At 41.6% G+C, this 55,073-nt stretch carries 66 protein-coding genes, 20 tRNA genes and 1 pseudogene (1 of these 87 only partly in view); 69 read left to right on the top strand and 18 right to left on the bottom strand.

What is annotated here, in order from left to right; all coding sequences use genetic code 11:
* Positions 1 to 88 precede the first annotated feature (88 nt).
* The 25 genes from M1E09_RS03860 (at position 89) to M1E09_RS03980 (ending at position 11,138) form a co-directional block, all read left to right on the top strand.
* Positions 89 to 164: transfer RNA gene (locus M1E09_RS03860), tRNA-Thr, on the top strand.
* A 14-nt stretch (positions 165 to 178) separates the two neighbouring features.
* A tRNA-Lys gene (locus M1E09_RS03865) sits at positions 179 to 254 on the top strand.
* Between the two features lie 33 nt (positions 255 to 287).
* Positions 288 to 372 (top strand) — tRNA-Leu (locus M1E09_RS03870).
* Between the two features lie 4 nt (positions 373 to 376).
* Positions 377 to 451: transfer RNA gene (locus M1E09_RS03875), tRNA-Gly, on the top strand.
* Between the two features lie 11 nt (positions 452 to 462).
* Positions 463 to 551, top strand: a tRNA-Leu gene (locus tag M1E09_RS03880).
* A 15-nt stretch (positions 552 to 566) separates the two neighbouring features.
* A tRNA-Arg gene (locus M1E09_RS03885) sits at positions 567 to 643 on the top strand.
* Positions 644 to 656: 13 nt separating this feature from the next.
* Positions 657 to 733, top strand: a tRNA-Pro gene (locus tag M1E09_RS03890).
* An 18-nt stretch (positions 734 to 751) separates the two neighbouring features.
* A tRNA-Ala gene (locus tag M1E09_RS03895) sits at positions 752 to 824 on the top strand.
* Positions 825 to 932: 108 nt separating this feature from the next.
* A tRNA-Met gene (locus tag M1E09_RS03900) sits at positions 933 to 1,006 on the top strand.
* Positions 1,007 to 1,012: 6 nt separating this feature from the next.
* Positions 1,013 to 1,089: transfer RNA gene (locus M1E09_RS03905), tRNA-Ile, on the top strand.
* Between the two features lie 17 nt (positions 1,090 to 1,106).
* Positions 1,107 to 1,199: transfer RNA gene (locus M1E09_RS03910), tRNA-Ser, on the top strand.
* Between the two features lie 17 nt (positions 1,200 to 1,216).
* Positions 1,217 to 1,290: transfer RNA gene (locus tag M1E09_RS03915), tRNA-Met, on the top strand.
* 109 nt (positions 1,291 to 1,399) lie between these two features.
* Positions 1,400 to 1,476 (top strand) — tRNA-Asp (locus M1E09_RS03920).
* Between the two features lie 129 nt (positions 1,477 to 1,605).
* Positions 1,606 to 1,681 (top strand) — tRNA-Phe (locus tag M1E09_RS03925).
* Positions 1,682 to 1,707: 26 nt separating this feature from the next.
* Positions 1,708 to 1,783 (top strand) — tRNA-His (locus tag M1E09_RS03930).
* Between the two features lie 9 nt (positions 1,784 to 1,792).
* A tRNA-Gly gene (locus tag M1E09_RS03935) sits at positions 1,793 to 1,866 on the top strand.
* Between the two features lies 1 nt (position 1,867).
* A tRNA-Ile gene (locus M1E09_RS03940) sits at positions 1,868 to 1,944 on the top strand.
* Between the two features lie 9 nt (positions 1,945 to 1,953).
* Positions 1,954 to 2,028 (top strand) — tRNA-Asn (locus M1E09_RS03945).
* A 7-nt stretch (positions 2,029 to 2,035) separates the two neighbouring features.
* A tRNA-Ser gene (locus M1E09_RS03950) sits at positions 2,036 to 2,126 on the top strand.
* 9 nt (positions 2,127 to 2,135) lie between these two features.
* Positions 2,136 to 2,207 (top strand) — tRNA-Glu (locus M1E09_RS03955).
* 984 nt (positions 2,208 to 3,191) lie between these two features.
* Entirely contained in the window at positions 3,192 to 5,141 is a 1,950-nt protein-coding gene (gene glgB, locus M1E09_RS03960; RefSeq protein ID WP_456273564.1) for a 1,4-alpha-glucan branching enzyme, read from the top strand.
* Positions 5,071 to 6,231 carry a glucose-1-phosphate adenylyltransferase gene (locus M1E09_RS03965; RefSeq protein ID WP_456273565.1) on the top strand — a complete coding sequence of 387 codons (1,161 nt, stop codon included), beginning with the start codon at positions 5,071 to 5,073 and terminating at the stop codon, positions 6,229 to 6,231. The genes glgB and M1E09_RS03965 overlap by 71 nt, the downstream gene beginning before the upstream one ends.
* Before the next feature lie 32 nt (positions 6,232 to 6,263).
* On the top strand, positions 6,264 to 7,292 hold the full coding sequence (locus M1E09_RS03970) for a GlgC family sugar phosphate nucleotidyltransferase (protein WP_456273566.1): 1,029 nt from the start codon (positions 6,264 to 6,266) through the stop codon (positions 7,290 to 7,292).
* A complete protein-coding gene (gene glgA / locus M1E09_RS03975) occupies positions 7,289 to 8,740 on the top strand; it encodes a glycogen synthase GlgA (protein ID WP_456273567.1) in 1,452 nt (483 codons plus the stop codon). Before M1E09_RS03970 ends, glgA begins: the two co-directional genes overlap by 4 nt.
* Positions 8,730 to 11,138: a glycogen/starch/alpha-glucan phosphorylase gene (locus M1E09_RS03980; protein WP_456273568.1), complete on the top strand. Its 2,409-nt coding sequence runs from the start codon at positions 8,730 to 8,732 to the stop codon at positions 11,136 to 11,138. Before glgA ends, M1E09_RS03980 begins: the two co-directional genes overlap by 11 nt.
* 933 nt (positions 11,139 to 12,071) lie before the next feature.
* Here M1E09_RS03980 and M1E09_RS03985 read toward each other — a convergent pair.
* The 3 genes from M1E09_RS03985 to M1E09_RS03995 all read right to left on the bottom strand — a co-directional run bounded on the left by M1E09_RS03985 (position 12,072) and on the right by M1E09_RS03995 (position 15,022).
* Positions 12,072 to 12,827 carry a TraR/DksA C4-type zinc finger protein gene (locus tag M1E09_RS03985; RefSeq protein WP_456274894.1) on the bottom strand — a complete coding sequence of 252 codons (756 nt, stop codon included), beginning with the start codon at positions 12,825 to 12,827 and terminating at the stop codon, positions 12,072 to 12,074.
* 637 nt (positions 12,828 to 13,464) lie between these two features.
* Positions 13,465 to 13,818 (bottom strand): hypothetical protein, encoded by a 354-nt coding sequence (locus tag M1E09_RS03990; RefSeq protein WP_456273569.1) that lies wholly within the window; start codon positions 13,816 to 13,818, stop codon positions 13,465 to 13,467.
* 280 nt (positions 13,819 to 14,098) lie between these two features.
* Entirely contained in the window at positions 14,099 to 15,022 is a 924-nt protein-coding gene (locus M1E09_RS03995; RefSeq protein WP_456273570.1) for a 1,4-dihydroxy-2-naphthoate polyprenyltransferase, read from the bottom strand.
* Between the two features lie 283 nt (positions 15,023 to 15,305).
* On the opposite strand from M1E09_RS03995, the gene M1E09_RS04000 reads away from it, so the two are divergent.
* The 6 genes from M1E09_RS04000 (at position 15,306) to menC (ending at position 22,939) form a co-directional block, all read left to right on the top strand.
* Positions 15,306 to 16,712: an isochorismate synthase gene (locus M1E09_RS04000; protein WP_456273571.1), complete on the top strand. Its 1,407-nt coding sequence runs from the start codon at positions 15,306 to 15,308 to the stop codon at positions 16,710 to 16,712.
* Positions 16,702 to 18,435, top strand: coding sequence for a 2-succinyl-5-enolpyruvyl-6-hydroxy-3-cyclohexene-1-carboxylic-acid synthase (gene menD / locus M1E09_RS04005; RefSeq protein WP_456273572.1), 1,734 nt, complete (start codon positions 16,702 to 16,704; stop codon positions 18,433 to 18,435). The genes M1E09_RS04000 and menD overlap by 11 nt, the downstream gene beginning before the upstream one ends.
* A gap of 161 nt (positions 18,436 to 18,596) precedes the next feature.
* Entirely contained in the window at positions 18,597 to 19,400 is an 804-nt protein-coding gene (gene menH / locus M1E09_RS04010; RefSeq protein WP_456273573.1) for a 2-succinyl-6-hydroxy-2,4-cyclohexadiene-1-carboxylate synthase, read from the top strand.
* A gap of 15 nt (positions 19,401 to 19,415) precedes the next feature.
* Positions 19,416 to 20,234: a 1,4-dihydroxy-2-naphthoyl-CoA synthase gene (gene menB / locus M1E09_RS04015; RefSeq protein WP_456273574.1), complete on the top strand. Its 819-nt coding sequence runs from the start codon at positions 19,416 to 19,418 to the stop codon at positions 20,232 to 20,234.
* 115 nt (positions 20,235 to 20,349) lie between these two features.
* Complete coding sequence (locus M1E09_RS04020) at positions 20,350 to 21,846, top strand: o-succinylbenzoate--CoA ligase (protein WP_456273575.1); 1,497 nt, start codon at positions 20,350 to 20,352, stop codon at positions 21,844 to 21,846.
* Positions 21,836 to 22,939: an o-succinylbenzoate synthase gene (gene menC, locus M1E09_RS04025; RefSeq protein WP_456273576.1), complete on the top strand. Its 1,104-nt coding sequence runs from the start codon at positions 21,836 to 21,838 to the stop codon at positions 22,937 to 22,939. Before M1E09_RS04020 ends, menC begins: the two co-directional genes overlap by 11 nt.
* A 424-nt stretch (positions 22,940 to 23,363) precedes the next feature.
* On the opposite strand, the gene M1E09_RS04030 is transcribed toward menC, so the two are convergent.
* The 6 genes from M1E09_RS04030 to ytzI all read right to left on the bottom strand — a co-directional run bounded on the left by M1E09_RS04030 (position 23,364) and on the right by ytzI (position 28,041).
* Entirely contained in the window at positions 23,364 to 23,519 is a 156-nt protein-coding gene (locus M1E09_RS04030; protein WP_456274895.1) for a DUF1540 domain-containing protein, read from the bottom strand.
* Between the two features lie 79 nt (positions 23,520 to 23,598).
* Positions 23,599 to 24,627 (bottom strand): cytochrome d ubiquinol oxidase subunit II, encoded by a 1,029-nt coding sequence (locus M1E09_RS04035; RefSeq protein ID WP_456273577.1) that lies wholly within the window; start codon positions 24,625 to 24,627, stop codon positions 23,599 to 23,601.
* 179 nt (positions 24,628 to 24,806) lie between these two features.
* Positions 24,807 to 26,162: a cytochrome ubiquinol oxidase subunit I gene (locus tag M1E09_RS04040; RefSeq protein WP_456273578.1), complete on the bottom strand. Its 1,356-nt coding sequence runs from the start codon at positions 26,160 to 26,162 to the stop codon at positions 24,807 to 24,809.
* Between the two features lie 181 nt (positions 26,163 to 26,343).
* Complete coding sequence (locus M1E09_RS04045) at positions 26,344 to 27,360, bottom strand: metal ABC transporter solute-binding protein, Zn/Mn family (RefSeq protein WP_456273579.1); 1,017 nt, start codon at positions 27,358 to 27,360, stop codon at positions 26,344 to 26,346.
* Positions 27,361 to 27,487: 127 nt separating this feature from the next.
* Positions 27,488 to 27,727, bottom strand: coding sequence for a membrane protein insertion efficiency factor YidD (gene yidD / locus M1E09_RS04050; protein WP_456273580.1), 240 nt, complete (start codon positions 27,725 to 27,727; stop codon positions 27,488 to 27,490).
* Positions 27,728 to 27,852: 125 nt separating this feature from the next.
* Complete coding sequence (ytzI, locus tag M1E09_RS04055; RefSeq protein ID WP_456273581.1) at positions 27,853 to 28,041, bottom strand: YtzI protein; 189 nt, start codon at positions 28,039 to 28,041, stop codon at positions 27,853 to 27,855.
* Positions 28,042 to 28,183: 142 nt separating this feature from the next.
* On the opposite strand from ytzI, the gene M1E09_RS04060 reads away from it, so the two are divergent.
* Positions 28,184 to 28,375: a polyribonucleotide nucleotidyltransferase gene (locus M1E09_RS04060; RefSeq protein WP_456273582.1), complete on the top strand. Its 192-nt coding sequence runs from the start codon at positions 28,184 to 28,186 to the stop codon at positions 28,373 to 28,375.
* 67 nt (positions 28,376 to 28,442) lie between these two features.
* Here the strand turns inward: M1E09_RS04060 and M1E09_RS04065 are convergent, their stop codons facing one another.
* The gene (locus tag M1E09_RS04065) at positions 28,443 to 28,691 is read right to left on the bottom strand and encodes a DUF6154 family protein (RefSeq protein ID WP_456273583.1); all 249 of its coding nucleotides are present in this window, start codon (positions 28,689 to 28,691) and stop codon (positions 28,443 to 28,445) included.
* Positions 28,692 to 28,842: 151 nt separating this feature from the next.
* Here M1E09_RS04065 and M1E09_RS04070 point away from each other — a divergent pair, with 151 nt between their 5' ends.
* The 3 genes from M1E09_RS04070 (at position 28,843) to ytkD (ending at position 30,494) form a co-directional block, all read left to right on the top strand.
* A complete protein-coding gene (locus tag M1E09_RS04070) occupies positions 28,843 to 29,244 on the top strand; it encodes a phage holin family protein (RefSeq protein ID WP_456273584.1) in 402 nt (133 codons plus the stop codon).
* 62 nt (positions 29,245 to 29,306) lie between these two features.
* Positions 29,307 to 29,630, top strand: a complete 324-nt coding sequence (locus tag M1E09_RS04075) for a hydrolase (protein WP_456273585.1) — start codon at positions 29,307 to 29,309, stop codon at positions 29,628 to 29,630.
* 387 nt (positions 29,631 to 30,017) lie between these two features.
* Positions 30,018 to 30,494, top strand: coding sequence for an RNA deprotection pyrophosphohydrolase (gene ytkD, locus M1E09_RS04080; RefSeq protein WP_456273586.1), 477 nt, complete (start codon positions 30,018 to 30,020; stop codon positions 30,492 to 30,494).
* Between the two features lie 18 nt (positions 30,495 to 30,512).
* Here ytkD and M1E09_RS04085 read toward each other — a convergent pair whose 3' ends face one another.
* The 6 genes and pseudogenes from M1E09_RS04085 to M1E09_RS04110 all read right to left on the bottom strand — a co-directional run bounded on the left by M1E09_RS04085 (position 30,513) and on the right by M1E09_RS04110 (position 35,326).
* A complete protein-coding gene (locus M1E09_RS04085) occupies positions 30,513 to 31,367 on the bottom strand; it encodes an ABC transporter permease (RefSeq protein WP_456273587.1) in 855 nt (284 codons plus the stop codon).
* Positions 31,297 to 32,073, bottom strand: coding sequence for an ABC transporter ATP-binding protein (locus M1E09_RS04090; RefSeq protein ID WP_456273588.1), 777 nt, complete (start codon positions 32,071 to 32,073; stop codon positions 31,297 to 31,299). The genes M1E09_RS04085 and M1E09_RS04090 overlap by 71 nt, the downstream gene beginning before the upstream one ends.
* A gap of 284 nt (positions 32,074 to 32,357) precedes the next feature.
* Positions 32,358 to 33,044, bottom strand: a pseudogene (locus tag M1E09_RS04095) (ABC transporter substrate-binding protein); the annotation flags it as partial.
* A 17-nt stretch (positions 33,045 to 33,061) separates the two neighbouring features.
* Positions 33,062 to 34,450: a recombinase family protein gene (locus M1E09_RS04100; RefSeq protein WP_456273589.1), complete on the bottom strand. Its 1,389-nt coding sequence runs from the start codon at positions 34,448 to 34,450 to the stop codon at positions 33,062 to 33,064.
* Positions 34,447 to 34,890 (bottom strand): ImmA/IrrE family metallo-endopeptidase, encoded by a 444-nt coding sequence (locus M1E09_RS04105; RefSeq protein WP_456273590.1) that lies wholly within the window; start codon positions 34,888 to 34,890, stop codon positions 34,447 to 34,449. Before M1E09_RS04105 ends, M1E09_RS04100 begins: the two co-directional genes overlap by 4 nt.
* A 10-nt stretch (positions 34,891 to 34,900) precedes the next feature.
* Positions 34,901 to 35,326, bottom strand: coding sequence for a helix-turn-helix domain-containing protein (locus tag M1E09_RS04110; RefSeq protein WP_456273591.1), 426 nt, complete (start codon positions 35,324 to 35,326; stop codon positions 34,901 to 34,903).
* 305 nt (positions 35,327 to 35,631) lie between these two features.
* Here M1E09_RS04110 and M1E09_RS04115 point away from each other — a divergent pair, with 305 nt between their 5' ends.
* The 17 genes from M1E09_RS04115 (at position 35,632) to M1E09_RS04195 (ending at position 43,936) form a co-directional block, all read left to right on the top strand.
* Positions 35,632 to 35,814 carry a helix-turn-helix transcriptional regulator gene (locus M1E09_RS04115; protein WP_456273592.1) on the top strand — a complete coding sequence of 61 codons (183 nt, stop codon included), beginning with the start codon at positions 35,632 to 35,634 and terminating at the stop codon, positions 35,812 to 35,814.
* Positions 35,815 to 35,901: 87 nt separating this feature from the next.
* A complete protein-coding gene (locus tag M1E09_RS04120) occupies positions 35,902 to 36,030 on the top strand; it encodes a hypothetical protein (RefSeq protein ID WP_456273593.1) in 129 nt (42 codons plus the stop codon).
* The gene (locus M1E09_RS04125; RefSeq protein ID WP_456273594.1) at positions 36,031 to 36,219 is read left to right on the top strand and encodes a hypothetical protein; all 189 of its coding nucleotides are present in this window, start codon (positions 36,031 to 36,033) and stop codon (positions 36,217 to 36,219) included.
* Between the two features lie 141 nt (positions 36,220 to 36,360).
* A complete protein-coding gene (locus M1E09_RS04130; protein ID WP_456273595.1) occupies positions 36,361 to 36,495 on the top strand; it encodes a hypothetical protein in 135 nt (44 codons plus the stop codon).
* Positions 36,496 to 36,532: 37 nt separating this feature from the next.
* Entirely contained in the window at positions 36,533 to 36,673 is a 141-nt protein-coding gene (locus tag M1E09_RS04135; RefSeq protein ID WP_456273596.1) for a hypothetical protein, read from the top strand.
* 99 nt (positions 36,674 to 36,772) lie between these two features.
* Positions 36,773 to 38,293 carry an AAA family ATPase gene (locus M1E09_RS04140; RefSeq protein WP_456273597.1) on the top strand — a complete coding sequence of 507 codons (1,521 nt, stop codon included), beginning with the start codon at positions 36,773 to 36,775 and terminating at the stop codon, positions 38,291 to 38,293.
* On the top strand, positions 38,290 to 38,430 hold the full coding sequence (locus M1E09_RS04145) for a hypothetical protein (protein WP_456273598.1): 141 nt from the start codon (positions 38,290 to 38,292) through the stop codon (positions 38,428 to 38,430). The genes M1E09_RS04140 and M1E09_RS04145 overlap by 4 nt, the downstream gene beginning before the upstream one ends.
* Positions 38,427 to 38,732: a hypothetical protein gene (locus M1E09_RS04150; RefSeq protein WP_456273599.1), complete on the top strand. Its 306-nt coding sequence runs from the start codon at positions 38,427 to 38,429 to the stop codon at positions 38,730 to 38,732. Before M1E09_RS04145 ends, M1E09_RS04150 begins: the two co-directional genes overlap by 4 nt.
* Complete coding sequence (locus tag M1E09_RS04155) at positions 38,719 to 39,633, top strand: RecT family recombinase (protein WP_456273601.1); 915 nt, start codon at positions 38,719 to 38,721, stop codon at positions 39,631 to 39,633. Before M1E09_RS04150 ends, M1E09_RS04155 begins: the two co-directional genes overlap by 14 nt.
* 279 nt (positions 39,634 to 39,912) lie before the next feature.
* A complete protein-coding gene (locus tag M1E09_RS04160; RefSeq protein WP_456273602.1) occupies positions 39,913 to 40,563 on the top strand; it encodes a DnaD domain-containing protein in 651 nt (216 codons plus the stop codon).
* A complete protein-coding gene (locus M1E09_RS04165) occupies positions 40,556 to 40,939 on the top strand; it encodes a replicative helicase loader/inhibitor (RefSeq protein WP_456273603.1) in 384 nt (127 codons plus the stop codon). Before M1E09_RS04160 ends, M1E09_RS04165 begins: the two co-directional genes overlap by 8 nt.
* Positions 40,917 to 42,251, top strand: coding sequence for a replicative DNA helicase (gene dnaB, locus M1E09_RS04170; RefSeq protein ID WP_456273604.1), 1,335 nt, complete (start codon positions 40,917 to 40,919; stop codon positions 42,249 to 42,251). Before M1E09_RS04165 ends, dnaB begins: the two co-directional genes overlap by 23 nt.
* Before the next feature lie 14 nt (positions 42,252 to 42,265).
* Entirely contained in the window at positions 42,266 to 42,457 is a 192-nt protein-coding gene (locus tag M1E09_RS04175; RefSeq protein WP_456273605.1) for a Fur-regulated basic protein FbpA, read from the top strand.
* A complete protein-coding gene (locus M1E09_RS04180; protein ID WP_456273606.1) occupies positions 42,454 to 43,023 on the top strand; it encodes a hypothetical protein in 570 nt (189 codons plus the stop codon). The genes M1E09_RS04175 and M1E09_RS04180 overlap by 4 nt, the downstream gene beginning before the upstream one ends.
* On the top strand, positions 43,020 to 43,217 hold the full coding sequence (locus tag M1E09_RS04185; RefSeq protein ID WP_456273607.1) for a hypothetical protein: 198 nt from the start codon (positions 43,020 to 43,022) through the stop codon (positions 43,215 to 43,217). The genes M1E09_RS04180 and M1E09_RS04185 overlap by 4 nt, the downstream gene beginning before the upstream one ends.
* A complete protein-coding gene (locus M1E09_RS04190; RefSeq protein WP_456273608.1) occupies positions 43,210 to 43,692 on the top strand; it encodes a hypothetical protein in 483 nt (160 codons plus the stop codon). The genes M1E09_RS04185 and M1E09_RS04190 overlap by 8 nt, the downstream gene beginning before the upstream one ends.
* Positions 43,693 to 43,744: 52 nt before the next feature.
* Positions 43,745 to 43,936, top strand: coding sequence for a hypothetical protein (locus tag M1E09_RS04195; protein ID WP_456273609.1), 192 nt, complete (start codon positions 43,745 to 43,747; stop codon positions 43,934 to 43,936).
* Between the two features lie 139 nt (positions 43,937 to 44,075).
* Here M1E09_RS04195 and M1E09_RS04200 read toward each other — a convergent pair whose 3' ends face one another.
* Positions 44,076 to 44,300, bottom strand: a complete 225-nt coding sequence (locus M1E09_RS04200; RefSeq protein WP_456273610.1) for a hypothetical protein — start codon at positions 44,298 to 44,300, stop codon at positions 44,076 to 44,078.
* Positions 44,301 to 44,387: 87 nt separating this feature from the next.
* On the opposite strand from M1E09_RS04200, the gene M1E09_RS04205 reads away from it, so the two are divergent.
* From M1E09_RS04205 to M1E09_RS04250, 10 genes are all read left to right on the top strand, one after another.
* Complete coding sequence (locus M1E09_RS04205; protein WP_456273611.1) at positions 44,388 to 44,843, top strand: ArpU family phage packaging/lysis transcriptional regulator; 456 nt, start codon at positions 44,388 to 44,390, stop codon at positions 44,841 to 44,843.
* Positions 44,844 to 44,893: 50 nt separating this feature from the next.
* On the top strand, positions 44,894 to 45,757 hold the full coding sequence (locus tag M1E09_RS04210; protein WP_456273612.1) for a hypothetical protein: 864 nt from the start codon (positions 44,894 to 44,896) through the stop codon (positions 45,755 to 45,757).
* Between the two features lie 11 nt (positions 45,758 to 45,768).
* On the top strand, positions 45,769 to 46,110 hold the full coding sequence (locus tag M1E09_RS04215; protein WP_456273613.1) for an STAS-like domain-containing protein: 342 nt from the start codon (positions 45,769 to 45,771) through the stop codon (positions 46,108 to 46,110).
* Entirely contained in the window at positions 46,103 to 46,663 is a 561-nt protein-coding gene (locus M1E09_RS04220; RefSeq protein WP_456273614.1) for a PIN domain-containing protein, read from the top strand. The genes M1E09_RS04215 and M1E09_RS04220 overlap by 8 nt, the downstream gene beginning before the upstream one ends.
* A gap of 193 nt (positions 46,664 to 46,856) precedes the next feature.
* Positions 46,857 to 47,051: a hypothetical protein gene (locus tag M1E09_RS04225; RefSeq protein ID WP_456273615.1), complete on the top strand. Its 195-nt coding sequence runs from the start codon at positions 46,857 to 46,859 to the stop codon at positions 47,049 to 47,051.
* A gap of 5 nt (positions 47,052 to 47,056) precedes the next feature.
* Positions 47,057 to 47,353, top strand: a complete 297-nt coding sequence (locus tag M1E09_RS04230; RefSeq protein ID WP_456273617.1) for a hypothetical protein — start codon at positions 47,057 to 47,059, stop codon at positions 47,351 to 47,353.
* The gene (locus M1E09_RS04235) at positions 47,353 to 47,748 is read left to right on the top strand and encodes an HNH endonuclease (protein WP_456273618.1); all 396 of its coding nucleotides are present in this window, start codon (positions 47,353 to 47,355) and stop codon (positions 47,746 to 47,748) included. The genes M1E09_RS04230 and M1E09_RS04235 overlap by 1 nt, the downstream gene beginning before the upstream one ends.
* 74 nt (positions 47,749 to 47,822) lie before the next feature.
* Complete coding sequence (locus M1E09_RS04240) at positions 47,823 to 48,260, top strand: P27 family phage terminase small subunit (RefSeq protein ID WP_456273619.1); 438 nt, start codon at positions 47,823 to 47,825, stop codon at positions 48,258 to 48,260.
* 21 nt (positions 48,261 to 48,281) lie between these two features.
* Complete coding sequence (locus M1E09_RS04245; RefSeq protein WP_456273620.1) at positions 48,282 to 50,003, top strand: terminase large subunit; 1,722 nt, start codon at positions 48,282 to 48,284, stop codon at positions 50,001 to 50,003.
* 13 nt (positions 50,004 to 50,016) lie between these two features.
* On the top strand, positions 50,017 to 50,160 hold the full coding sequence (locus tag M1E09_RS04250) for a hypothetical protein (protein WP_456273621.1): 144 nt from the start codon (positions 50,017 to 50,019) through the stop codon (positions 50,158 to 50,160).
* On the opposite strand, the gene M1E09_RS04255 is transcribed toward M1E09_RS04250, so the two are convergent.
* Positions 50,157 to 50,468: a hypothetical protein gene (locus M1E09_RS04255; protein ID WP_456273622.1), complete on the bottom strand. Its 312-nt coding sequence runs from the start codon at positions 50,466 to 50,468 to the stop codon at positions 50,157 to 50,159. The two genes, M1E09_RS04250 and M1E09_RS04255, sit on opposite strands and share 4 nt — an antisense overlap.
* A gap of 71 nt (positions 50,469 to 50,539) precedes the next feature.
* Here M1E09_RS04255 and M1E09_RS04260 point away from each other — a divergent pair, with 71 nt between their 5' ends.
* The 7 genes in view from M1E09_RS04260 to M1E09_RS04290 are tightly spaced (at most 12 nt apart) and all read left to right on the top strand, a layout consistent with a single transcriptional unit that may run on beyond the window.
* Positions 50,540 to 51,751, top strand: coding sequence for a phage portal protein (locus M1E09_RS04260; protein ID WP_456274896.1), 1,212 nt, complete (start codon positions 50,540 to 50,542; stop codon positions 51,749 to 51,751).
* Positions 51,720 to 52,295 carry an HK97 family phage prohead protease gene (locus M1E09_RS04265; RefSeq protein WP_456273623.1) on the top strand — a complete coding sequence of 192 codons (576 nt, stop codon included), beginning with the start codon at positions 51,720 to 51,722 and terminating at the stop codon, positions 52,293 to 52,295. The genes M1E09_RS04260 and M1E09_RS04265 overlap by 32 nt, the downstream gene beginning before the upstream one ends.
* Complete coding sequence (locus M1E09_RS04270) at positions 52,292 to 53,662, top strand: phage major capsid protein (RefSeq protein ID WP_456273624.1); 1,371 nt, start codon at positions 52,292 to 52,294, stop codon at positions 53,660 to 53,662. Before M1E09_RS04265 ends, M1E09_RS04270 begins: the two co-directional genes overlap by 4 nt.
* Before the next feature lie 12 nt (positions 53,663 to 53,674).
* Entirely contained in the window at positions 53,675 to 53,941 is a 267-nt protein-coding gene (locus M1E09_RS04275) for a head-tail connector protein (RefSeq protein WP_456273625.1), read from the top strand.
* Complete coding sequence (locus tag M1E09_RS04280; protein WP_456273626.1) at positions 53,922 to 54,260, top strand: phage head closure protein; 339 nt, start codon at positions 53,922 to 53,924, stop codon at positions 54,258 to 54,260. The genes M1E09_RS04275 and M1E09_RS04280 overlap by 20 nt, the downstream gene beginning before the upstream one ends.
* Positions 54,260 to 54,679, top strand: a complete 420-nt coding sequence (locus M1E09_RS04285; RefSeq protein ID WP_456273627.1) for an HK97 gp10 family phage protein — start codon at positions 54,260 to 54,262, stop codon at positions 54,677 to 54,679. The genes M1E09_RS04280 and M1E09_RS04285 overlap by 1 nt, the downstream gene beginning before the upstream one ends.
* Positions 54,676 to 55,073: the 5' portion of a phage tail terminator family protein gene (locus tag M1E09_RS04290; protein WP_456273628.1), read on the top strand. 73 nt of this gene lie beyond the right edge of the window; the window shows 398 of its 471 coding nt (coding positions 1-398); it begins with the start codon at positions 54,676 to 54,678; its stop codon lies beyond the right edge, outside the window. The genes M1E09_RS04285 and M1E09_RS04290 overlap by 4 nt, the downstream gene beginning before the upstream one ends.

The raw sequence follows: 55,073 nt of genomic DNA on the forward strand, positions 1-55,073 counted from the left end.
GAAGCGGAGTTAAAAAATATACCAAAAAGTAACATTGAAATCAGATTTAAAACCTAGTATAATTGTTCCTTGTGAGACAAAAACACCTGCCGGTGTAGCTCAACTGGTAGAGCAACTGACTTGTAATCAGTAGGTTGGGGGTTCAAGTCCTCTTGCCGGCACCACTTTTAATTAGTACGAGCCATTAGCTCAGTTGGTAGAGCATCTGACTTTTAATCAGAGGGTCGAAGGTTCGAGTCCTTCATGGCTCACCATAGTTTTTTGCACTGCAAAATAACTATCATTATGCGGGTGTGGCGGAATTGGCAGACGCACCAGACTTAGGATCTGGCGCCGCAAGGCGTGGGGGTTCAAGTCCCTTCACCCGCACCATATTGCGGAAGTAGTTCAGTGGTAGAACACCACCTTGCCAAGGTGGGGGTCGCGGGTTCGAATCCCGTCTTCCGCTCCATATGAGTTCCTGCCGGGGTGGCGGAACTGGCAGACGCACAGGACTTAAAATCCTGCGGTAGGTGACTACCGTACCGGTTCGATTCCGGTCCTCGGCACCAGAGATTTTATCATATGCGCCCGTAGCTCAATTGGATAGAGCGTTTGACTACGGATCAAAAGGTTAGGGGTTCGACTCCTCTCGGGCGCGCCATATTAACACATTGCGGGGAGTAGCTCAGCTTGGTAGAGCACTTGGTTTGGGACCAAGGGGTCGCAGGTTCAAATCCTGTCTTCCCGACCACTTCAAAATTAACATTATGGGGCCTTAGCTCAGCTGGGAGAGCGCCTGCTTTGCACGCAGGAGGTCAGCGGTTCGATCCCGCTAGGCTCCACTTGGTTTTTTTACGAAACTTAGTAGATAAACTTCTGAAAATGTCGCGCAGCGTAGCGAAGCAATGAAAACTTTTGTGAAACTGGAAGCGATACACTTTCAATATCATGGCGGTGTAGCTCAGCTGGCTAGAGCGTACGGTTCATACCCGTGAGGTCGGGGGTTCGATCCCCTCCGCCGCTACTTTACGGACCTTTAGCTCAGTTGGTTAGAGCAGACGGCTCATAACCGTCCGGTCGCAGGTTCGAGTCCTGCAAGGTCCACCATTATTATTGATTCATACGGAGGAATACCCAAGTCCGGCTGAAGGGATCGGTCTTGAAAACCGACAGGGGTGTTAAAGCCCGCGGGGGTTCGAATCCCTCTTCCTCCGCCATATTTCCTTTTTATCGTCGCGGGATGGAGCAGTTCGGTAGCTCGTCGGGCTCATAACCCGAAGGTCGCAGGTTCAAATCCTGCTCCCGCAATACAATTTTCTGGCGTCAATCCTAAATATTTACCTTTTCCTTTTAAAGGATAGATATTTTGACTGGCGTCAAAATTAATGAAGTTTATTTTGCCAAAAGCAAAAAACTTGGTCCGGTAGTTCAGTTGGTTAGAATGCCTGCCTGTCACGCAGGAGGTCGCGGGTTCGAGTCCCGTCCGGACCGCCATTTTTATACAATTTATCTTAGTTCAAACTAAGAGGGTTTCGCTAAAGGTTGGATATTTTGACTATCGTCAAAAATCCCAGAAGACGCTGACAAAGTGATTTGCAGCTTAGCGGAAGCCGAAACCATTATGGCTCAGTAGCTCAGTTGGTAGAGCAATGGACTGAAAATCCATGTGTCGGCGGTTCGATTCCGTCCTGAGCCACCATTTTAATTTTAATATAGTAACTTATGGCGATTGTGGCGAAGTGGTTAACGCATCGGATTGTGGTTCCGACATTCGTGGGTTCGATTCCCATCAGTCGCCCCATTAAGTTTTGCGGGTGTAGTTTAGTGGTAAAACCTCAGCCTTCCAAGCTGATGATGAGGGTTCGATTCCCTTCACCCGCTCCATGGGCCTATAGCTCAGCTGGTTAGAGCGCACGCCTGATAAGCGTGAGGTCGGTGGTTCGAGTCCACTTAGGCCCACCATGGTATTATTCCGCAGTAGCTCAGTGGTAGAGCTATCGGCTGTTAACCGATCGGTCGCAGGTTCGAGTCCTGCCTGCGGAGCCATTCACACGGAGAAGTACTCAAGTGGCTGAAGAGGCGCCCCTGCTAAGGGTGTAGGTCGGGCAACTGGCGCGAGGGTTCAAATCCCTCCTTCTCCGCCATCTCAATACGGCCCATTGGTCAAGCGGTTAAGACACCGCCCTTTCACGGCGGTAACACGGGTTCGAATCCCGTATGGGTCATTACTTAAAAGACTATCTAAGTAGATAGTCTTTTTTTTGTGCTATAAAATAGTTTATTTCCTACTGGCCTACTTTATTGTTGTAAAAATGGAGTGAGACCAACAAGTTGAAATCAATATGCCGTTATAGCGGTCTAAAGATATCCATAATTACTGGAGCCAGTGTCTCAATAAAAATTTCTCTGACACTTCAAATTCTCTAGAAGCAAATTTAGGACAAATAGAGTCCCTAAGAGTGCCTAAAGACATATAGACCTAGCCACCAGAAGCTAATTGTCACCTAAGAGCGCTCTAAAGACATATAGAAGCAGCCAGCAGAAATTAAGTGTCCCTAAGAGCGCTCTAAAGACATATAGAAGCAGTCATCAGAAATTAAGTGTCCCTAAGAGCGCCCTAAAGACATATAGAAGCAGTCACCAGAAACTAAGTGTCCCTAAGAGCGCTCTAAAGACATATAGCATCAGGAACAAGAAACTAAATGTTTCTAAAAGCGCTCTAAAGACATATAGAACCAGGGCCCAGAAGCTAAGTGTCCCTAAGAGCGCTCTAAGGACATATAGCATCAGGAACTAGAAACTAAGTGTCCCTAGGAGCGCTCTAAGGACATATAGCATCAGGAACTAGAAACTAAGTGTCCCTAAAAGTGTTCAAAGAACATATAGAATGCAGCAACCATAAGTTAAGTGTCTATAAAGGCTTAAAGACAAAAAATAGATTAATCTATCCTCTTAGCCACCTCAAACCACCTCTTCATAAGTTGAAAATATTCCACCTGAGCAGCTTTTCAACTAAAGGATATTTCTACAAACTCCGACATTTTCTTGTATTTCTCACTCCGGTTTATCTGCTGCATTACAAGGCAACCGCTTTCATCTGAGGATTGTGTCGGTATTTTACGAAAAGTAAATGGAGGGAATCTCTCTGCATAGGCGAAAGTTTAGTATAAGATAGACTAAACTTTTAAATTTAACTGCAGGTGAAAGAGATGAATGCCGTGATTCCTACCGATTTTAATATCCATTTATTCCATGAAGGGAATTTATATGAAGCGCATCGTATGTTTGGCGCTCACCGTATTTTCAGGAACGGCCGATTTATGACCTCATTTTGTGTTTGGGCACCTGAGGCTGTGTCTGTGGGTGTTGCAGGCAGTTTTAATGATTGGAACAGCCGGGAATTTCAATGTGAGAAATTGAATAAAGAAGGAATTTGGTTTCTGGAGATTGATGAAGATCTTCAAGGGGCCGCGTATAAATATGAGATCGTTGCCGTGACTGGGGAAATCCTGTTGAAGAGCGATCCTTTTTCCTTTTACAATGAACTGCGTCCTAACACCGCTAGTATAGTCTATGACTTGAAGGGATTTGAATGGAGGGATGAAGATTGGCTGGTTAAGAAGAGTGAAATTCCTCCTTATGACCAGCCCATGTCCATTTATGAAGTTCATCTTGGTACCTGGCGGAAGAAGGATGGGGAGTTTTTGAGCTATAAGGAAATGGCTGCTGCAATTGTTCCTCATGCAGTTGAGCACGGCTTTACTCATATTGAGCTTCTTCCGGTAATTGAACATCCTTATGATCGATCATGGGGATACCAGGGAACAGGTTATTTTGCTCCTACAAGCCGTTATGGTTCCCCGGAGGACTTTAAGTACTTCATCAATGAATGCCATGTCAATGGACTTGGAGTTCTTTTGGATTGGGTGCCTGGCCATTTTTGTAAGGATGCACACGGCCTTTACCGCTTTGATGGTTCGTTCATGTATGACTATGCCGAGGAACGCGATCGGGAGAATTATACTTGGGGGACAGCGAATTTTGACCTTGGTAAAGGAGAAGTCCAAAGTTTTCTGATTTCCAGTGCAAGGTTTTGGATGGAAGAATATCATCTTGATGGTTTTCGGGTGGATGCAGTCGCTAACATTATCTATAGAGCAAACCAGGCTCAAACCAGTGTCAATCATGAAGGCATTGCTTTTATGAAAAAGCTGAACAAATCAGTGTTTGATTTTGATCCGCATGCATTAATGATTGCGGAAGATTCAACAGATTGGCCGCAGGTGACTTCTCCTGTCCATTATGGGGGCCTTGGGTTCAATTACAAATGGAATATGGGCTGGATGAATGATGTATTGAAATACATGGAGACACATCATTCAGAGAGGCAGGATAAACATTCGTTGATCACCTTTTCCCTGCTCTATGCTTTTACAGAAAATTTCATCCTGCCGTTTTCACATGATGAAGTGGTACATGGGAAGAAGTCGCTGCTTGATAAGATGCCAGGCGACTACTGGCAGAAGTTTGCGCAGCTTCGTCTTCTGCTTGGATTCATGACGGCCCATCCAGGTAAGAAATTACTGTTTATGGGCACTGAGGTTGCTCCGTTCTCTGAGTGGAAGGACCTTGAGGAGATTGACTGGCATTTGATGAATTTTGAAAAACACCAAAAGTTTAACACATATCTTAAAGAGCTTTTGCATTTATATAAAAAGTCGCCTTCGTTATACCAGCAGGATCACCGGTCAGAAGGCTTTGAATGGGTGGATGTGAATAACGCTTCCCAGCAGATTTTTTCCTTCATTAGAAAAGGCGTTGACCCTGAGGAGCATCTGATGGTGGTCTGTAACTTCAGTCCCCATGTATATCACCATTACAAAGTAGGGGTGTTGAAGGCAGACGGCTACAGAGAGATTTGGAACAGTGACCATGAACGTTATGGAGGATCCAATCAAATCAACCCGGATGTTTTGAAGGTAACCAATGAGGGCTGGCATGGAAAGCCATGTTATGTGGAAATGACCATTCCACCATATGCTGCAGTATATTTAAGACCAATTCATCAACGGAAGGAGCGCATTAAATATGGGAAAAGCAAGCTGTGTCGCAATGTTGTTAGCAGGAGGGAAGGGAAGCAGGTTAAGTTCACTGACTAAAAGCCTGGCAAAACCCGCTGTACCGTTTGGAGGGAAATACCGCATCATCGATTTTACTTTGAGTAACTGTACGAATTCCGGTATCGAAACAGTCGGGGTACTGACTCAATATCAGCCGCTATTGTTGAACTCATACATAGGAATCGGAAGCGCCTGGGATCTTGATAGGAAGAGCGGGGGAGTGACTGTTTTGCCTCCTTATGCTGAATCATCAGAAGTGCGCTGGTATACAGGTACAGCGAGTGCAATTTTCCAAAACCTGAATTATATTGAACAGTTTGACCCGGAGTATGTTCTCATTCTCTCAGGAGACCACATTTATAAAATGGATTATGAAAAAATGCTTGATTACCATATCAGCAAAAAAGCGGATGTGACCATCTCTGTACTTGAAGTCCCATGGGATGAGGCCAGCAGGTTCGGCATTATGAACACTTCAGAGGATATGAGAGTCACAGAGTTTGATGAAAAACCACAATTTCCAAAGAATAACCTGGCGTCCATGGGGATTTATATTTTCAACTGGTCTCTTTTGAAGGAATACCTTGAGATGGATGACCGAAACCCTGATTCCACCCATGATTTTGGGAAGGATGTAATTCCGCTGCTCCTTGATGAGAAGAAGAAACTGATGGCTTATCCTTTTAAAGGCTATTGGAAAGATGTAGGAACGGTCAAAAGTCTTTGGGAAGCGAATATGGATTTATTGGACGATGAATGTGACCTTAACCTGTTTGACCAGGAATGGAGAATCTATTCGGTGAATCCCAACCAGCCTCCTCAATATATTTCGGAGAATGCCGTTGTGGAAGGTTCATTAATTAATGAAGGCTGTTATATAGAAGGCATCGTCGATCACTCTGTTCTTTTCCAGGGAACGAGAGTCGAGTCAGGTGCACATATTAAACAATCGGTCATCATGCCGGATGCAGTAGTGGGCAAAGGCGCTTATTTGGAAAAAGTGATTGTACCTCCGAATGTCCGCATTCCAGATGGAATCTGCATTATTCCTGAAGAGGGTACTGATGAGGTCATATTGGTGACAGAAACGTTCCTGGCATCAATTATGGAAGAAGAGGAAGTACAATAAAAATTTCATCTATGTGACAGGGGGATAACTCATTGAAAAACTCAATGCTTGGAGTAATTGACGCAACCACTTACCATCAATCTCTTGAGGATTTATTGTTGAATCGATCATTGGCAGCTGTACCGATTGCCGGCAGATACAGGTTGATTGACTTTATTCTTTCCAATATGGTGAACTCAGCGATTCATAGTGTCGCCATCTTTCCGAAGTACCAATACCGCTCTTTAATGGACCATTTAGGTTCCGGGAAGAACTGGGATCTGAACAGAAAAAGGGATGGGTTATTCTTCTTCCCGGCACCAGCCATCGATTCAATGGATGACGGAATGGGTTCATTCAATCATTTTGCTCATCACATGGATTACTTTTACAGAAGCAAGCAGGAATACGCCTTGATCAGCAACTGTAATACCATCTTTACGACTGACTTTAAGCCTCTTCTCAAACGCCATATGGAAACAGGCTGTGATATTACGAAGATGAACCATGAAAACAAATCCATGGAAGTTTATCTCATGAAAACTGAACTGCTGATCGAGTTAATCGAGAAACGCCAGGATACCGGGTACACCTGCATGAAAGATGTAGTTGAAGACCAGTCCGGCAATTATACTGTCTGTGATTATGAATACCTGGGGTATGTTGAAAGGATCGAGTGCATCCAAAGTTACTTTAAAGCCAGCTTGAATCTTTTGAAGGAAGAATGCTGGAAGCAGCTCTTCCGTAAAGAATATCCAGTGCTGACGAAAGTGAAAGATGAACCGCCGACAAGATACCAGAAAGGAGCGATGGTGAAAAATTCAATCATCGCAAACGGCTGCTTCATTGAAGGTGATGTAAAGGAAAGTACGATCTTCCGCGGTGTTAGAATTGCAAAGGGCACATCCATTTCCAACAGTATTATTATGCAAAAAAGCCAAGTCGGAAAAAATTGTGTTTTAGAATACGTCATTCTGGACAAAGATGTGAAGATAGAAGATAATGTGAAGCTTGTCGGAACACCGGATAATCCGGTGGTTATCAGAAAAGGTATGATTCAAGGAGCGTTGATGAACTCGTGAAAGTATTATTTGTTGTCTCGGAATGTGTCCCTTTTATAAAATCAGGCGGTCTGGCGGACGTAGCAGGTTCTCTTCCTAAAGAACTGAAGAGCCTTGGTACGGATGTTCGTGTTATTCTCCCAAAATACCAGTCCATCGCGAACGAGTATAAAACAAGAATGAAGAAAGTGTGCGATTTTTCCGTATCGATCGGCTGGCGGGAACAGTATTGCGGAATCGAGTCACTAGAGCTGGATGGGGTCACGTTCTATTTTATTGATAATGAATACTATTTTAAACGTGAAGGGCTCTACGGCTATTGGGATGATGGAGAACGCTTCTCCTATTTTACCAAGGCCGTTCTGGAGAGCTTGGCGCACATGGAATATGAGCCTGATATTCTTCACTGCCACGATTGGCATACAGCCATGATTCCGTTTATGCTGCGCACTCAGTATCAATGGAGAAAAGGCTACAGCTTCATCAAAACGATATTTACGATACACAACCTGCAATTTCAGGGTATCTTCCCAAAGGAAGTCATGACAGGGCTGCTGGGAATCGAAGAATCTTATTTTCATCCGGAGCAGCTGGAGTTCTACGGAAATATGAATTTCATGAAAGCGGCACTCCTATCGAGTGACTATATTACAACCGTGAGCCCTACGTACAGGGATGAAATCCTGACTCCTTATTACGGAGAAAAAATGGAAGGGGTTTTGCGTGCCCGGGTTGCAAGCCTCCAAGGAATCCTTAATGGCATTGATGATACGTATTATTCCCCTGAGGCAGGCGAAGAGCTTGTCCCTTATAGTAAAGATGATTTAGAAGGAAAGAAAGTGAATAAGGCTGGCCTGCAGAAAAAGTTCGGCTTAGAGCAAAATCCTGGCATACCGGTCGTCTCAATTGTTTCAAGATTAACAAAGCAAAAAGGCCTTGATCTTGTAAAAGGCGTATTTCATGAGATGATGCAGGAAAATCTGCAATTCATCCTATTGGGAACCGGCGACCAGGAGTTTGAACAATTTTTCAAAGAAATGGCTGCCATCTACCCTCAAAAGCTAAGAGTAACGATCGGTTTCAATGAAGACCTTGCAAAACAAATTTATGCTGGTTCTGATTTGTTTCTCATGCCTTCAAAATTCGAGCCATGTGGGCTTGGACAGATGATTGCATTAAGATATGGAACCCTTCCCCTCGTAAGAGAAACCGGCGGACTGAATGATTCAGTAAAGTCATACAATGAAATAACAAAAGAAGGACATGGGTTTTCGTTCAGGAACTTTAACGCCCACGACATGCTTTACACCTTAAAACGTGCATTATCCTTCTATTATAACGATCAAGAAACATGGAAGAACATTGTTCGCGAAGCTATGGGAATCGATTGTGGGTGGGCCCAATCCGCTTTTAAATATAATCAGTTGTACGCGAAAATTTCATCCAGGAGTGAGAGCCATGTTTTCTGATAAAAATGACTTTAAAGAGGTCTTTCTGAAAAGGCTGGAAATGATGTATGGCAAGACATTTCCTGAATCTACGACAAGGGATCAATACTTTACTCTCGGCAATATGATCCGGGAATACATCAGTATTAATTGGATCGGTACGAATGAACAATACCGGTTCAGCGGGCAGAAGCAGGTCTATTATTTATCGATCGAATTTCTGCTCGGGCGTCTGCTGCGTCAAAATCTCATGAATCTGGGAATCTATGAAATTGTCGAAGCGGGTTTGAATGATCTGGGTATCGACTTGGATGAGATAGAAGAAGAGGAAGCCGATGCAGGCCTGGGGAATGGCGGGTTAGGCAGGCTGGCGGCGTGTTTCCTCGATTCTCTGGCTTCCCTTGACTTGCCGGGACATGGATGCGGGATCAGGTATAAACATGGATTGTTTGAACAGAGGATTGTCAAGGGCTTTCAAGTAGAACTGCCGGAACAGTGGCTGAGACATGGCCATGTATGGGAAGTCCGCAAGCCTGATTTGGCTGTTGAAGTCCTTTTCTGGGGCCGGGTTGAGTCCTATGAAGAAAATGGACACTGGAAGTTCCGCCATGTAAATGCCGAGGCTGTTACGGCGGTGCCATATGATATGCCTGTTGTGGGCTATCAGACCTCCACCGTTAATACATTGAGATTGTGGAGCGCTGAACCATCTTCCTATCAAGCCGGGAAAGATATGATGAAGCACAAGCGGGAAACAGAGGCGATCACCGAATTTCTTTATCCGGACGACACTCACGATGAAGGGAAAACGCTGCGCTTGAAACAGCAATACTTTTTGGTGAGTGCTAGCCTGCGTTCCATCTTGAGGTCTTATTTAGCAAAGAAGCGGGATATCCGGGAACTCCACGAGTATATCTCCATCCATATCAATGATACACATCCTGTATTGGCGATTCCGGAATTAATGAGGATACTGCTGGATGACCACGGCTTGGGCTGGGAAGAAGCTTGGGATATTACCAGGCAGACATTCGCTTATACAAATCATACAACTCTGTCTGAGGCATTGGAGCGATGGCCGGTTAGAATTTTCGAGCCGCTGCTGCCACGGATTTTTATGATTGTCAACGAAATCAATGAGAGATTCTGCCAAAGTCTCTGGTCGGAATATCCGGGAGAATGGGACCGAATCGAACAGATGGCGATCATTTCTCATGGTGAAATTAAAATGGCACATCTGGCCATTGCAGGAAGCTTCAGTGTAAACGGTGTGGCAGCCATACATACCGAAATATTAAAGAAGCGGGAAATGAACCTTTTTTATCAATTTTATCCTGAAAAATTCAATAATAAAACCAATGGAATCACCCACAGAAGGTGGCTGTTAAAAGCGAACCAGCCTCTTTCCAAGCTGGTGACCAATGCAATCGGCAGCAGCTGGATACATGAGCCTGAAAAGCTTAAAGAGTTACAATCTTTCACTGACGACCGCATGTTCCTCGAAGAGCTGCAAAGGGTGAAGACCCACAAAAAAGAGCAGCTCGCACGTAAAATAATGGAACAGAATGGTTTACAGATAGACCCTCACTCCATCTTTGATGTACAGATTAAACGGCTTCATGCATACAAAAGACAATTGTTAAATGTGCTGCATATCCTTCATCTTTATAATCGATTCAGGGAAGATTCCAGCTTTGATATGCACCCGAGAACGTTTATTTTCGGGGCAAAGGCTTCACCTGGTTATTTTTATGCCAAAAAGATCATCAAACTGATCGATTCGGTCGCGAAACTGGTCAACAATGACCCTGTGGTGAAAGGCAGGATAAAAGTCGTATTTATGGAGAATTACCGTGTATCATTGGCTGAAGATATCATCCCTGCTGCCGATATCAGTGAACAAATCTCGACGGCAAGCAAAGAGGCTTCGGGAACGGGGAATATGAAATTCATGATGAACGGCGCTCTCACTGTCGGAACCCTGGATGGAGCCAATATTGAAATTCTCGAAAAAGCAGGTCCTGAGAATATCTTCATTTTTGGATTGACTGCAGAAGAGGTTATGAAATATTATGCCGAGGGCGGCTATTATTCGATGGAGTATTACCATCACGATGAAAGAATCAGGCAGGTAGTAAACCAGCTGATTGATGGAACGCTTCCGGATTCTGCCGATCACTTTGAAGAGGTGTTTGATTCGCTGCTTGCCGAAAATGATCAATATTTTGTCCTGCGGGATTTCGCATCGTACGCAAGTATTCAGGAATCGGCAGGAAAAGCTTATGCTGACAAGGAACAATGGCTGAAGAAGAGCCTGATCAATATCGCAGGTTCAGGTTATTTCTCCAGTGACCGGACCATTAAAGAATATGCCAAAGATATTTGGGGCATTGCTGGGAAGGAACTGCAGAAGAAATAGGCAAAAAGGAAACACCGTTGGGGACTAAGTAGTTCACTTTAGAGGTACAAAACATAAAAATCCAAAGTCTTTAGCATACGAATTCGCACCATTATTCGTATGCTATTTTTTTTGAATTTACAGCATTCCTACTGCTATTAAGTATTTTTTTTGTATCTAGTTTCGCACACACTTCCACACCACTGAAATATAAATTGTATTCTTGCGATTTATGTAGCGAATTAACTTGCGTAATGGCATAAAAAAACCAAAAAGGATTTTGTCCATTAAGGTTAAGTTCGCTCCTTCATAAGGATTTCAAGTGTGCAGCTGGTTTACTGTTGGAGGAAAGGTTATTCTTCAACTAAACGCCCTGTTTATTCCTACCCCGCCATCTAAGAGCGCCAAGGGAAATCAGCATAAGCTAATAAAAATAAGGGGAGAAACTTCCCTTATTTAAGAAATGACACCAAAAATAGTTAAAATAAGAGGATTATTTACCGCTATACATTGAAAAATCATGAAAAATGGGGTGTTGTGCCAGACTTAAAGGGAAAATCTCCCCTTATTTATCGCTAACTCAGCCATGTTTTGCAGTTTAAGGGGAAATTTCCCCCTTATTTTTTGGATTTTTGACCCTCACTGGATAGGACTTCCTTTGGACACTGACCTGCCCCTTTATTGGACCATTACCTCCACTTAATCTTCCAATCAGGCTGACAGTTTTGGCTGCACTTTACCTTGCGAATCAGGGTGCATATTAGTACTCAATTTCACATAAAAAAGCAGCTCAATTAAGGATGCAAATTGTGTTTTTGCACTCCAAAACCGAACTACTTAGTTGGGGACGGTGTTTCCTTTTTTGTGAAAAATATGTAGAGGGCCGCTTCCACCCGGCCCCAAGTGTGAGTAAAGATATCTATATATCATCAGGCATTCAAACAGCCTGTGATTTTACTTCTTTTTGTCGGAAACGTAGCTGTCACCTTTTTTATATGGAATATCTCCAATCGGTGATTCAAGGTTTTCCCGATCCAGTTTCTCTTCGTATTCTTCCTGTTTTTTATTATTCGTAACTCTCCTGTTCTTACCTTCAATGTCAGTTGCGGAAAAGGAGTCCAGATCTTCTGTATTTCCGTCATTGGAGCGGACTCCGTCTTGATACATTGAATCGTAATCATCATAGGTGCCCTGAAAATCAGAAGGAGTCTCCGAAGTGCCGTTTCTGCCGGCTTCCTGGAAGCTGTCCTGGTAATCCTTTATTTCATCTCTCCTGCCTTTGATATAACTGTCATTTTTTGGCGGGGTGAGGATCTCTTCCTCCACAGGCCTGTCAGTGGCACGGGTGGTTTCCGGTGTATCGTCTTTGCAGTAAAGCGTTGTCGGAAGGATTTCCAGCCTTTCAAATTGAATCTCTTTACCGCAAACTTTACACTTACCGTACGTGCCATCTTCCATAGCGGCAAGGGCCTTCTCGACCTTTTCAAGTTCTGATTCTGCATGTTCGTCGAGAGCAAAATCTTTTTCACGTTCAAATAACTCCGTTCCCAAATCAGCAGGGTGGTTATCATAGGTATTTAATTCTCCGTATCTCTCCTGTTCGCTTTGGCCGTTCAATGTCTCTTTGTCATTTTGCAAATGCTCTTTCAGCTGATTTTTGCGTTCCAGCAGTTCCTCTTTCAAATTGCCAAGTTGTTTATCGGTCAACATCCGTTTCACGTCCTTTATTCCTGTTTTTGTATAGCAGTAAACATCTTCATGTAGAAAGTTAATATTGTTTTTTTGGTATGTTGTACTTTATCCAAAATGGTTAGTGGGAAAACATGATCTCTAACTGGGAGTGTATTTGTGGGAAGGTGAAATAAGGTAATTTTGAATATTATTGAAATCATTTAGCGGAACATGGTTGATTGGAGCGGAGTGGTGGAACAATTTAGATTTGCCAGCGAGAAATAGATTTATGCGCGGAGTATACATGTATACGCACAGGAAATAAAGGTTACGCACACAATTTCATAAAACGGAAAACATCGGCGGTTAACAGGAACATAATCAAAATAGCTATAACCCTCCACTTTATAGTGTTAGTAAAAACCAATACAGCAAACAAAAAAAGACCAACCAAAATCAGGTTAAGTAGTTCAGTTTCGGAGTGAAAAAACAAGCTTTGTATCCTTAATTGAATTTATATGAAACCGCATACTAATCTGCACCCTGATTCGTAAGGTGAAGTGCAGCCAAAACAGGAAGCATTTTGGAAAGAAGATCCTAAGATGAAGTGGAGGGAATGGGTCATTAAAGGAGCAGGATAGCCGAAGGAGATTTTTTGATTATAGGAAGTCCTATCCTAAAGTGGGGGGCGCAGATCCATAAAATAAGAGAAGATTTTTCCCTTAAACTGCAAAAATTGCTGATTGAGCGATAAATAAGAGAAGATTTTTCCCTTATTCCTGGTACAGCCCTCATTTTTTTTGATTTTTATATGAATAGCGGAAAATATTTCCCCTATTTCAACTATTTTCAGTGACTTTTCCCAAATAAGGGAAGTTTCTTCCCTTATTTTCATAAGCTCATTCTGCTGATTTTCTTTAAAAGTCCCGCTCTTTGAAGGCTGGGTGTGACCACCTATTGAACAAACAGGGGTCTTACTTAAAAAAAGCCATTTTTCAAACAGTAAATTCGCTGCATATTTGAACTCCATATGAATGAGCCGGTTATAACTATAACCATAATGGACAAAATCCGTTACCGTTCGCAAGTTACTTCTCTACATAAATCGCAGGACTCCAATATATATTTCAGTGTTGTGCAAAAGTGTGCGAAACTAAATGCAAAAAGACACTTGAATGTAGACGATTTGCTGTAACACCAATAAAAAATAGCATACGAATAACGGTGCAAATTCGTATGCTAAAGACTATGGATTTTTACATTTTGTACCTCTGAAGTGAACTACTTAAAATCAGGTTGATCTCTCTTCATTAAAAAATATAACTGATAAACAGCCCGATCGACAGCAGGAAGCCGAAAATCGTATTCGTCTGCGCCGTCGCTTTCATCGCCGGCATCATTTGAATCGGCATTGTTTTGCCAATAAAGCCTTTATACGCTTTAAAAGCTTTTGGTGCACTCAGTAGGCAGATCAATAGCCAGGGAGTGAAATATCCTGCAGCCACAAGAAAGATGATCCAAGCATAAGAGAGTGCGAACATGAATCCCAGAAGATGAATAGCCTTTTCTCTTCCCATAAGGATTGCGAGTGTTTTCCTTCCGTTTTCTTTATCGCCATCAAGGTCCCTGATATTATTGGCCATCAGGATCATGCCAACCAAAATGAAAATCGGGATGGAAATCAGTACGCTTGAAGCTGTCACCGTTCCAGTCTGGATGTAGAAGGAAATCAGGATGATGACAATCCCCATAAAGAAACCAGCGACAATTTCGCCAAACGGTGTGTAGGCAATTGGCACAGGTCCACCAGTATAAAAATAGCCTGCCGCCATGCAAACTAAACCTATTACGGCAAGCCACCAGCTGCTGTTGGCACAGATATACAGACCAAGAAGGAATGCAGCACCGTATAGGCCGAACGCTAATGTTTTGACCGTGGAAGGCTTAACACCGTTACGGACAATTGCTCCGCCGATTCCGATGGAGTTCTCGTTGTCAAGGCCCCTGGCGAAGTCATAGTATTCGTTGAACATATTAGTGGCTGCCTGAATCAGGATGCTTGCCACCAGCATTGCTAAAAATAGAAGCCAGTCAATGTCCCCGTATTGGACAGCAAGTGCAGTTCCTAATAATACGGGCACGAAAGCGGCTGTAAGGGTATGCGGCCTGGTTAGCTGCCACCAGATACGCCAGCCTTTATCTGACTCCACAATATTAGACGTATACGTTTCCATTTTTGTCTCTCCTTAATTGTGGAAATGAATGATTACAATTACTTTACAGATTAAAGTTTAGGTAAAGGACACAAAAGTGTCAATAACTTTTTCGAAAAGGTGGAAGGTGTTATTTACCAACTTTCCCTAATAGTTCTGTATAGGCCATTCTGTTTCTCAAAAAGAGTAAAAGAGGTTATTATATAATAAGGAAATAATATGATGAGCGTTGACACGAATATATGTCAGGTGTATCTTAAAATAGGTTTTAATCTTATGGAAAAGGCTCTATGGGGGGATTTTTTTGAGTATTATTCAGGAAATCAAAATCGGAGGCAGCTTTAGCAAGGCATTGGCCAAAGCAAAAGCTGAAGGCATTCCGGTCTTATATAGTGCAGTGCGGAAAATCAGCCACGTAAACCCCCTTTCATTTTATACAAAGGGTTCCTCTATATATCATGGAGAACGCTTTTTTTGGAAGGACAAGGAAAGTGACACACAAATTGCCGGTATAGGCAGTACTTATATGTTTAGAAATGATTCTGAAGACAATCGATACATTTCTATTGAAAAAGAGTGGAAGCGCTTAATCGAACATGCAGAAATAGAAGCAGAGGAAGAAGTGGCAGGGACAGGCCCTTTGTTATTTGGGGGATTCTCTTTTGATCCGAGCGTTCCAAGAGCGAAAGAATGGTCAGATTTCTCGCATGGTATTTTCCAAATGCCTACTTTTATGTTGACCTTAACAGGAGAAGGCTGCTATTTAACCACGAATATCCTATGTACTTCACAGGATGATGAAGGCCTGTTATCTATTATTGAAAGAAAACAGCAGGAGCTGTTTGAACAGGATCAGCCAAACCGTTTTAATTTAGCTTTGCAAGGGGCGGAAGAGGTTGCCCCTGATGACTGGAAGGCAGCCCTTGAGGAAGTTGTCGACCAGTTGAAAGGCGGAGAAATGGAAAAGGTTGTACTGGCAAGAAAAATGCTGATGTCTTTTAAAGAAAGGCCGCATTCTGATCAAGTCATTCATAACCTCTGGAACGAGCAGCAGGAAAGCTTCATCTTTTCTTTTGAAGTGGCTAATAGCTGTTTTCTTGGAGCGTCACCTGAGAGGCTTGTAAAAAAAGAAGGTTCAGAAATTCTGTCCACCTGTTTGGCTGGTTCAATAGCCAGAGGCAAGAATTCTGAGGAAGACCGTAAATTAGGCAGAAGTTTACTTAATGATGAAAAAAATCTGCATGAACATAAGCTGGTCGTTGAGATGATCAGGGATGTTATAAGTGAATACTGCACGGATGTCCATATGCCGGACGAGCCTGTACTTATGAAAGTAAGGGATATACAGCACCTTTTCACTCCAGTCAAAGGAGAATGTGATAATGAGACTTCCATCCTGAAGTTTGTCGGGCAGCTTCATCCCACTCCTGCACTTGGCGGGGTACCGAGGGATAAAGCGATGAAGACGATCAAGCAAGCTGAAAAGATGGACAGAGGCCTCTATGCTGCCCCAATGGGATGGATGGATTCCTATGGAAATGGAGAGTTTGCCGTATCCATCCGTTCCGGGCTCATCCACAAGGATAAGGCGTACTTATATTCCGGCTGCGGCGTGGTGGCTGATTCTACGGCTGCCAGTGAATACCGTGAAACACAAATTAAATTCAAACCAATGTTTCGTGCTTTAGGGGGAAATACTGATGGACTATGATCATCAGCAGGCAATGACCGAATATCTTTCAGCTTTTATAGAAGAACTTCATCAATCTGGTGTAAATCGGGTTGTCATAAGTCCGGGATCCAGGTCGACCCCTTTGGCGCTCTTATTCGCCAAGCACCCTGCTATCGAAGTTTTCGTGAATATTGATGAAAGATCGGCAGCTTTTTTTGCACTCGGCATGGCAAAAGCAGACAATGAGCCGACTGCGATTCTTTGCACATCAGGTACTGCCGCAGCCAATTACTATCCTGCAGTCATTGAGGCGAAGTACTCAAGGGTGCCACTCGTTGTCCTTACCGCAGACAGGCCTCATGAACTGCGGGAGTTTGGGGCTCCGCAGGCAATCAATCAAATCAACCTGTTTGGCAGCCATGTAAAGTGGTTTGATGAAATGGCACTGCCTGAGCATACAGGATCTATGATTCAATATGCCAAGAGAACGGCATCCCGGGGAACGGCGATAGCTCGCAGTGTGCCCCAAGGACCGGTTCATTTCAACTTCCCATTGCGTGAACCGCTCATACCAAACATGGACTATTCCTTTCAAGAAGGAAAGCGCGGGACAGCAATTGCGCAAGGGGTGTCTGTCGTTCCACCTGCTGTGTTAGAGAGACTCTCAATGGCTTTGGCCCAAAAACAAAAAGGCATAATCGTCGTCGGTCCCCAGAGTGATGAGGCTGTTGTCGAGGCAGTCATCAGCCTTGCCGAAAAACTGGATTTTCCTGTTTTGGGGGATCCGCTTTCATGCATGAGAAGCGGCAATCACCAAAAGACTCATGTGATCGACGGGTATGACAGTTTTCTGCGCATAGAAAAGGTTAAGCAGAAGCTTGTACCTGACATTGTCATTCGGGTAGGAGCAATGCCGGTATCGAAGGCATTGACAATCTTCCTTAAGAATTTGGACATCGATCATTGGGTTGTGGATTCAGGAGGATTGTGGCGTGATCCTGCAGGTAAATCAACTGAAATGATTTATGCTGACGAGGCACGTTTCTTTAACCAATTGTCTGAAGTTGTAACGCCTCTGAGTCCAACTGAGGAATGGCTTGAGAAGTGGGTGGCTATCAACCGGGCTGCTCAGCAGCAGGCAGCTGATTATCAGGCAGCGAGTAACCAGCTTGATGAAGGGATGTCAGTCAGAACGTTCATTGATTCTTTGCCGGAAGAGGCTGTCGTGTTTGCAAGCAACAGTATGCCGATAAGGGATATTGATACTTTCTTTGCCAACAACTCCAAAAATATTAGGATCATGGGGAACAGGGGAGCCAATGGGATTGATGGGATCCTATCCACGGCACTTGGTATAAGTACCGCTGGCAAGCCGACATATCTCGTCATAGGCGACCTTGCTTTCTATCATGATATGAATGGACTGCTTGCGGGCAAGATGCATAAGCTCAACTTAAAAATCCTCCTTATCAATAATAATGGTGGCGGGATTTTCTCGTATTTACCTCAATCGAATGAGAAAGAGCATTTTGAACTTTTATTCGGCACTCCGGCTGACCTCAATTTTTCCCATGCAGCCAGCCTATATGGGGCTCATTTTAATAAGGTTGAGAATCAAGAGCAGTTATCCCAGTCGATTTCTGAGTGGGAATCTCATAAAGGTCTCTCTATCATTGAAGCCATTACCAATAGGAATGATAATGTTCTTAATCATCGAGAAATGTGGAATAATGTTTCCCGGGAAATAGAAAAGTTACTATAATTGGTCGATAATTAAGTTGAAAGTGAAAAAATTCCCGATTTAATGGGAGTGGTTGCAAGCAGTGACCCAAGAATAGACAAGATTGCAATAGGTTGTTTCTCTTAGGGATACCCTATCAATTCGTTGCCCGCAGAAAAAATCTAATGTAAAGAGGTTTTAATATGGTACGAAAAGATGGTGTACATTATCATATAGAGACTGAAGGAGACGGGACTCCGGTTCTGCTCCTTCACGGTTTTACCGGCGACAGCAGCACATGGAAAAACCTTCTTCCTTTTCTGCAAGGCTGCAAAACAATTTCCGTTGACTTACTTGGGCATGGAAAAACTGATTCCCCTGCAGACCCTGATCGGTACCGGATTGAAAAGGCTGTTGAAGATATTAAGGATCTTCTTGATTCATTGCAGGCAGACAAAGTAAATCTGCTTGGCTATTCAATGGGAGGAAGGCTGGCGATTGCTTTTGCTGTAACCTATCCATCGCGGGTGGCCTCATTAATTCTGGAAAGTTCATCACCTGGTTTAAAGACTGAACAAGAGCGTAAGCAAAGGGCAGAATATGATGGCAGGCTTGCTGAGAGAATCCTAACTGAAGGAATGACTAACTTCGTCGATTATTGGGAGCGAATCCCTTTGTTTGCTTCACAGAGATCTTTGCCTGATGCGTTGCAAGCAGAAATCAGGGAGAACAGGCTGTCACAAAATCCTGTGGGACTTGCGAACAGCTTAAAAGGAATGGGAACTGGAACACAGCCCGGATATTGGCAGGAATTAAGCAGTCTTCCTATGGAAATGCTTTTTATAGTCGGTGAATTGGACAACAAGTTTTGCAAGATTGCGGAAGAGATGCAGAAAACAGTCAAAATGGCGGCTATAGAAAAAGTTAGCGGGTGCGGCCATGCATTACATGTGGAAGAACCTGAAAAGTTTGGTACAATAGTAAGGAAGTTCTTAAAGAATACATAAGGAGGTTTTCCCGTCATGTCATTTGAGTGGGTAAGCGAAAGAAATTATGAAGACATTCTGTATGAAACATATAACGGCATAGCGAAAATCACGATCAATCGTCCTGAAGTCCGCAATGCATTCCGTCCAAAAACTGTTATGGAATTAATCGATGCTTTTGCATATGCGAGAGATGATTCCAAGGTAGGCGTCATCGTTCTTACGGGTGCTGGAGAGCACGCGTTTTGTTCAGGAGGAGACCAAAGAGTCCGCGGCCATGGCGGATACGTTGGTGAAGACGAAATTCCTCGTTTGAATGTCCTTGACTTGCAACGTCTAATCCGTGTGATTCCAAAGCCGGTAATCGCAATGGTAGCTGGATATGCGATCGGAGGCGGCCATGTGCTGCATGTGGTATGTGATATCACTATTGCTGCTGACAACGCTGTATTTGGACAAACAGGACCTAAAGTCGGCAGCTTTGATGCTGGTTATGGTGCAGGCTATCTGGCTCGCATCGTCGGCCATAAGAAAGCAAAAGAAATCTGGTACCTATGCCGCCAGTATGGCGCACAGGAAGCTCTTGAGATGGGCTTGGTCAACACGGTTGTACCTTATGAGAAACTGGAAGAAGAAACAGTACAATGGGCATCTGAAATGCTTGAGAAGAGCCCGACTGCACTACGTTTCTTGAAAGCTTCCTTCAATGCAGATACAGATGGACTTGCAGGGCTTCAACAGCTTGCTGGTGATGCAACACTTCTCTATTACACAACTGATGAGGCAAAAGAAGGCCGCGATGCGTTCAAGGAAAAACGCAAGCCGGATTTTGGACAATTCCCTCGTTTCCCTTGATTCGCAGCGACTGCGGATTTTTACAAACCTAAGCTTGATGGAAAATTCCATCAAGCTTTTTTCGGATTTTTTACATAAGTAAATTCAAAGAATAAGTTTGATTGGAGAATATAAAATGGAGAACAGTTTATTTCTTCCTAACTTTTTAAAACAAAGGGCTTTTCTTACGCCCGACAGAATAGCGCTGTCATTTGGTGAGTACAGCTGTACCTTCAAGACTTTATACAAAATTGCAGCCGGTTGGGCAGGCGCTCTTCAAGAATTGGGTCTGGTACAAGGGAAGAGAGCCGGAGTTCTAATAAAGAATACAAAAGAAGGATTCTTCATGCTTCATGCCCTTCAGCAGGCTGGGGTGACGGCGGTCATGCTGAATAACCGTCTAACTGCAGAAGAACTCAGGTTTCAGCTGGAAGATACGATGGTGGAAGCAATAGTATATGACGATGATTTTTCAATACTGGTACAAGACTTGAAAAAGAGTGTCCGTAACGAGAATGTCGTATCTCTTGGTGAAGTCGAAAATAATAAGCACCAAGGCTTTCAACCAGCTGCTCAAGTGGATATGAATGATGTCTGCACAATTATGTATACTTCAGGTACCACCGGGAATCCAAAGGGAGTACTCCAGTCCTATAACAACCATTGGTGGAGTGCTGTGGGCTCGGCCCTGAACCTTGGCCTCAAGGAAGATGATATCTGGCTGTGTACAGTTCCACTGTTCCATATCAGCGGATATTCCATCCTGATGAGAAGCATCATCTATGGAATCGAGTTAAAGCTCTTTGAAAAATTTGATGAAGAAGCTGTTAAACATGAATTGACAAGCGGCGGAGCAACAATCATCTCGGTAGTAAGTGCCATGCTGCAGAGACTGTTGAACGACTTAGATAAAGGCCGTTACCATAGTAGTTTTCGCTGTATGCTGCTGGGGGGCGGGCCTGCTCCCAAAAGCATGCTGGAAGAATGTAAAGGCAAGGATATCCCTGTCTACCAGACATATGGGATGACTGAAACCTCTTCCCAGTTTGTTACATTATCACCGGAGGACAGCTTGAAGAAGTTAGGTTCAGCGGGCAAGCCTTTGTTTCCTTGTGAATTAAAAATTGTAAAAGGAAGCAGAACAGCTGCTGCCAATGAAGAAGGAGAAATTGCCGTCAGAGGCCCAAATGTAACAAGTGGATACTTGAACCGTGATAAGGCGAATGAAGAAAGCTTCACCGATGGTTGGTTTTTAACCGGGGATATTGGATATCAAGATGAAGAAGGTTTTCTATATGTGCTTGACCGCAGATCGGACTTAATCATTTCGGGAGGGGAGAATGTTTACCCTGCTGAAATTGAATCCGTGCTGATCTCACACAGGGATATCATCGAAGCAGGTGTAATAGGACTGGAATCGGCAGAATGGGGACAAGTAGCGGGAGCGTTTGTCGTTTCCAGGAAATCACTTTCTGAAGCTGAACTGAAAGAATTCTGCCAGAACAGGTTGGCTCGGTATAAGGTTCCACACAGGTTTTATTTTGTAGACAATCTGCCACGGAACGCTTCCAATAAATTGCTGCGGAAAAACCTCAGGAGTCTCATCCAAAAGGAGAAGACGGATGAAAGTTGAAAAAGTGATTCTGCATGTTATCAGAATGAAGTTGAAAAAGCCATTCTCCACACATCTCGGCAAAGTCAATGAACGGGAAGGAATCATAACGGAGGTCATTGATGAGAAAGGAAACCGCGGATATGGAGAAGGTGTTGCCTTCAGTACTCCCTGGTATACAGAAGAGACGGTCGGTACTTCGCTTCATATCCTTAAGGAAGTATTGATTCCGCTCTTAATGAAATCCTCCATATCACACCCAAAAGAGGTTTCCTCGTTGTTCTCAACCGTGAGAAGGAACAATATGGCAAAGGCAGCCTTGGAATGCGCGGTATGGGACCTATATGCTAAACAGCTAAACAAGCCTCTTTGGAAAGTAATCGGGGGTTCAAGAGAGGTGATCAAAGCAGGTGCGGTGGCCGGAACTCCCACTATAGTCCAAACAATCGAGCAGGTTCATGAACTGGTGAAAGAAGGCTATGAGAGAATTAAAGTGAAAATATCTCCCGGAGCAGATGATGATTTGATAAAAAGCTTAAGGAGAGAGTTTCCAACTTTAAGGTTAATGGCTGATGCAAACTCTGCCTACACACTGGGCGATTTAGACCGTCTGAAGGCAATGGATGAATTCCAATTGGAAATGATCGAACAGCCTTTGGGGATTGATGATATATATGATCACAGCCTGCTCCAAAAAGAAATGAAAACAAAGATATGCCTTGATGAGAGCATTTCGTCTTTACACGATGCCAAAACCGCTATTTCGCTGGGCAGCTGCGGCTACATCAATATTAAACTTGGCAGAGTGGGAGGCTATCACACGGCCATTTCGATTCACGACTTATGCGAACGGCATGGGGTGCATGTCTGGTGCGGGGGAATGATCGAATTTGGAATTTCCAGAGCGCACAATATCGCTCTTTCAACCTTAAAAGGGTTTGATTTTCCCGGTGATATTTCTTCTTCTTCACGCTATTGGGAACAAGATATCATCGTACCGGAGATTAAGGTGACTGATGGCGAAATTCCAGTTCCGCAAGCCCCGGGAATAGGGGTTGACCTTAACAGGAAAAGACTTAAGGAAGTTACCCTGTTCAGTGAGACATATACGTAAAAGCGAGGCTGGGACCTAAGTGGAAAACTAATTGATTCAAGAAGAATTAACGAAAATAAAGCCGCATGAGGTCAAGGATTAGTAATATACTTGACATCATGCGGTTCAATCATTTTATTAGAAGGCTGGATTCGTTTAGATTGTTGCTTATGGAAGAATCCCAAGAGTTGGTTTATTCCCCTCGATACTAGGTTTTCTTATGCCATCTTACGCTATACCCTATCACGTAGAAGGATTGGAGCGGAAGCCGTGCGACCTCCTGCGGGACTAGCGGGACAGGTGAGACCCCACAGGCGAAGCCGAGGAGGCTCACCGCCCGCCCCGCGGAGTCGTGCGGCTGGAGCGGAAATCCATTACTTATTAACAGACACAACCATTGCGAAGAGAGCCTTTTATTAAGGTTTTGTCTCGACCTCTTTGCGTTTTATGATAGTGGTTCAAATGTTTTACAATCTGTCTCGTGCTGGTCATCAGCTTGTTTTCCGGTGTGACTGACAACATAAATTTGTTCGGCCGAGCAGAGGTTGCCTTTTTTCCAGAAATGACAGTTGTTCACTTCACAAAGTACGTCTTTTGCCATCATAATCACTCCCATTTTAGAAATGCCGTACAAGCTTATTTTTAATGAAAACAGGGGGATTTATGAGTGGTAACAATAACTAGGTTTTCTGCTTCAGATATCGTTTGTCGTTCATGAATAAACTCCAGAAATAAACAAATCCAGGGAACAATATGGCAAAGCCGACGATATACGTGATAAACACCGCTTTGAAGGAGTTAGGGTCCGTAAAGCCTGAGCTGATCGTGACCTCAGGATAAATGATATACGGAAGATGTGCTTTTCCATAAACATAACTTGCAATTAAGTATTGCAGAGTAATGGCGATGACAGCAATTCTGGGCATCCCCTTAATGCCTTTTTTATCTGTAGGCAGAAATAAGGCTGCACCGGCAACAAGAAACCCAAGCAAGGAGAAAAACAGCAGGAGCTGGTCCTCCACCATTTTTTCATAAAGCCAGCCTGCCTCTATTTTAAGGGTAATCATGATTAAGATGGCTGTTGCCAGTGAAATCGGTCCGGTAATCATAGCATCTCTCCGATAAACCCGATACGCTTCCAATTCCTCTGATGCCTTTGAATAATCGGCGAGCAGAAGAGAAGACAGGAATAGCGTAGAGCTGATGGCAAAGCCGATAAAAGCATACTCATTCGGGCTGGTAAACAGTTCTCCCAACTGCAGCGTCTGGCCATTTTCAAAGTCAACGAATTCTCCATGTGAAATAGGCAGCACGCTGATCAGCAGTCCTGGAATAAAAAGTCCGCATATTCCTGAGATGTAGGTAAGCACTTTCCTGTATTCTTCTGCGACATGGGAAAATACAAGAAAGGCGCTTCGCAGGGCCAGGAGCAAGAGAATCATGCTTCCTGGTACCAGGAGGACTGTACCCAGTGAGTAGGCTGCACCGGGGAAAAAGCTGTAGACCGCTACGACGATGGCCACAATGAACGTGTTTGTTACTTCCCAGGTTGGAGACAAATAGCGGTTTGCAATATTGGTGGCTTTTGTTTTTTCCCGATTAATATAGACCATCGACCAGAAACCTGCTCCGAAGTCCATGGTGGCCATTACGGCATAGATGAATACGAACCCCCACAAAACGGTAATGGCCAATAACTCATTCGACATCTTTTCACCTCCAAGAGTTGATTAAATTATGCAGACGAGCAGGATACTGTTTGGCAGAATCAAAAAAAATGATGGTACAAGGGTGGTTCGGCCCTTATCCGCCGTCATGGGAAAACCCTATATCCTGAAAAGGAGCCGCCTCAATATTCTTTATAGCCACAAAGTAATTTCAACCAGAATTAAGAAAAGAAACCGGCTTCTGTCGTTTTTTCAACCTTATTGAGATCATCTTCAGCCGGATGTCTCCGGAAATAGTAGAGGAGAACGGATACGACGGCAATGCCCAACACAACATACACTGAGGTGAATGCAACAAACAGAGTTGCTAAATTGCCTGTCGTCGTTACCGAATCTTCCGTACTCAGCATTCTGTAAATGGTCCAGGGCTGTCTGCCGGTACACGCGAATATCCAGCCGAACTCAATGGCAAGAATGGAAAGAGGTCCTCCTGAAATGAATAACCACATCATCCATTTTGGGAATCGATCTTTTTTCAGTAATTTGTTCCAGACATATGCCATAAGTGCAAGCATGATCAACAGACTGCCAATTCCTACCATTGCGTTAAAAAGAGTGTGGACGAATAGAGGGGGCCAGTATTCTTCCGGAAAATCATTCAGGCCGATTACTTCTGTTTTAAAGCTGTTTCCTGCCAGAAAACTCAATGCCCAAGGAATTTCTATTCCCCATTTCACTTCCTGTGTTTCTTTATCGGTGAAACCGCCTATGGCTAATGGAGCATATTTTTGTGTTTCAAACAAACCTTCCGCGGCAGCAAGCTTCTCCGGCTGATATTCATGAAGCATTTGGGCAGATTCATGTCCATTGATCGCTGTCAGGAAAGAAAAGATTCCCCCAACAATCAAGCCGAGCATCAAAGCCTTCCGGTGAAACTTATACATCCTGCTGCCAAAATCCGCTCGCAGCATTTTATAAGCAGCAACAGAAGCAATCACAAATCCGCCTGTTACATAAGCAGAGAGGGCCACATGGCCTGCGGTGACAAAGAAACTAGGATTAAAGAAGGCCTTCCATGGATCGACATCAACAATCTCTCCGTTGACCATCCGGAAACCAGCTGGTGTTCCTTCAAAAGCATGGACATTGGTAATCAGTACAGCCGAAGCAAGTCCACCAAGCACAACCAGCGATAAACTCAGGATCCTCATCCAAGGAGCGATACGGTTGGCCGCATACACATAAATTGACATAAACAATGCTTCTACAAAGAAGGCATAAATCTCAATTTGGAAAGGAAGTGCCATAACCCTTCCCACGACCTCCATGAAACCGGGCCACAGTAAGGAGAGCTGGACACCGGCAATCGTTCCTGAAGGTATTCCTACTCCCAGCAGGACGGCAAAGGCCTTTGTCCATCTTTTTCCCATCACTTCATACTCATGATCTTTTGTTTTTTGATAAAGCAGTTCAGCGACCAGAATCATCATCGGAATCGCCACACCAAGCGTGGCAAAAATGATATGAAATCCCATCGTTGTTCCAAACATTGACCTTGCAATTACCAAATCATCCATAATGTTACTCCTTTAGTAAGTGATTGACGTTAGTATTGTCCACAAAAAGGAAGAAATTATGCAGAGTTATCCAATGTTGGAAGGAAGGTTATTTACAGGGAAAATAGCGTCGGAGCTGCCGCCAATACAGATTAATAAAAGAAAAAAGCACTGACCCAAAGGGATCAGCGCTTTCCACAAATCATTCACTGCCAAGAGCTTTCTGCAGCGTATCGATATTTTCGTTCATCAGGTCAAAATAATCTTTTTCCTCATCTATATCTGCCTGTGTTCGTACACCCAGATTATGAAGCGTCAATTTTTCAGCACCGATTTCTTTCTGCACGACTTCGGTCAGGCGGGATGAACCGTTTTGTTCAAAAATGATATATGAGATATTGTTTTCCATAGCGGTATCAATGATGTTCTTCAATTCCTGTTGTGAAGGTTCATCGGTTGAAGAGATTCCTGCTATCGCAACCTGTTCAATTCCGTAGCGTTCCTCCCAGTAGCTGTAAGCAGCATGAGCAACAAAGATTTGTTTTCTCTCAGCTGATTGGACTGTGCTTTCAAAGGACTCATTCAATTCATCGAGTTGAGTAACAAGAGTTTCATAGTTCTCCTTGAAAACAGGTTCATGCTCAGGCAATTCTTCTGCAAGATTTTCATAAATGCTATGAGCCAACTCTTTGGCATAAACAGGGTCCAGCCAGACGTGTGGATCGATATCATGCCCATGATCGTGGCTGTCAGCGTGATCGTCATGCCCTTCTTCTTCGTCAGCATGTTCATCATGGCCTTCTTCATCACCATGCTCTTCATTATGGGACTCTTCCTCGCTATGTCCACTCTCAAGGCTGCCCTCTATCTCAGAGCCGGCAGCAACCATGGATACATTTTCACTTTCCAAAACGTCCTTGGCACGGTCGACAAATCCTTCAAGCCCAAGGCCAATATAAATAAAGAGGTCTGCATCCGATAATTTCATCATATCTTTTTGGGAAGGTTCAAAGGTATGTTCATCAGCACCTGGTGGATAGATTGATTCAGCGGTCACGTATTCACCACCAATTTTTTCAGTGAAATCAGTTAGTGGATAGACGGTTGTATAGACTTTTAAAGCATCTGCATTATCGCTTTCTCCCTGATCGCTTTCTGCTCCGCACGCAGCCAGCAATAGAAGAAAGGAGGTCAAGACTAACAATTTTAAGTATTTCAAGTGTGTTCCTCCTTTGTGTATAAAAAAAGTGTTTTCATCTTCTCCAGTATTTAAAAAGTAATCATTACGATTTATATTCCATAAATGATTTTACTACCACATGAATATAAAAGCAAGAAAAAAACCATCAAGATTTTTTTCTGCTTGATGGCCACTCTTCCGGAACATGGTCAATCCCGCCTGGATGAAAGGGATGACATTTTACAATTCTTTTTATGGTTAACCAGCCTCCACGCAAGGCCCCAAAGCGCTTGATCGATTCCACCCCATAGTGCGAGCATGTCGGATAAAATCTGCATGTAGGCGGTTTAAGCGGAGAAATAACAAGTTGATAAAATTTAATAATCATTAAAAATAGTCTCTTCATGACAGAGCCCCCAACTTACTTATAACAGAAATATACCATGGTATGAGCGATATTAAAACTAAGTAACCCATAAGATAGCATGTAAAAGCGAACAACCGGAATTGTTCGCTTTGTCAAAAATTCGATTAGGAGCGTTTGTTTTCACCCTGATCAGCATTTTCATCCTGCTCTTCGTCATGGTTCAGATTCGGATTATTATCAATCGGGTCTACGGTATGTTTATAAGTATAGGCTTTACTGGTTGTCAGTACACTTACAAGAATGACGATAAAAATGATGATGATTGAAATTACGAGGATACCTGCGTAACCCATTTCTCATTCCTCCCTTGTCTTTCTATTTTACCATGAAGGGGATATCTCGTTAATAACTATTCCTATTATTGAAAAAGTCTGGTAAGTTTAAGACAGACTCACATAGCAATAGACATCAATCTTTCAAGAAATGGGGATTCTGATGAATTTATCTTCTATAATGAGCAGACAGACTGCAGAGCTTCAGCACACTTTAAATTTAAGTTTGCTGCAAAGCCAGATGGCATCACAGGTAGCTGGCGCAACAGCCATGATGGAAAAAATGGTCGAGCCTGCCAACGCAAGTGAAGCCCAGCATCCTTTCAAAGGGAATTCAATTGATTTGAAAGGATGAGAAAATACCCCCGACTAACTGGGGGTATTTTTAATATTGATAAATCCGTACGGAACCTTTCCGCTTTTTAGTGTACATTTCTCCTGTAACTTTGCTGTTGTTGTTCATTTGAAGTAAGTTTTTCTTTTAACGTTTCCAATATGTATAGGCGGATAAAATATTGTAGTTCATCATTGTCCATTTCTTCAATTATATTGAGCAGTTCTTGTCTTGAGGATTCTTCTAAGATCGTTAATGCAATCATATCCAAGTCTTCATCCGTTCCCCGGATTTTGCCTCGATAAATTTCATACAGTTCTTCTACTAATTTCATCATTCCCACCTCCTGTACAATTTTTTCTTCGTATTTATAACCGTTCTAGTACTTTCCTCATATGATACATAAAAGGGACAACTCACTTATTCAATATTTACCCTTTTTACAATAGGTTAATCCCACATTTTATTGTCGGAAGGGAGGAAAGGGGATGAACAAGCTGGTTATTCCGTTTGCATCAGTCATCACATCAACGGTATCCAATTTTACCAGCAGCGGCTGGAGCTCATTGCTCATGATCTTGATTATAGCGATGGTCATTGACTATCTATCAGGAATGGTTGCGGCAGGCATTGAAGGAAAACTTTCAAGCCGAACAGGTCTTAAAGGAATAGGGAAAAAATTACTCATTTTCAGCTTGGTGGCTGTTGCCCACCTTATTGATACTATACTTGGAAATCAGCATATTATTCGGGATTCCACGATAATTTTTTATCTTTGTAATGAAATTTTATCGATCATCGAAAATGCAGGCCGCGCAGGTTTGCCGATACCCCCGTTCTTGAGCGGTGCAGTTGAATCGCTGCGCAACAAGATCAAAAGGAAGAAATAAGTCTGTATAAGATTGCCGGGTTTGAGGAAAAAGATAAATAACATTGTTAAGGGGTGGAACTCATGGCAGAAGAAAAACATGACTACTATATTGAAATCGCAAATGGGGAAATATCCAGGAGTTCTACGGATTCTCCCTGGAACTTCAAAATCTCGGCCACCGATGAGGAAATCACCAGACTGAGGGAAGTATTTGATTCTAACCACGCTGTGGATTGGCGGAATTTCTATAGAGCCCATACACCCTACCTGCAATATCATTTTGATAAAGATAATGATGCCTATGACGATAATCTTCTCCATGCTTATCAAATGATTTATACACTTGGTGATGAAGAAGCTAAAAATCATATCAAGAGTATGGGCATTCTGAAAGATCTACACTGACAGCGATCATATTGATTGCTGTTTTTTTGAGTTAATATCAGAAACTTTATAACAGAGGCATACTGGTCCAGGGTGGTGATAGAAGATATTCATGGGAACCGGTGATGTAAGGGATATAAAATGCCATTGCCTGGTTGTGTAAAGTGGGGCAGAGTAAAACATGCACCTCGAGAAGTCCGTAAACGAGGTTCAAGTTGATGAAAAGGTAAAAGATACACCTCGAGAAGTCACCCTCCCCCGGGGGAAAGGGAATTAACGGAAACATTTACAACAATAAGCACGAAGCGGGAAACGAGTTATTACCGGTAAGGTTATTCATATGAACAACTCTCCGAAAAATAGTATAATGTAACCTAAAGACTACATAGAAAACATGGTGAAAAATGTATGGAAAAATTTACAGACTATCATGGGCATGAAGTGACTCTTTGTTTAGGGAGAGGTGACTTTGCGGTCGATCCTGAACATGTCTTTGTGATCGCCTGCCATAAGAATGATTGGCTTTTAACACAACATAAAAGCCGCGGACTTGAATTTCCAGGGGGCAAAATGGAGCCTGGCGAAACGCTGGAAGAGGCTGCTGAAAGGGAGCTTTTTGAAGAAACTGGTGCTATAGCATCCAAGTTAATCCGTGTCGGGACATATATGGTCAATCAGGATCCTCCTTTTGCTAAGGCGATCTTTTTTACGGATAACACCATATTAGAAGAAAAGCAACACTATCATGAGACGGATGGGCCGGTTTTGTGGAACGGCAATTTTTCAACGGTACAAGGGGATGAGAGATTCAGTTTCGTGATGAAAGACGAAGTTGTCAGCAGGACTATGGAATACTTAAAACATGAACTGAAATTTCATAAATAAAGAGGCATTATAAGCCTCTTATTCATGATTTATCAGTTTTTTTTCGATGAATTCGACGACTTTATACATCAGGGTGGCAAATACGGCAATGATCAGGAGTGACAACAGGACAAGGGAAAAATTGAACACCTGAAAACCATAGATGATCATATAGCCCAATCCTTTTGCGGACACAAGGAACTCTCCGACAATGACACCTACCCACGATAGGCCAACGTTCACTTTTAAGGTGGAAATGATAGTTGGAAAGGAAGCGGGCAATATGGCGTCTTTAAATTTCTGTGTTCTTGTCGCTCCGAATGTTTCCATTACTTTCAGGTAGTTTGGATCGACTTCCCTGAAGGATGTATACACCACGATCGTCGTGATGATAATTGAGATGATCGCACCCATGGCGATGATGGAAGTGAATCCCGGCCCTAAGGCAACGATTAAGATAGGTCCCAATGCCACTTTCGGCATGGCATTCAAAATGACGAGATAGGGATCAAGCACCTTTGAAAGAAAAGCAGACCACCAAAGGAGAGCGGCTAACATTGTTCCCAGTAGTGTTCCGAGAATGAAGCCGGCAACCGTTTCACCTAAAGTAACGGTAATATGCATAATCAGTGTTCCATCACCGATCTTCTCAATGAATAGGTTTCCTATCTTAGATGGTGAGCTGAATATCAAGGGATCTATCCATTTGGCTCTGCTTGAAACTTCCCATAGTGAAAAGAATGAGATGAAGATTAACAGCTGGTAAAACCGTACCAGTTGTTTTTCTTTTTTCAAGCTCTTTAAATATCTTTTATGGAGTTGCTCAATGTTTGGCTGATTCAAGTGACTCCAGCTCCTTCCATATACGTTGAAAGCAGTCGGAATAGGCCTCATGGTTACGTGCAGAAAAGGGCTTCAGTGTTCTAAGTTCTTCTGGTACATCAAAAATCTTGTGAATGCGGCCGGGTTTAGCGGACATTAACACAATTCTGTCACTCATGGCAATCGCTTCCCCTATATCGTGTGTCACGAGTAATGCTGTTTTGTTAAAAGCCTTCAAGGTTTCAAATACAAGGTCCTCGAGTTTCAGTTTGGTTTGATAGTCCAGTGCTGAAAAAGGTTCATCGAGCAATAACAGTTTAGGTTCCACTGCAAGTGTCCGAACAAGGGCAGCCCGCTGTCTCATACCGCCTGAAAGCTGCCGAGGGTACTGTTTCTCTACTCCTTCAAGACCGATTTCCTCAAGCAAGTTCAATGTCCATTGTTTTTTTTCTTCTGTCAGCAGGTTTTGGGTTTTCAAACCAAGGAGAATATTTTCTTCGATGTTTTTCCAGGGAAACAAGTAATCCTGCTGCAGCATATAGCCGATTTTCTGTTTGTTTTCCTCAAGGGAAACGCCCTCGATAGTGATTGTTCCTGAACTAGGTTCAAATAGGCCGGCGATGATTGAAAGCAAAGTGGTCTTTCCGCATCCGCTGGGACCTAGAAAAGAAACGAATTCACCTTCAAGAACAGATAACGATATGTTTTCAAGAGCAGTTGTCGAAGTGCTGGGGGTAAAATAGGTATGATGGATATTATCCAGTTTCAGAAGTTCCACCTCAGGATCCTCCTTTTCGAATTCTTTTTTTATAAAAGCTGATTTCGTATAGATTGTTGCTTTCGGAAAAATCCCAAGTGCCGGATTTTCCCCTGGGTACAAGGTTTTTTCTCTCTGAACAGAGAGAGTAGCTCTTTTCTTCCTTCCTTACTAAAGTTATTTTCTGTGGATAATGGCTATATTTTTTTGGGATTCATGTTAAATAGCAACAAAGTTTAAGAAAAGAGCCTTTATAAAAGAGAGGCTAGCCCAAAGGACTAACCATGTCTCTGCACTAATCCAGTTTATTCACTCATTATTTCTTCAGCTATAGTCGTATTGACTAATTTACTGTGATCGATACGGGCTGGAAGTTCGCCTGCTTCATCCATGATGTTCTGCAGGTTATTCCATTCTTCTTGATCAAGGACAGGATTTGTAGCGAATGAACCTTGGCTTCTGTAACGGTCAACTACTGTTTCGATAATATCAAGCTCGGTATCTTCGAAGTAGGCTTGAATGACTTCAGCTGTTTCAGCCGGCTCATGCTCTTCCACCCATTTTTGTGCTTTATAGATGGCTCTTGTGAATTTTTCGATTGTCTCATTGTTCTCTTCAATGAAGCTTTCTTTTGCCATGAATGTGGTATAAGGTACATGACCGGACTGTTCACCAAATGAAGCAACAATGTGGCCTTTGCCTTCTTTTTCAAAAATGGAAGCTGTCGGTTCGAAGAGCTGCACATAGTCTCCAGTACCGGAAGCAAATGCATTGGCAATGTTTGCGAAGTCTATGTTTTGAATGAGATTTAGATCTTCATGCGGATCGATGCCCTGCTTCTTCAGAACAAATTCACCGACCATTTGCGGCATACCGCCTTTGCGCTGGCCAAGGAAAGTGGACCCTTTCAGCTGTTCCCATTGAAAATCATCGACTTTTTCTCTTGAAACAAGGAACGTGCCATCAGTCTGCGTCAGTTGGGCTAAACTAACTCTTATACAGGTTAATTTTATTTTAAAGTATAATCCAAGTTAATCTGCTTGAATTTCCCCTTTTCCCGATACATTGTAATGTTCTCAAAAATACTGAGGAGCATCTCCTTTTTTCTGAAGTCATCAGCTGCCTCAAACACTTTTTTGAAATCAACTAATTTACTTAACCGTTCATATTTTTCTTCTGGCGATTCAGTATCTATAACTGCATATTCATTCAGCTGCTCGTGCAGATCATATTCTTTCTTGTTCAAATCATTAATTCGTTTGAAAAGTTCTTCTTTAGGTATTGGGTTACTTGGATCTGCAAATACGTCATACCATTTTTCCTTTTGGGATCTTACTGTTTTCAATTCAGATTCTATACCCTTTAAATCAATTTCTGGTTCAACCTCAAAACTCTTTTTAACTTTAGAAATGAAATAGTCTTTGGAGGTAATAAGATGGCTGATTTCATTCTTTATTCCATCTAGTAGTAAACTTTCATTAGTCATTCTGTTGCATTTTAAGCAACGATAATAAGTCTTCTGATCTCTCTTATCAAAGGTACCCTGCATGCTGTTATCACAGTGGCCACATTTTAATATGCCAGTGAGAATGAACTTGCCGACTCGGGATCGATTCATCTCCCTGCCTTTTATCGTTTTCTGAGCTTTCCTGAATAATGTTTCACTAATGATAGGCGTATGGTTGTTCGGGATAATCTTTTCACCCCAGCGATAGGTGCCAATATACATTTCATTCATCAGGATATCTCTAATTGAATTGTGGTTCCAAATAGAGGCCTTTCTTGGTTTTACACCAATTTCATTTAAACGGTCGGCGATAGATCGGTATCCAAAACCATCACAATATAGTTGGAAAATCATTTGTACATTTTTAGCTTCATGTTCCAGCACTTCGCAATTAAAATCTTTATCGAACTTGTATCCATAAGGTGAATGGCCGCCTGGCTTCTTTCCATCATCAATCATTTGTTCAATACCGAATTTCACACGCTCTGCGAGATTCTCTCTTTCCCATTGGGCTAGCGCAGCTACCAGGGTAAGGAATAGTCTTCCCATGGCGGTTGAAGTATCATAAACCTCTGTAGCAGACCTGAAAGCTACCTGATGTTGGTCAAAGGTTTTAAGTAAAAGATACAAATCTAATACCGATCTTGTGAGCCTGTCTAATCGATAAACCAAGACGATGTCCATTTTCCCTCTTTTAACATCCTGAAGAAGCTTCTTCATTTGCGGCCGTTCTAAATCCTTTGCTGACCATCCTTCTTCCACATACTCATGAACTAATTCCCATCCCTGGCTTGCGCAGAAAGCTCTCAGGCGCTCTCGTTGTGCTGGAATAGAGAATCCTTCTTTAGCCTGTTCATCGGTGGATACACGGACATATGTTGCTACTCTCATATTCTTTCTCCTTTGAAATTATGTTCTTGTAAAATGTTAATTAATTTCCTAGGGACTCCGTATTCTTCTATCGCTTCCGTTATCATCACTGCATCAGTATTTATTGAATTTGAAAATAGGAGATTGACAGCAAACAGGTTGGCGTCAACTTCTATACGATCTGTAGAAAAGAAAGTGTGTTTCTTTAAAAAAGGTGTATTTGAATCTGGATGAAGTATGGCATGGCCAAGTTCATGGGAACAAATAAAAGTCTTCTGTTTTTCAGAGGTGTTTTCGTTAATGTGGATAATCTTGATTCGAAAGTTTTTATTATAATAACCCAGAGTGTTGCCCAAGTTTTCCTGAACAACCAGGATCCCCATATTTTCAGCAATTGTAAAAGGGCAGTTCGTTTTATATCTCTTTATTAACTTCTGGACCTTTTTAGAAATCGACTCCATTGGGACACTCCTAGTTACGATATTTTTTAGGTGTGAATTTTTGTTTAGAGAGTCTTTTCGCTAATCTTAATGAATTCTCTAAAGATGAAATGAGTAATTCTCTATCTTCTTCATCCATATCTTCCATGGTTTGACCATCAAAGGCTGCATATCCATTAGACGATTCCAAGCCCTCGATCATTCTCTGCAACTCTTTTTTAATATCTCTCTCATCTTTAGCCGTTAGTTCATCAAATCTTTTTTTATCTGTACGGCCCAATATGTAGTCTGTTGAGACATCAAAGAAATCAGCGACTTTTTGAACATTTTCAATTTTAGGAGAGGACGTATCCCATCTTCGTATTTGCCCATTGGAGAGTCCAACCTTTCTCTCTACTTCGGCAAAAGTTAATTTTTTCTCATCACAAAGACTTTTTATTTTATTAACTAAACCCATTAATATCAACCTTTCGAAGGCTTATGAATAAAATAAATTAACTTTTAAGCTATTTTTAGTTTGACAAATAGCATTTACGCTAATATACTGTGTTCATAAGCTAATTTATTAGCTAAAAGAGTACAAAAAAGACGACCCAATCAAATACAATTTCCGACGCTGGGGAGCAGATGAAATGTACATTTATAGGCTTTTTAAAGTCTTATTTAGCTATGGCTTGATAATAGCATATACGCTAATCAGGGTCAATATTTTTTAGAAAATTAGCTAATAAATTAGCTTACATTGTTGAAGGAGGTAGAAAAATGTCAGAGGAACTAGGAGTTAAAGTGCGTTCTGAGTTATTTAAAAGGAAAATGAGCCAAAAGCAATTAGCAGATCTGGTTGGAATTTCAAATGCTTATTTATCAGATATTATAAACGGTCGGAAAAACGGCCCTAAAGCTCAGGGACATATTAAGCATATCCAAAAGATCCTATCTTTATAGGAAGGATAGGTGAAAAAAATGTCATCAACTCCAAATGTTGTACACGAACATTCAGCGCATACATCTTCTAATGAGGAGATGGTGCCAATGAAAAAGCATCCGAAGGTCAATATGCGGTGTGTCGGAAAAAGAAAAGAACCTTCAAAGGCGGCTGTAGATCGCTTCATTGCAATTTATCTCGAAGTAGCAAAGGAAGTTAAAAAGGGGGTCAACTAATTGGAAAAAGGAATTCAACATCGTATAGCTTATTACACTCGCAAAGTCGCGGAAAAGGTATCTGTTCACCCTTCGAGGAAGCAGCCACGTTCCTACACTTACCGGAACTACAGATTGATGCTTTATAAGAGATTGATGCACCAGCAGATTGAAGCAGCTGGATATAGCCTTAAAAAAATCATGAGCTGAAAAGCTCACTTCTTTTTCGACATCGTTGCGAAATTTACCGTCGAAAATATGAAAGTTTAGAAGAATCGCATTTTAATTGTCGCAAATTGTAGTGAATAACCAGTTCGGAAGATAACTAGTTCGTAAAAGGAGGTGAAGAAGATGGGAATCAGTACAGAGATTATCAACTATATAGCTGACGGAGACTTACACTCAAAGATGAAAGATGTGGAGCACTCTACCAGCTTAAGAGAAATCGTAACGGTAGCTTATATGATCGAAAACCCGGCGGAGTAAGCAGCTGGGATTCCCTGAAGGGAGGTGAGGAAGGAAAGTGGCAGAAGGAAATGGATTCATCGACGATCACGGCGATCTTGCTGAAATCACATGGGACCAATACTTGTACTTCTTGTGGCATGGAGTTCCAAGGGGAATGGAAATTGTTAAGGTGCCTGAACAACCAAAAGAAAAATAGCACGTGCTGCAACACGCGCTATCTGTAAAAGGTGATTCTGCTAAAAAGCTTATACATATTTTATCGGAATCGCCCAGAAAAAACAATGGAGGGTGAATAGTGAAGATTATATTTAAGGAATTGCGTATTGAAAATTTTAAAAATCACAAGTCGTTATTAGTCGAATTTGGCGAAGTGACAAACATCGCCGGCCGCAATGGTGCAGGTAAGTCATCAATCGGTGATGCAGTTACCTGGGCGCTATATGGTACTGACACAATGGGTTCCAAACTAGACCCTAAACCAATCGATGCAGAAGAAGGAACTGAAACCAGAGTAGAGTTGTGGATACGATTCAATGACAAAGACATTCTTCTTAGCCGAACACAAAAGAAAACCGCAAAGTATTTCATTAATGAAATTCCTAAGAAGGCTACTGAATTTAATGAGCTTCTGGATGAAATATTTGATAAGAACCTTTTCCTTTCACTTTTCAATCCAGCTTACTTCTTTACTCAGCACTGGCAGGATCAACGCACTCAGCTACTCCAATATGTAAAGGAACCATTGAATAAAGAGGTTTTAGCTGAATTGCCAAAGGTGCTGCAGACAGAACTGGAGGAGCCTCTAAAAAAGCATAACCTTGATGACTTGGAGAAACTTCATCGAGAAAAGGCGAAACAGGGCAAGTCGAATTATGAAAGAGCTGCCGAAAGGGTCCTGACTCTTGAAGAGCAATTTTCTAAAACGGAAGAGCCTTCAGTTGATGTAGAGAAATACCAGAAGGAAATCGAATCCTTACATGGTCAACGTGCTGCCATTGATGAAGAGAATGCAGATCGCCAAAAACAAATCATCGCCCGTAATCGAATAGAGGGGCAGATTGATAACCTTTCTACTCAAATCAACCAACAGAAAAATATCGTTCAATCCATTAAGGATGAGGAAATTCAAGATGCCTGCACAACATGTGGACAACCTCTCAAAGAAGATGCCATTACAAAGGTTAAAGAAAACAGACAGGGTCGTTTTAACAAAGAGGTAGCCAAAGGAAAAGAACTGGTCCAGAAGGTTAATGAGTTGAAGCAATTACTGGCTGCCATGCCGGAACCGGCGGACATTGACCGAACAAAGCTGAATGAGATTGAGGATAAGTTGATGGAATTGCAAATGAAGGTTAAATCATCCGGAATGCAAAAAGAGCTTGAGCAGGATCTCCAGGAAGCCAAGGTACGAAAAGAGCAGCTGAGAAAAGAGAAGAACGATTCACAGAGTATGGTGGATGCCATTAAAGAATTCCGCGCCAAGCGTTCAGAACTAATGGTACAGAAGGTGGATGACCTCTTTTCAACTATCAAAGTTCGACTCTATGAAACACTCAAAAACGGTGAAGAGAGAGCGACATTTGAAATTGAAATGGATGGTAAGCCTTACAGCAAGCTTTCTACTGCAGAGAAGATTAAGGCCGGCTTGGAACTTATTGAAGTTATATCCAAGCAGTCAGAAGTCATAACGCCGACTTTCATTGATAATGCTGAGTCAATATTGCGCTTCACTGCCCCATCTGGACAGCCGATTGTGGCTCGAGTAAAGGATGTTGATTTGGATATCCAGCCGATTTCAGAGGAGGTCTTATCTTGAAACAACCAATAAATATCTGCACCAATACCAATTGTGAACAGCCAATCTTTAAAGGAGACCAGGTATGGCATCGAGGGAAAGACCTGTTCTGTAACCTTAAATGCCTCGCAACCCAAATGAAGGAGGAAGCAAATTGAATATCAAAAAGAGAAAACGTCCTGATCGAGCACCAGTTGCGGAAAAAGAAACAAAGCTTCTGGCTAATAAAACTTCTGTGTATTACACAGTTAAAGTTTCGGAGGATTACTTGGTTTCATATTATGACTATCCAATGGACCAGGTGGTTGTCTCATCTGCTCATGAAAATCCTTATTGTTTCCACAACTTAGATTATGCCAAAAATGCAGCTGAAATCGTTAAAGGGAAGATCATAAAACACACTAGCCACACAATTGAAACAGAAGAACTTGAGGAGGTAATCATTGATGAGCAGGAGTAATCAATTAGCACCAATCAATACAGAGGAGTTCGAAAACGTCTTCTCACAAAAGGAACTGGAAGTAGTCGTTAACAGTATCGCAAAGAATGCGACAAACGAAGAGCTCGCATTGTTTATTCAAATTTGTAAGCACAATGGACTGGATCCATTCAAGAACCATATTTACTTCATCAAATACGGCAACCAAATGAGCATCCAGGTATCTGTTGAAGGTATACAGTACCTGGCACAGCAAAGGGAAGATTACCGTGGAGTTTCTACACAGCTGGTCCATGAGAACGATGACTTTGAAATCGGGATTGACCCAGAAACACAGGAATTGAAAATTGAGAAGCATTCAATCAAAATCCCTCGAGGTAAAGTTGCGGCGGCGTATGCCATTGCCAAGCGTGAAGGGTACCCGGATAAGGTTGTCGTTATGGAAGTAGACGAAGTTGAGCACCTGGAAAAGAAGCAGGGTAGTCAGTGGAAAACCTACTTCAATGACATGTTTAAAAAGCATGTGTTAAAAAGAGCATTGAAGCTTCAATTTGGAATCGATGTGGATGATGCGACAGCTGCACAAAGCACAGATGATTCATTGGATGATTACAAACCAAGAGAAAGAAGAGACATCACACCTTCTTCTTTCGATGATGAACCAGATATTATCGACGATGAGGAAGCCGTTAAAAAGGCATGGGATGATATCAAAAATAAAATTAATGGTTCCAGCATAAGCGAGGACGATCTTAAGGTAATTATCAAGAAGGAATTCAACAAGAAGGCAGCAGAGTTAAATCTCGGACAAGTTACCGGTCTTTCAAGATTAGTAGATATGAAACTTAATGCAGCTGATGATAAACCTTCAGTTGAGGATGATAATTACGAGTTTGAGTTCGAAGAAGGCCAACTGGACTAATAAGTCATGAATGAACAATACAAAGTCCTCCTTCCGGCGCGGATCTGGAAGGAGGCACAAGATAAGCAGCAGGCTAAACAATTGATTATGGATTATATGCGGCACTATCCCCATTATCGCCTGGTAGCTGTCAAAGATGGTTTTGCAATATGTTATCGGAAAGATTAATGAAAGGAGTGAGGTGCCATATCTACAGGTTGGATCAAGCTTCATAGAAAGTTATTACAGAGTGATATTTTCCAGAATGAAAAGCTATTAAAGATTTTCATGTATTGCCTAATGAAGGCATCTCACTCAAATTATAAACAGCTTGTTGGACTGAAGGTTGTGAATCTAAAGCCTGGACAATTTGTATTTGGTAGAAGCAAAGCGGCCTCTGAATTAAACATGAAAGAAACGACAGTTTGGAGGTACATGAAGCTTCTCGAAAAGTTGCAATCAATATCACTAAATAGTAACAACAAATTCACCGTCGTAACCGTTGATAAATGGGGCGATTACCAATCCCATGAAGAAGATGGTGAACAACAAATGGACAACAAAAGAACAACAAAAGAACAACAAATGGACACAAACAAGAATTTAAAGAATTTAAAGAACTCTAGTAGTAGTGGTAGTGAAGAAAGTCCTTTTGATTTTTATCATGAAAATCTTCAAGTAGGAGTCACGACTTCACCCTTTGTTTACGAACAAATTGAACACTGGGTAAACGATGTCACTCCAGATTTAGTGTTAGCAGCCATGAAGTTATCAGCCAAGAAAGAAAAGAAAGGATTCGACTATACAGAAGGCATTCTAAAGAAGTGGGTTGAAGCAGGAGTCAAGACCATAGAAGATGCCAGGAAGTTCGAACAATCCTTTAAGAAAGGGACACGGAAAGCCGGCTATAAAAAACCAATAAGCAAGGAGGATTTCGATCTCAGTGAATAAAGAACAAGTCTTTGAAGTGCTAGTGCTGTTTAGAGAGACTTATAACAACTTTCATTTCGATCAAAGCAAGATCAATATCTGGCATGACCTATTAAAGGATAAAGATCCTGAAGTGATTAAGCGAAATGCCCGGGATTTAGCGTTGAAAAGTAAGTTTCCGCCATCATTATCTGAACTGGTTAATGCGGCTGAAGAAAACCCCTCTGGGCCTGCAGTGCCAAGTGTAGAAGAAACACAAGAAATGTTACAGCAACGTGCAAGGAATAAACGAAATGTTGCAAGCCCGGAAGTCCGGGAAGCTGAACTGGCTAAGATAAGAAAAATACTGAACATTCCAGATGAGGATGAAGAACATGGAAGAGCATCTAACGAATAACCCGCAGCTGTTTAATGAAGAGGCAGAGCAGGCCATAGTAGGTTCCATCTTACTTGAAGGGGATTTGATAAAAGATTGCGTTTTGACTCCAGAACACTTTCATGTAATTGAGCTGAAAAGAATCTTTTGGGCTATGAAACGGTTAGACGAAAAGAATAAACCTATTGATATCGTCTCTGTAACGAACTTGGTTAAAAAGGATATGGATAAAGTCGGAGGCGTAAGTTTCATGACGGAGCTGGCTGGATCAGTACCGACAACAAGTAACTTTAAATACTATGAATCACTTGTACTTTCATACTGGCGAAAAAGAAAGTCACTTGAAATAGCCAATACCTTCATGACACAGGTAATGGACGAAGAACCAGGAGAAGCCATTCAGTCTATAATCGATGACTTGATGAAGATTGAAGAAGATGATTCAGGAGATGACAACGGAGAAATCAAAGAAGAGCTTTATAGCCTTTACGAACAATTAGGAAATCAAGTTGATGAAATGACCGGCGTTTCCACTGGATTTTATGAATTGAACAACATGACCGGAGGATTCCAGGCGAGCGACTTGATCATTATAGGTGCCAGGCCATCGATGGGGAAAACGGCTTTCGCTTTAAATATCGCCTACAATGCAGCAGAAAAAGGAGACATGCCTGTTATTTTCTCCCTTGAGATGCCGAAGTCTCAGTTACTAAAAAGGCTGCTGTCCATAGCAGGGAATATTGATGCTCAGAAAATGAAGAATGCTCGAAATGAATTTACTGAACATGATTGGAAGAAGTTATCTCATGCAACCGGGATTATCGGCAACTTAGATTTACATATTTTTGATAAGCCCAATGTAACAGTTAATTACATCTGGTCAAAAGTCCGTAAAGTGAAAAGGGAAAATCCAGGCAAAAGATTAACTGTCATGGTTGACTACCTGCAGCTGATCGCCGGCAATGCAAAATACAAAGGGAATCGTCTCCAAGAAATCAGTGATATAAGCCGAATGTTAAAAGCAATGGCCAGGGAATTAGAAGTCAATGTGACTGCACTATCTCAGCTTTCCAGAGGAGTCGAGCAGAGGCAGGACAAAAGGCCAATGATGTCAGACTTACGTGAATCTGGGCAAATTGAGCAGGATGCGGATATCATCGGTTTTCTATATAGGGATGAGTACTATAACAAGAATTCAGAAGACAAGGGGATTACCGAGCTGATTGTGAGCAAGCACCGAAATGGACCAACTGGAACCATTCAACTTGGTTTCATTAAAGAGTATGGAAAGTTCATCAATATCGAAAGACAGAAAGAACTAAATTTTATGTAAAGGAGGCGGAGTGAATGGTGATCGCAACAATACCATTCGGGCAGCTGAGGAGAGGAGTACAGGCTAAAATTGATTTTTATAAAGCTGAACTTCTTAAAATGGGATACTACAAAACCCCGGACGGCTCCCAGCTTTATGAGCTGACACTAACTGAGCTTGAGCAGATTTATGAAAACGAAAGATGCAGAAGGAGGGGGAATCAATGAGGTTTGTCGGAATAGATCCAGCCAGTAAAACAGGATTTGTCGCATTAGATGATAGTGGAATCGTGGTTAGAGAAAAAGAACTTTCCGGCATCGGTGACAAGGATCCAAAACGAATGGTCACACTGATTCATGAAATCACCGCACACCTGCAGCCTGGAGATTTCATCTGTATCGAGGGTTTCCCGTTCAGCACCCAGAAGGCCATGTTTGCAGGAGGACTGCATCACGGAATCCGGAATGAGCTTTACAAAAGGAGACTACCATACTATGAAATTGCTCCGAATGCAGTGAAAAAATATGTTGGGGTAACCGGCTGGACCGGAGAGAAGGGTAACAAGAAGAGGCTTACAGGTCCCGAGAAAAAGAAAGCCGTCATGAAAGCCGTACTTAATGATTACGGGTATCAACATAAAAGCGATAACGTGGTTGACGCGTTCATCCTTTCTCAAATAGCTTTCGACATATTCGTGATAGAGGAAACGGGAGAGTCAAGGCTTTCTGTTAATAAGGCACAAGTAGTTGATACCATCCTCCAGGCGAAAGCTAATGTGAAAAGGAAAGCATGAGCAGGCAGAAGCGCAGACAATTACAAAAAGTGGACTTTGCGATGTCAGAGGTAAATCTTCAAAAAAATATAGAAAACCATGAAGACCGCGGCTGGACGGTAGCGAGTGAAGTAAAGAAACATGGATATGGGTTAGGCTGCCTGATGACTTTTGGCAGAAATAATAAAAGAGAAGGTGGATTATCAAATGACTAAACTAAATGTTTTCTTTAAGATGCAGCAGAAAGACGATAAGAAGGAAGTCCTAAAGTTCGAGATCAAGGGGCAGGATGAAGAAAATTCACCTGAAACTGGTTTATACGCTTTGGCAGGCAGCATTATCCTTTTTCAAATTGAGGGCTGTGATGCTGGTGAAACATCTGCAGAGTTTATGAATATTCAACGTGACTCGAAAAAGACAACCATGAAGTTTGCTATTAAGGGAGATTCAGAGAAAAAGGCTCAGGAGCTGTATAAGTTTGCCGGCCGCAATGTAAATCTGACTGTCCAGGCTTCTCAAATGTCCATTGAAGAATTTTATGAAGAGCATGAAGGCATTGAGTATTCAGTGGATGGGGAAGGAAATGTTGAAGTACCAAAGAACCAGCTAAGCATTGATGATGTATCAGAAGAAGAGGAAAACCAGGGAGAGAAAGAGACGGATCCTTTCGAAGAGCAGGAGCTTCACTAATAGATTGAGAGGGCAGTGCTCTGCACTGCTTTCTCCTTAAATAGGGGTGGAAATGATGGATGAAAAAATAAAAGCGTATCAGGAACATTCAAGTACCTTTGCCCAGCTACAGTTACAAAGAGCTCAAAAAGAAAGGGATATGTGGGAGCATAAATATGAAAAGGCTGACACTGCTCGGATTCTGTGGAAGCTGCTAACCGTTGCATTGTCAGCCCTTTTAGTTGGCCAGTGGTTTGGATATTAAATTAAAGGATATCAATTCCTATTGCGCCAAGTAGAACCTTAACTGTAGCCAATGTAACTAACATACCAATTATTTTTTTCATATGTACCTCCATATAGATTTTACTAATTTACGGCTCAAAGGAGAAAAGGATTCAAATTTAGATGAAAATACTTTGTAAGTCCAAATAAAACATCCCGTAAAACCAAAGAGCAAAGCCTCCAAGGATGAACGGACCGACAAGGAAGTTTATTATTTTCTTGGGGACACCCAGTCTTTCAAATATTACTAAAGGAACAACTGCTATGATAGTAACGAAAATAACTAAAGAAAATAAGGCCCAAGCAATTCCATCAAGTGATGATGTATCGACATTCTCAAACATAACTTCACCTCCAAATAAAAAAAGACCAGGAGTTATCCCGGTGGTAATACTTCTCGACAAGAATATTTTACCATGGGAGGGGTCTAGATGGGGAAACAATTATTCATGCTTCCTGAAATAGACAGAGAAAAAACAAAGGCAGCTGTTGAGTCGGCCTTGGAGAAATACCGTTTTTATTTGCTAACCATTCCAGAAGATAAATTGCCTAAAGTCACTGCTTCGTATTCACTCGTTCCTCCTTCATTTTCAAATGAGTTTCATTCATCAACAGAGCAGGCTGTGATGGATCGTATAGAATTAGACAGAGCAAGAAATAAACACATCGAATGGGTCCTTAAAGGAGTGAACCGGCTTACTAAGTTGGAGAGGGAAATCATTTACAAGCGATACCTGGAGGAAGATGATGTATTTGATTACGAAGTCTATAACGAAATGGGTTTAAGTGAAAGAAGGTACTATAGAATTAAAGCAAGAACTTTTTATAAATTGGCTTTTATTTTTAGAATAGAAGTTTATAATGAATTAAGGAAGCATCCTGAGTGAAATGGGGTGCTTCTTTCTATAAGCCAGCTTACTGAAATAGGGGGAGTAGATTGGAGAAGCTAATCGTAGTTCCGAGAACAGTTGAAAATAACTCTGAAGGATTCCACTTCCTTGCATCCATATTTGAAGAAACTAAAGATTTACATAAAGCACATATAACATTACAGTTTAAAAACACAAGATGGTTTGAAGCGAACTTATCAGCAGTGTTAAGTGCTTGGATAGAAGTACAGAGAAAAAATAAAAACAAAGTAACATTTCTAAAAGTAAGCAATTCAATCCGAAAAGTGTTTCTCAAAAACGGCTTTTATACCTATTACGATAAAGGTTCAGAAGACGATATTTTTGATAGCACTATTTCTTTTAAAGTATTTAATACAGATCAGGATGAGGACTTTATTACCTACATCATTGAGCATGTATTACCCAAAATAAGATTAAAAATAGAAAATAAAGTCGCAAAAGGATTTGTCAGTAGTTTAAGCGAAGTATTTATAAATGTAAAAACGCATGCTAAAAGTGACCAGGTTATTACTTGCGGACAATATTACCATAAACATCGAAAAGTTTGCTTTACTATAGTGGATATTGGTAAGACAATTGGCAATAATGTTAAGGCTAAACTTCAAAATCCGTATCTGGAAGATCATGATGCAATTGATTGGGCCACAAAATGGGGTAATACAACAAAACAAAAAGATGAACCTGGTGGTATTGGATTACATATAATTGATGAATTCCTAGTACGTAATGGGGGAACATTTCAAATAACATCCGGAAATGGTTATTGGGAAAAAGAAGATGGAATTATTTCAAAAGAGGAAATGCCTTCGTATTTCCCTGGAACAATAGTCAACATACAATCAAGTCTAGAAAATACTTTTGAAGACAACTCATTGATAATATACTTTTAGGCGGTGTAAATATGTTGTTAAAAGTAAAAGATGTAATAAATTCAAAGTTTGCAGTATCACCTGAAAATGGAGATAAGGTTTATACCTTATTGAGAGAAAGCATTGAGCATAACAAAGTAACAGTATTGAGTTTTGAAGAGATGGACCAAATTACAACCGCTTTCCTGAACCATGCAATTGCTAAGCTTTATAACAACTTTTCCTCAGATCAATTGAATCAATTCATTAAGGTTACAGATATGGATACTTACGATAGATATTTATTAATGAAAGTTATTGAAAGAGCAAAATTAAATATACAATCAAGTGATGAATCTTTAGAAGATATAAAGGATGCTTTTGGAAATGAGTAGGCTATTACACTTATCCGAAGTTGTCCCGAAGGAAAATGATAAATATCTGTTAGATGCAAACATTTGGATGCATCTTTATTGTAGTGTTGGGAATTATTTTGAAGATGATGTTAACGCGTATAGTACTTTTTTTCAAAATGTTCTAGAAGCAGGTTCAAAGATTTATATCACCTCTATGATGTTATCTGAATTTTTTAATGCCTATTGTAAAGTTGAATATTACTTAGCAAAAGGTAACAGACATCCAAAGAAATTTAATTACAAGAAACATTTTAGGAAAAGTGAGGATTACGAAGCCCTTATTTCATTGCTTCAAAATATAGTTAGCAAGAAGATTCTTCCTAATACTATAAGATTAAGTGACCAATTTGAGATATTAAACATTCAGTCTTTATTCGAGGAGAAGATTGATTTTGACTTTAATGATCAATACTACATTCAATTATGTGAGGCAGAATCTATAAATATAGTTACTCATGATAAGGACTTTTTCGGTATTGTTGGAGATATAGACATTATAACCAATTTAAAAGATTCTCAACTTTCTTCCTAGTGTCAGATATAGGGCACCAAAATGGCAATATTACGGCAAAACATTTCTCTTTAGAAGTGCTATTATGGTATTAACGAAATATTTCAAAGAAGCGTCTATCTAACCAGATAGGCGCTTTTTGTATGCAATCATATTCAGGTGGTTCCAAAAATCGAATCTGAGCCAATCTGAGAAGAATTAGAAGGTGAATGAGATGAAGCTTGCTGATCATTTATCAAGAGAGACTATCCAGAAATTCAACCAGATGAGAAAGAAACAGAAGAGTGAAAAGAAAGTCGAGAGGCCTGTAAAGGTCAAGGAGCAGCTGTCCAGGAGAGAATGGGAAGAAGTAATGGGAACCAAGCGTGATACTTACAAAAGGCACAATGGTGCTATTAGGAGGAGATGAATGCAATGTTAGTTGAAATGAGAAAGACACAAGCAGGCACAGAGTATTGGGATACGAAAAAGAAAAAGACGGTATTTGTGAAGCGTGGAGTTAAGCCGTCGTTTGAAGTCACTGAGAATCCTAAGTCAATGTTAGAGGAAGAGAAGCTGGATACTGAAACAGATATTGAATTAGATCAAATGGATGCTGATCAGTTGCTGGAATTCGCTAAACAGAATGATATTGAGGTACCACGCAATATGAAGAAAGCAGACACAATCCGTAACCATATTGAAGAATCGCTAGCTGCAGCAGAAGAGTAATGAAGTACTGTGATTTCAACGGCTGTCCAAATAAGGTAGCCAAGGGCAGGTACTGTGAGGAACACCAGGGTACCAGGAAGCCGAGAAAGAAAAGTCTCTATGATTCATCAAACAAGAAGCTGTACAACTCCAAGGAATGGAAAGCTGTTCGTCAGTTTGTGTACGAAAGAGAGAAGGGTTGCTGTCAGCGCTGTGGTAAGTTCGTATTCGGTAAGCAGGCTCAGGTTCACCATAAGGTTCCAGTAAAGACAGATGCTTCACTGAAGTTAGAACCGGATAACCTAAAGCTTTTATGTCCGAAGTGTCACAGCATTGAAGAGAATTATGGGGAAAATGAAAATTATTTTAAAAATTATTTATACAGAACCCCCCCGGTCAAAAATAAAAAATTTTAAATTTGCTCAAGACCGGTTGCCAGTCCTTTTTATTTCGTTAGACAAGATTTTTCAAAAAGAAAGGGGGGTGTGAAATGTCCACCAAAAAGCAGCGGCAGAAAATTGTGGCAGAAAAAACCGAGGCGGAAAAAAATCGGATTTTAAAACTGATGAGGGATGCTGATATTTACACCCTCACTTTGGACCCGTTGATTGAGTCCTATCTTGATATTTTTGAAATCTATCAAACGATGTATGTGGATTGGAAAGACAAAGGCTTCCCGGCCACTCAGCGTCACACCAACAAAGCCGGCGCAACAAACCATTCGAAACACCCGTTAGCGCAACAGGTAGAAGTGTGGTCAGACAAGAAAACAAAAGCGCTGGATATGCTTGGACTGACAAACAAGTCAAAGTCTAGCAAGGTGGTCACCGGTGGTTCTTCCGTTCGGAAGGACGAAGAAATGAAGAAACCGGAAGCCAAGGTAAGTGAGCTTGATGCTCACCGACAGAAGTGGAGAAAACAACGTTAAATATGGTGGTGGTGAGCCTATGTGATCGAACCGGGCATAAATTACGCTGATCGATTTGCTAAGAAGGTAAGGCGGTCACCCAAGAAATATCCTAAGACAATCCGGGATATGGTGGATCGCTATTACAGATGGAAAAAACGAAAAGACATTTGGTTTGATTTAGATAGAGCCAATGAAATGATGGACTGGGTTGAAACATTCATCCGTCACGTGAAGGGCAAGCTTGCTGGTGAGCCCCTAATATTAGAAGAGTGGCAGCAATTTGCTTTCTCTAATATTTATGGTTGGGTTCGAGAGAATGAAAGCGGCGATATTGTTCGGGTCATCCGAGAAGTATACATTCAGGTGCCGAAGAAAAACGGGAAAACATTAATTGCCGTTGGCGCCCTTGGATATGCCATGTATGGTGAAGGGGTGCCGGGCGCGGATTGTTATTGTTGTGCCAGTGATTTTAACCAGGCTCAATATGCAGCCAAACCATTTGCAGCAACTGTGCTTAATCATGAGGCATTGCTTGATAGTTCACATGTCTATAAGGGACCTAAAGGCACAATATCATCTATTACTTATGACTATCTTCGTGAAGATATAGCCTTTCAGAATCAATTTATCGTTATGTCGAGGAACATTGACAGCATTGAAGGTTCAAACCCTCATTTTGTCCTGAATGACGAGCTGCATGCACAGGAGAACATGGAGCAATACGACAACTTCAAGTCAGCACAGATCTCCCGGGACGAACCATTAATGTTCAACATCTCAACTGCAGGTAAAGGATCCTCTTCAGTTGGTATGCGAGTGTATCGTGAAGCCAAGGAAGTCTTAAAGAATGATGATAACGATGCAAGTTTTGTTATGATCTATGAACCAGACAAAGGTTATGACTGGACTGATCGAGCAGTGTGGAGGATGGTCAATCCGAATATTGGCGTATCGGTTACCATGAGCGCTCTTGAAACCGAATATATTACTGCAGCACGTTCAGCCCACAAGAAAGCAGAGTTTCTGTCAAAGCATCTTAATGTATTTGTAAATGGTGCCGAAAATTACTTTGAGCAAGACCAGGTTGAACATGTCCTTGTTGATGACCTGGGCGACCTATACGGGGAAACTTGTTATATCGGACTGGATTTATCGAAGACTACTGACTTAACTTGTGTCAGTCTCAATTTCCCTACATTTGATGAAGCGGGTAAAGCGATATTGAAAGTAAAGCAGATGTATTTTATTCCGGATGCAGATCTTGATTACCGGGAAAAAGAAGACAACGTTCCTTATCGTGATCTGGTCGAGCGGGGCTTTGTACAATTGTGTGATGGGAAAATGATAGATCAGGACCAGGTGCTTGAATATATAAAAGAGTGTATGGATGAATACGATGTGCAGCAGCTCAATTATGATCCAGCCATGTCACAGAAGCTCATTGAGAAATGTGAAAACCTTGGCCTTGAATGTGTGGCTGTGAATCAGTATCCAAACGTCATGAACTCCATGATTGATGATTCTGAGCGGCTCATTTATGAGCAACGCCTACAGACAGACAACCCTCTGTTTGTATATTGTGCATTAAACCTTGTAGTAGTTACGAACATAAATGGAATGAAGGGACCATCGAAACGTCAATCAAAGAAAAAGATTGATGGATTCGTGGCTTTTCTAGTCGCCCATAAAGAAACCATGATGCAAATGGATGATATAGACCATGAGGGTATGGATGATTTAATTAGTGAGATTTATAGATGAGGAGGAAGACAATATGATAGACAAAAAAGTTATTCTAAAGGTAGAAAATACAAATGAATTAAAAAAGTTGCTCCAACAGGCTACCGACCAATTGAAGCAACTTGAACTGACTTTAGGGCAGCTTGAATCATTTAAATTGAAAACAAAGGTGAATTAAAAACCAAGTTTGCGTGCAGCATACTCAGTTCCTGCTGTACCCAACATGTCCTCCCAGTTAGGAAACTGGGTGTTGGAGGATACGAAATCATCCATTTCATCATCAGGAATGTCTTCAAAGGTTGGATACTTATTAAAAATTTCTTGATTCTCAAACTCTTCAAATGAAGAAAAATCTGTATATTTTCTTAAAAAAGAGTCAGTGAATAATTCGGTAAATGGAACATCCTGCTGGCCTTCTAGTTCTTTCGCGGCTTTTTCCATGTCTTTTAATTGTTTTTGAAATTCTTTTAAACCATCAATTTTCAATATTAACACCTCCTTCCAATTTCCAATATTCGACAAGGAGGCTCTATTTTCCTATGAAAGGCGGTGAAATATTGGGATTAAGAGATATGTTCTCTAATTATTTATATAAACAATTAGAAAAGCGCGGCGCGACTGAGGATATTCATTCCCAGTCTATTAGATACGGCGCCAGGTACGCTCAATATGACACAATCCTTGAATCAAGTGATGTGTACGAATTGCTACAGGATATAAGTAACCAGATGATGCTGGCCAACATTGTGATTGAAGATCGGGATGGGAAAGAGATTAAAGATGATCCGGTCTTGAAGGTCTTAATGAATCCCAACAACTATTTAACCAGTTCAGAATTTATCAAGCTTATGACAAACACTTATTTGATTAAGGGAGAAGTTTTTCCTTTGTTAAATAAAGATCAACTACACCTTGCTTCCGACATTAAAACTGAGCTGGATGAAAAGCTTGTTGAACGCTTTAAGGTAGGTGTAGGGGAAACAGAAATCCCTCCAGAGATGATCAGACATATCAAAAACATCGGTACCAATCACTTAAAGGGAGCGGGTCTTTTGGAGCTCGGCAAGAACACATTAGATGGGGTTATGAGTGCTGAAAAAGTCCTGACGGATAAATACTCCAAAGGGGGACTGCTGGCGTTCCTGCTCAAACTGGATGCTCACATAAACCCGACGAATGGTGCTCAGTCAAAATTGATTAAAGCTATACTTGATCAGCTGGAAGCAATAGATGAATCACGTTCCGTTAAAATGATTCCTTTGGGTAAAGGTTACGCAATCGATACATTAAAGAGTCCTATTGAAGATGAAAAGCTACTCGCTTATTTGAATGTATACAAGAAGGACCTAGGAAAGTTTTTAGGCATAAATGTGGATACCTATACTGCTTTACTGAAATCTGATTTAGAAAAGGCAATGATGTACCTGCATAATAAGGCAACTAAACCAATAATGAAAAACTTCGGAGAGCATTTGACTCTTCTTTTTTTTGGTCCAAATTCGAATAAGGTAGTTAAATTCACGATTAATATTCTTGATTTTGTTCCTTATTCCACCAAAACGAATATCGGTTACAACATCGTCCGAACAGGGATTACTTCACCGGATAATGTGGCCGACATGCTTGGATTTGAAAAACAGAATACACCGGAGACCCAGGCTGTCTATATTTCCAATGACTTGACGAAAATCGGCGATAAGAAGGCAACTGATGATTCTTTGAAGGGAGGTGATGACAATGACAAAGAAGAAGGAGATTCGAACACTTGACATCACCAACATAAAAACTCGTAATTCAGAAGACGAGCCTTTAAAGGTAAGCGGTTATGCTGCCGTTTTTAATTCTCGTACATCTATTGGTGATTATTTCGATGAAATTATCAGTCCGGGTGCTTTCTCTAAATCTATTTCTAATGGTGATGTGCGGGCGCTTTATAACCACAATTGGGATAAAGTTCTTGGCAGGACCAAAAGTGGCACTCTCAGATTAAGTGAAGACGAACGAGGGTTGAAATTTGAAGTTGATTTACCTGATACAACTGCAGGAAGGGACCTGGAAATCAGCATGGATCGTGGGGATATAGATCAATGCAGCTTTGGATTTTATGTAACAGATGAATCATGGAATTACAATGAGGAGCCAGCAGTAAGAACCATCAATGAAGTTGAACTGTATGAAATTACTATACTGGCATTGCCGGCTTATGAAGATACTGAAGCTCACCTGGTTAGAAGTAGAGAAATAGATAAGACCGTTGAAAAAAGAATTAAATTAATCCAACAAATAAATAAATCATTGGGGGAAACAAAATGAAAACTAGAAAATTATTATTGTCTTTGCAAAAACGCAATAAAGCACGTCTTACTGAGCTGCGTACTAAGCTTGAAAAGGGAGAAGTTCGCGAGGAAGAAGTAGAAGCCGTACAAACTGAAGTTGATGAGCTTGCTGCAGAAGCGCAAGAGATTGCTGATGAATTGGCTAACCTGGATGACGAAGGTGAAGGCGGCGAAGGCGAGGAAGGCTCAAATGCCGGAGAAGGCGATGATGAAGGTGATAGCGAAGAAGGAGACGAAAAGGGCGAAGGTGACGGTTCTGGAGGAGAGCAACGAGGAGCAGGTATCTCTTCTGAACAACGTAACAACATCATGAGTCAGATTGGGAAAGGACTTTCTACTCGCGGGCACAAGTCAACGAAGAAAAAAGAAAAAGAAATCCGTTCAGCATTTGCAAACTTTGTTGTCGGTAACATCTCTGAAATGGAAGCTCGCTCACTTGGCATCGAGGCAGGCAATGGTTCTGTTACCATTCCGGAAGTAATTGCTTCTGAAATTATCACTTATGCTCAAGAGGAAAACTTGCTTCGTAAATATGGTTCCACTCACAGAACAAAAGGTGATGTTAAATATCCGGTTCTGGTTAAGAAAGCAGATGCAAATGTCCGTAAAACGGAACGTGCTGCCGGTGATGAAATTGCTGAAACAGGCATTGAGTTTGATGAAATCCTACTTAGCCCAGCAGAGTTCGATGCGCTTGCTACTGTCACAAAAAAGCTTCTTAAAATGTCTGGTGCACCTATTGAGCAAATCGTTGTCGATGAGCTTAAAAAGGCTTATGTCCGTAAAGAGACTAACTACATGTTCAACGGTGATGATGTGGGTAACGAAAACCCTGGCGCGCTAGCTAAGAAAGCAGTTGCTTACTATGAATCTGAAACAGTTGATATTACTGCTGCAGGCTACTCTCAGAAGCTTCATCAGCAATTGGTTAAGCTTAAAGGACAACCAGTCACTGAAGTTCTTAAGAAATCAATGTGGATTATCAACCGTGCGGCTTTAACTGTTTTGGAAGGCATGACAGATACAACTGGACGTCCATTGCTACAGCCACTATCTGATGGTGTGGGGTACAAGCTTCTTGGCCACAAAGTGGACTTCACTGATGCAGCTGATGGTGCTGACCCAACTGCACCTGTATTCTACTTTGGTGATTTCAAAACATTCCACATCCAAGATGTAATTGGTGGAATGGAGCTGCAGAAATTAATTGAGAAGTTCTCAGGCACCAATAAAGTAGGCTTCCAGATTTATAACCTGCTAGATGGTCAGCTTGTATACAGCCCATTCGAACCTTCTGTATACCGTTACGAAGTGGGCGAGGTAGATCCTAACGCCGGAGTATAAGGATGATATTAAATGACAACAGATGAATATGTTGTAAAGCTGAAATCACATTTGAGCTGGGATGAGGGCATGGATGATTCTATGCTCTCTTTTTATGTTCAACAGGGTATTAATTATGTACAGAAAGCAGTTGGGCGTGAAGTAGAGTACCTGGTTATTATGTGCGCAGGAATCTTTTATGAATACCGGATTTCAGAGAAAGAACTGCAGGAGGCACTTGATGCCATGACACCTTTCTTTGTTCAGGAGGTGTACTCGGATGTCGAAACGAACCAGTAATAAATTGAAACACTTGATTGATATACACAAGAACGTCAAGGTGTTGAATGAACTTAATGAAACGACCTATGTATATCAAAAAATCAAAACAATTTCTGCTGCACTTGTTCCCCAAACCGGCAGTCTTCAGCGCCAGCAAGCCGATACTATTATGACGAATGTAACTCATAAAATTATAGTTCGGTACGGGGTAGGAAAAGAAATCACAAAAGACATGCAAATTCGCTTCCGTGGCCACCGTTTTGAAATCAAATACATTCTTAACCCCTTCTTTAAAAATGAAACACTTGAAATTTTTTGTCAGGAGTTGATGGACTGATGGAAATTGAAGGACTTTCAGAATTCCAAAAAGATCTCCTTGATGTAGCACAGCGGAAGCTTCCAAAAGAGTCTTTTAAAATCATGCGGAAGATAGGAAGTAAAGCCAGAACACAGGTCGCCAGGGTGGCTCGTAGTGAAGTGGAAAAACAAACTGGTAACTATCACAAAGGGTTTAAACGCGGTAAAGCCTTTAGGGATGAAGACGGACAAATAGTTGTACGTGTAATTAATTCTCAACCTCATGCACATTTAATTGAGCATGGTCACCGGATTGTGGACAAGAGTGGGGATGAACATGGATTTGTACCAGGAAAAAAGGTGATGGAAAAAGGGATTCAGAAATTTGATAGCACTGGCCAGTTTGACAAGATGCTTGAGACGTGGCTTGATGACATGCTGGATAGCGGAAAACTATGATCACATACAAAGACATTGTTACTGCAGTAAACAGTAAGCTCAGCTCATTTGAAGTTGAAATTAATAGCAGAGACGTAAAAGAAGGTTTTCCAAGGCCTTCTTTTTTTGTGCAGCTGCTTCCCTCCACAAGATCTGGTGATGTGGATAATGTGCATAAAATGTTGACGGTACAAATCTATTTTTTCCCTTCAGATCGTTACACTTATTCATTAGAGGTTCTGGAAGTACAGGAGAATCTTGAATATGCTTTCGACCTCAAGTTAAAGGTTCAAAACCGTTACCTGAACATCATGGATGCTGAATCAGTATTGACAGACGGAGTGCTAAACTTCTCTTTTGCCCTTGAATTTTACGATGGAAGAGAATATGAAGATCTTGAAAATGACATCATCGA

It is taken from the genome of Bacillus sp. AK031, from assembly GCF_053903065.1.

Coding starts and splice junctions, on each gene's coding strand:
- glgB (WP_456273564.1), top strand. CDS start 3,192: ATGAATGCCGTGATTCCTACCGATTTTAATATCCATTTATTCCATGAA.
- M1E09_RS03965 (WP_456273565.1), top strand. CDS start 5,071: ATGGGAAAAGCAAGCTGTGTCGCAATGTTGTTAGCAGGAGGGAAGGGA.
- M1E09_RS03980 (WP_456273568.1), top strand. CDS start 8,730: ATGTTTTCTGATAAAAATGACTTTAAAGAGGTCTTTCTGAAAAGGCTG.
- M1E09_RS03985 (WP_456274894.1), bottom strand. CDS start 12,827: ATGTTGACCGATAAACAACTTGGCAATTTGAAAGAGGAACTGCTGGAA.
- M1E09_RS03990 (WP_456273569.1), bottom strand. CDS start 13,818: ATGGAGTTCAAATATGCAGCGAATTTACTGTTTGAAAAATGGCTTTTT.
- M1E09_RS03995 (WP_456273570.1), bottom strand. CDS start 15,022: ATGGAAACGTATACGTCTAATATTGTGGAGTCAGATAAAGGCTGGCGT.
- menD (WP_456273572.1), top strand. CDS start 16,702: ATGGACTATGATCATCAGCAGGCAATGACCGAATATCTTTCAGCTTTT.
- menH (WP_456273573.1), top strand. CDS start 18,597: ATGGTACGAAAAGATGGTGTACATTATCATATAGAGACTGAAGGAGAC.
- menB (WP_456273574.1), top strand. CDS start 19,416: ATGTCATTTGAGTGGGTAAGCGAAAGAAATTATGAAGACATTCTGTAT.
- M1E09_RS04020 (WP_456273575.1), top strand. CDS start 20,350: ATGGAGAACAGTTTATTTCTTCCTAACTTTTTAAAACAAAGGGCTTTT.
- menC (WP_456273576.1), top strand. CDS start 21,836: ATGAAAGTTGAAAAAGTGATTCTGCATGTTATCAGAATGAAGTTGAAA.
- M1E09_RS04030 (WP_456274895.1), bottom strand. CDS start 23,519: ATGGCAAAAGACGTACTTTGTGAAGTGAACAACTGTCATTTCTGGAAA.
- M1E09_RS04035 (WP_456273577.1), bottom strand. CDS start 24,627: ATGTCGAATGAGTTATTGGCCATTACCGTTTTGTGGGGGTTCGTATTC.
- M1E09_RS04040 (WP_456273578.1), bottom strand. CDS start 26,162: ATGGATGATTTGGTAATTGCAAGGTCAATGTTTGGAACAACGATGGGA.
- yidD (WP_456273580.1), bottom strand. CDS start 27,727: ATGAAGAGACTATTTTTAATGATTATTAAATTTTATCAACTTGTTATT.
- ytzI (WP_456273581.1), bottom strand. CDS start 28,041: ATGGGTTACGCAGGTATCCTCGTAATTTCAATCATCATCATTTTTATC.
- M1E09_RS04060 (WP_456273582.1), top strand. CDS start 28,184: ATGAATTTATCTTCTATAATGAGCAGACAGACTGCAGAGCTTCAGCAC.
- M1E09_RS04065 (WP_456273583.1), bottom strand. CDS start 28,691: ATGATGAAATTAGTAGAAGAACTGTATGAAATTTATCGAGGCAAAATC.
- M1E09_RS04070 (WP_456273584.1), top strand. CDS start 28,843: ATGAACAAGCTGGTTATTCCGTTTGCATCAGTCATCACATCAACGGTA.
- M1E09_RS04075 (WP_456273585.1), top strand. CDS start 29,307: ATGGCAGAAGAAAAACATGACTACTATATTGAAATCGCAAATGGGGAA.
- ytkD (WP_456273586.1), top strand. CDS start 30,018: ATGGAAAAATTTACAGACTATCATGGGCATGAAGTGACTCTTTGTTTA.
- M1E09_RS04085 (WP_456273587.1), bottom strand. CDS start 31,367: ATGAGGCCTATTCCGACTGCTTTCAACGTATATGGAAGGAGCTGGAGT.
- M1E09_RS04100 (WP_456273589.1), bottom strand. CDS start 34,450: ATGAGAGTAGCAACATATGTCCGTGTATCCACCGATGAACAGGCTAAA.
- M1E09_RS04105 (WP_456273590.1), bottom strand. CDS start 34,890: ATGGAGTCGATTTCTAAAAAGGTCCAGAAGTTAATAAAGAGATATAAA.
- M1E09_RS04110 (WP_456273591.1), bottom strand. CDS start 35,326: ATGGGTTTAGTTAATAAAATAAAAAGTCTTTGTGATGAGAAAAAATTA.
- M1E09_RS04115 (WP_456273592.1), top strand. CDS start 35,632: ATGTCAGAGGAACTAGGAGTTAAAGTGCGTTCTGAGTTATTTAAAAGG.
- M1E09_RS04120 (WP_456273593.1), top strand. CDS start 35,902: ATGAAAAAGCATCCGAAGGTCAATATGCGGTGTGTCGGAAAAAGAAAA.
- M1E09_RS04130 (WP_456273595.1), top strand. CDS start 36,361: ATGGGAATCAGTACAGAGATTATCAACTATATAGCTGACGGAGACTTA.
- M1E09_RS04155 (WP_456273601.1), top strand. CDS start 38,719: ATGAGCAGGAGTAATCAATTAGCACCAATCAATACAGAGGAGTTCGAA.
- M1E09_RS04160 (WP_456273602.1), top strand. CDS start 39,913: ATGAAGGCATCTCACTCAAATTATAAACAGCTTGTTGGACTGAAGGTT.
- dnaB (WP_456273604.1), top strand. CDS start 40,917: ATGGAAGAGCATCTAACGAATAACCCGCAGCTGTTTAATGAAGAGGCA.
- M1E09_RS04175 (WP_456273605.1), top strand. CDS start 42,266: ATGGTGATCGCAACAATACCATTCGGGCAGCTGAGGAGAGGAGTACAG.
- M1E09_RS04180 (WP_456273606.1), top strand. CDS start 42,454: ATGAGGTTTGTCGGAATAGATCCAGCCAGTAAAACAGGATTTGTCGCA.
- M1E09_RS04185 (WP_456273607.1), top strand. CDS start 43,020: ATGAGCAGGCAGAAGCGCAGACAATTACAAAAAGTGGACTTTGCGATG.
- M1E09_RS04190 (WP_456273608.1), top strand. CDS start 43,210: ATGACTAAACTAAATGTTTTCTTTAAGATGCAGCAGAAAGACGATAAG.
- M1E09_RS04195 (WP_456273609.1), top strand. CDS start 43,745: ATGATGGATGAAAAAATAAAAGCGTATCAGGAACATTCAAGTACCTTT.
- M1E09_RS04200 (WP_456273610.1), bottom strand. CDS start 44,300: ATGTTTGAGAATGTCGATACATCATCACTTGATGGAATTGCTTGGGCC.
- M1E09_RS04205 (WP_456273611.1), top strand. CDS start 44,388: ATGGGGAAACAATTATTCATGCTTCCTGAAATAGACAGAGAAAAAACA.
- M1E09_RS04215 (WP_456273613.1), top strand. CDS start 45,769: ATGTTGTTAAAAGTAAAAGATGTAATAAATTCAAAGTTTGCAGTATCA.
- M1E09_RS04220 (WP_456273614.1), top strand. CDS start 46,103: ATGAGTAGGCTATTACACTTATCCGAAGTTGTCCCGAAGGAAAATGAT.
- M1E09_RS04225 (WP_456273615.1), top strand. CDS start 46,857: ATGAAGCTTGCTGATCATTTATCAAGAGAGACTATCCAGAAATTCAAC.
- M1E09_RS04230 (WP_456273617.1), top strand. CDS start 47,057: ATGTTAGTTGAAATGAGAAAGACACAAGCAGGCACAGAGTATTGGGAT.
- M1E09_RS04235 (WP_456273618.1), top strand. CDS start 47,353: ATGAAGTACTGTGATTTCAACGGCTGTCCAAATAAGGTAGCCAAGGGC.
- M1E09_RS04240 (WP_456273619.1), top strand. CDS start 47,823: ATGTCCACCAAAAAGCAGCGGCAGAAAATTGTGGCAGAAAAAACCGAG.
- M1E09_RS04250 (WP_456273621.1), top strand. CDS start 50,017: ATGATAGACAAAAAAGTTATTCTAAAGGTAGAAAATACAAATGAATTA.
- M1E09_RS04265 (WP_456273623.1), top strand. CDS start 51,720: ATGACAAAGAAGAAGGAGATTCGAACACTTGACATCACCAACATAAAA.
- M1E09_RS04270 (WP_456273624.1), top strand. CDS start 52,292: ATGAAAACTAGAAAATTATTATTGTCTTTGCAAAAACGCAATAAAGCA.
- M1E09_RS04275 (WP_456273625.1), top strand. CDS start 53,675: ATGACAACAGATGAATATGTTGTAAAGCTGAAATCACATTTGAGCTGG.
- M1E09_RS04280 (WP_456273626.1), top strand. CDS start 53,922: ATGTCGAAACGAACCAGTAATAAATTGAAACACTTGATTGATATACAC.
- M1E09_RS04285 (WP_456273627.1), top strand. CDS start 54,260: ATGGAAATTGAAGGACTTTCAGAATTCCAAAAAGATCTCCTTGATGTA.